The sequence below is a fragment of the Xylophilus sp. Leaf220 genome (genome assembly GCF_001421705.1).
GTDB lineage: Bacteria > Pseudomonadota > Gammaproteobacteria > Burkholderiales > Burkholderiaceae_C > Xylophilus.
The window spans coordinates 510,572-567,547 of the sequence record NZ_LMKO01000012.1; the positions used below are offsets into that span (position 1 = coordinate 510,572).

At 68.6% G+C, this 56,976-nt stretch carries 51 protein-coding genes, 1 tRNA gene and 1 riboswitch (1 of these 53 running past the window's edge); of the genes, 29 read left to right on the top strand and 23 right to left on the bottom strand.

The window, feature by feature from the left end; translation table 11 throughout:
* Positions 1–177 precede the first annotated feature (177 nt).
* Both ASE76_RS11070 and ASE76_RS11075 read left to right on the top strand, forming a co-directional pair.
* Positions 178–810, top strand: coding sequence for a histidine phosphatase family protein (locus ASE76_RS11070; protein WP_055839034.1), 633 nt, complete (start codon positions 178–180; stop codon positions 808–810).
* A gap of 84 nt (positions 811–894) precedes the next feature.
* The gene (locus tag ASE76_RS11075) at positions 895–1,284 is read left to right on the top strand and encodes a Fur family transcriptional regulator (protein ID WP_055839329.1); all 390 of its coding nucleotides are present in this window, start codon (positions 895–897) and stop codon (positions 1,282–1,284) included.
* Between the two features lie 251 nt (positions 1,285–1,535).
* On the opposite strand, the gene hemP is transcribed toward ASE76_RS11075, so the two are convergent.
* Positions 1,536–1,763: a hemin uptake protein HemP gene (gene hemP, locus ASE76_RS20560; RefSeq protein WP_156362656.1), complete on the bottom strand. Its 228-nt coding sequence runs from the start codon at positions 1,761–1,763 to the stop codon at positions 1,536–1,538.
* Between the two features lie 332 nt (positions 1,764–2,095).
* On the opposite strand from hemP, the gene ASE76_RS11085 reads away from it, so the two are divergent.
* Positions 2,096–3,331 carry an acyl-CoA dehydrogenase family protein gene (locus ASE76_RS11085; protein ID WP_055839040.1) on the top strand — a complete coding sequence of 412 codons (1,236 nt, stop codon included), beginning with the start codon at positions 2,096–2,098 and terminating at the stop codon, positions 3,329–3,331.
* Positions 3,332–3,433: 102 nt separating this feature from the next.
* On the opposite strand, the gene clpA is transcribed toward ASE76_RS11085, so the two are convergent.
* The 3 genes from clpA to dnaE form a co-directional block, all read right to left on the bottom strand.
* Entirely contained in the window at positions 3,434–5,773 is a 2,340-nt protein-coding gene (gene clpA / locus ASE76_RS11090; RefSeq protein WP_055839043.1) for an ATP-dependent Clp protease ATP-binding subunit ClpA, read from the bottom strand.
* 67 nt (positions 5,774–5,840) lie between these two features.
* The gene (clpS, locus tag ASE76_RS11095; protein ID WP_082448375.1) at positions 5,841–6,206 is read right to left on the bottom strand and encodes an ATP-dependent Clp protease adapter ClpS; all 366 of its coding nucleotides are present in this window, start codon (positions 6,204–6,206) and stop codon (positions 5,841–5,843) included.
* 89 nt (positions 6,207–6,295) lie between these two features.
* On the bottom strand, positions 6,296–9,811 hold the full coding sequence (dnaE, locus tag ASE76_RS11100) for a DNA polymerase III subunit alpha (RefSeq protein ID WP_055839047.1): 3,516 nt from the start codon (positions 9,809–9,811) through the stop codon (positions 6,296–6,298).
* Between the two features lie 120 nt (positions 9,812–9,931).
* On the opposite strand from dnaE, the gene ASE76_RS11105 reads away from it, so the two are divergent.
* Positions 9,932–10,675 carry a sulfurtransferase gene (locus ASE76_RS11105; protein WP_156362658.1) on the top strand — a complete coding sequence of 248 codons (744 nt, stop codon included), beginning with the start codon at positions 9,932–9,934 and terminating at the stop codon, positions 10,673–10,675.
* A gap of 63 nt (positions 10,676–10,738) precedes the next feature.
* Here ASE76_RS11105 and ASE76_RS11110 read toward each other — a convergent pair whose 3' ends face one another.
* From ASE76_RS11110 to ASE76_RS11120, 3 genes are all read right to left on the bottom strand, one after another.
* Positions 10,739–11,623, bottom strand: coding sequence for a pirin family protein (locus ASE76_RS11110; protein WP_055839053.1), 885 nt, complete (start codon positions 11,621–11,623; stop codon positions 10,739–10,741).
* Between the two features lie 87 nt (positions 11,624–11,710).
* Positions 11,711–12,265 (bottom strand): flavodoxin family protein, encoded by a 555-nt coding sequence (locus ASE76_RS11115; protein ID WP_055839056.1) that lies wholly within the window; start codon positions 12,263–12,265, stop codon positions 11,711–11,713.
* A 78-nt stretch (positions 12,266–12,343) separates the two neighbouring features.
* On the bottom strand, positions 12,344–12,775 hold the full coding sequence (locus ASE76_RS11120; protein ID WP_055839059.1) for a DoxX family protein: 432 nt from the start codon (positions 12,773–12,775) through the stop codon (positions 12,344–12,346).
* A gap of 167 nt (positions 12,776–12,942) precedes the next feature.
* On the opposite strand from ASE76_RS11120, the gene ASE76_RS11125 reads away from it, so the two are divergent.
* The 5 genes from ASE76_RS11125 to ASE76_RS11145 all read left to right on the top strand — a co-directional run bounded on the left by ASE76_RS11125 (position 12,943) and on the right by ASE76_RS11145 (position 18,246).
* The gene (locus ASE76_RS11125) at positions 12,943–13,962 is read left to right on the top strand and encodes a LysR family transcriptional regulator (RefSeq protein WP_082448323.1); all 1,020 of its coding nucleotides are present in this window, start codon (positions 12,943–12,945) and stop codon (positions 13,960–13,962) included.
* An 84-nt stretch (positions 13,963–14,046) separates the two neighbouring features.
* Entirely contained in the window at positions 14,047–15,201 is a 1,155-nt protein-coding gene (locus ASE76_RS11130) for an NAD(P)/FAD-dependent oxidoreductase (protein WP_082448324.1), read from the top strand.
* Positions 15,198–16,256, top strand: a complete 1,059-nt coding sequence (gene gluQRS, locus ASE76_RS11135; protein ID WP_236698404.1) for a tRNA glutamyl-Q(34) synthetase GluQRS — start codon at positions 15,198–15,200, stop codon at positions 16,254–16,256. The genes ASE76_RS11130 and gluQRS overlap by 4 nt, the downstream gene beginning before the upstream one ends.
* On the top strand, positions 16,253–17,083 hold the full coding sequence (gene trmB / locus ASE76_RS11140; RefSeq protein WP_055839062.1) for a tRNA (guanosine(46)-N7)-methyltransferase TrmB: 831 nt from the start codon (positions 16,253–16,255) through the stop codon (positions 17,081–17,083). The genes gluQRS and trmB overlap by 4 nt, the downstream gene beginning before the upstream one ends.
* Before the next feature lie 137 nt (positions 17,084–17,220).
* Entirely contained in the window at positions 17,221–18,246 is a 1,026-nt protein-coding gene (locus tag ASE76_RS11145) for a GGDEF domain-containing protein (RefSeq protein ID WP_055839065.1), read from the top strand.
* Positions 18,247–18,397: 151 nt separating this feature from the next.
* On the opposite strand, the gene hrpA is transcribed toward ASE76_RS11145, so the two are convergent.
* Positions 18,398–22,549 (bottom strand): ATP-dependent RNA helicase HrpA, encoded by a 4,152-nt coding sequence (gene hrpA, locus ASE76_RS11150; RefSeq protein WP_055839068.1) that lies wholly within the window; start codon positions 22,547–22,549, stop codon positions 18,398–18,400.
* A 258-nt stretch (positions 22,550–22,807) separates the two neighbouring features.
* Here hrpA and ASE76_RS11155 point away from each other — a divergent pair, with 258 nt between their 5' ends.
* The 5 genes from ASE76_RS11155 (at position 22,808) to ASE76_RS11175 (ending at position 27,384) form a co-directional block, all read left to right on the top strand.
* On the top strand, positions 22,808–23,743 hold the full coding sequence (locus ASE76_RS11155; protein WP_156362660.1) for a hypothetical protein: 936 nt from the start codon (positions 22,808–22,810) through the stop codon (positions 23,741–23,743).
* 20 nt (positions 23,744–23,763) lie between these two features.
* Positions 23,764–24,132 (top strand): hypothetical protein, encoded by a 369-nt coding sequence (locus tag ASE76_RS11160; protein ID WP_055839073.1) that lies wholly within the window; start codon positions 23,764–23,766, stop codon positions 24,130–24,132.
* Positions 24,133–24,142: 10 nt separating this feature from the next.
* Positions 24,143–24,961 carry a J domain-containing protein gene (locus ASE76_RS11165; RefSeq protein ID WP_156362662.1) on the top strand — a complete coding sequence of 273 codons (819 nt, stop codon included), beginning with the start codon at positions 24,143–24,145 and terminating at the stop codon, positions 24,959–24,961.
* Positions 24,962–25,046: 85 nt separating this feature from the next.
* Positions 25,047–26,396 (top strand): amino-acid N-acetyltransferase, encoded by a 1,350-nt coding sequence (gene argA / locus ASE76_RS11170; protein ID WP_055839077.1) that lies wholly within the window; start codon positions 25,047–25,049, stop codon positions 26,394–26,396.
* A gap of 4 nt (positions 26,397–26,400) precedes the next feature.
* Positions 26,401–27,384, top strand: coding sequence for a rhodanese-related sulfurtransferase (locus ASE76_RS11175; RefSeq protein WP_055839080.1), 984 nt, complete (start codon positions 26,401–26,403; stop codon positions 27,382–27,384).
* On the opposite strand, the gene ASE76_RS11180 is transcribed toward ASE76_RS11175, so the two are convergent.
* The 15 genes from ASE76_RS11180 to ASE76_RS11245 form a co-directional block, all read right to left on the bottom strand.
* Positions 27,381–27,887, bottom strand: coding sequence for a disulfide bond formation protein B (locus ASE76_RS11180; protein WP_055839082.1), 507 nt, complete (start codon positions 27,885–27,887; stop codon positions 27,381–27,383). The two genes, ASE76_RS11175 and ASE76_RS11180, sit on opposite strands and share 4 nt — an antisense overlap.
* A gap of 99 nt (positions 27,888–27,986) precedes the next feature.
* On the bottom strand, positions 27,987–29,099 hold the full coding sequence (locus ASE76_RS11185) for a sulfate/molybdate ABC transporter ATP-binding protein (protein ID WP_055839085.1): 1,113 nt from the start codon (positions 29,097–29,099) through the stop codon (positions 27,987–27,989).
* A gap of 26 nt (positions 29,100–29,125) precedes the next feature.
* The gene (cysW, locus tag ASE76_RS11190; RefSeq protein WP_055839088.1) at positions 29,126–30,064 is read right to left on the bottom strand and encodes a sulfate ABC transporter permease subunit CysW; all 939 of its coding nucleotides are present in this window, start codon (positions 30,062–30,064) and stop codon (positions 29,126–29,128) included.
* Entirely contained in the window at positions 30,061–30,939 is an 879-nt protein-coding gene (gene cysT / locus ASE76_RS11195) for a sulfate ABC transporter permease subunit CysT (RefSeq protein WP_055839091.1), read from the bottom strand. Before cysT ends, cysW begins: the two co-directional genes overlap by 4 nt.
* Positions 30,940–31,938, bottom strand: coding sequence for a sulfate ABC transporter substrate-binding protein (locus tag ASE76_RS11200; RefSeq protein ID WP_055839094.1), 999 nt, complete (start codon positions 31,936–31,938; stop codon positions 30,940–30,942).
* Entirely contained in the window at positions 31,935–32,597 is a 663-nt protein-coding gene (locus ASE76_RS11205; protein ID WP_082448327.1) for an alpha/beta hydrolase, read from the bottom strand. The genes ASE76_RS11200 and ASE76_RS11205 overlap by 4 nt, the downstream gene beginning before the upstream one ends.
* Before the next feature lie 2 nt (positions 32,598–32,599).
* Positions 32,600–33,241: a peroxiredoxin gene (locus ASE76_RS11210; protein WP_055839097.1), complete on the bottom strand. Its 642-nt coding sequence runs from the start codon at positions 33,239–33,241 to the stop codon at positions 32,600–32,602.
* 103 nt (positions 33,242–33,344) lie between these two features.
* Positions 33,345–33,560, bottom strand: a complete 216-nt coding sequence (locus ASE76_RS11215) for a molybdopterin-binding protein (protein WP_055839101.1) — start codon at positions 33,558–33,560, stop codon at positions 33,345–33,347.
* A 112-nt stretch (positions 33,561–33,672) separates the two neighbouring features.
* Complete coding sequence (locus ASE76_RS11220) at positions 33,673–34,518, bottom strand: ATP-binding cassette domain-containing protein (protein ID WP_055839104.1); 846 nt, start codon at positions 34,516–34,518, stop codon at positions 33,673–33,675.
* Between the two features lie 174 nt (positions 34,519–34,692).
* Positions 34,693–35,571 carry an aliphatic sulfonate ABC transporter permease SsuC gene (ssuC, locus tag ASE76_RS11225; protein WP_082448329.1) on the bottom strand — a complete coding sequence of 293 codons (879 nt, stop codon included), beginning with the start codon at positions 35,569–35,571 and terminating at the stop codon, positions 34,693–34,695.
* 4 nt (positions 35,572–35,575) lie between these two features.
* Positions 35,576–36,745, bottom strand: a complete 1,170-nt coding sequence (ssuD, locus tag ASE76_RS11230) for an FMNH2-dependent alkanesulfonate monooxygenase (RefSeq protein WP_055839109.1) — start codon at positions 36,743–36,745, stop codon at positions 35,576–35,578.
* A 40-nt stretch (positions 36,746–36,785) separates the two neighbouring features.
* Entirely contained in the window at positions 36,786–36,998 is a 213-nt protein-coding gene (locus ASE76_RS20565; RefSeq protein ID WP_156362664.1) for a hypothetical protein, read from the bottom strand.
* Positions 36,999–37,033: 35 nt separating this feature from the next.
* Positions 37,034–38,017, bottom strand: coding sequence for a sulfonate ABC transporter substrate-binding protein (locus ASE76_RS11235; protein ID WP_055839113.1), 984 nt, complete (start codon positions 38,015–38,017; stop codon positions 37,034–37,036).
* Positions 38,018–38,129: 112 nt separating this feature from the next.
* Positions 38,130–38,714, bottom strand: a complete 585-nt coding sequence (gene ssuE / locus ASE76_RS11240; protein ID WP_055839116.1) for an NADPH-dependent FMN reductase — start codon at positions 38,712–38,714, stop codon at positions 38,130–38,132.
* A 101-nt stretch (positions 38,715–38,815) separates the two neighbouring features.
* Positions 38,816–39,835 carry a sulfate ABC transporter substrate-binding protein gene (locus tag ASE76_RS11245; RefSeq protein WP_055839119.1) on the bottom strand — a complete coding sequence of 340 codons (1,020 nt, stop codon included), beginning with the start codon at positions 39,833–39,835 and terminating at the stop codon, positions 38,816–38,818.
* 130 nt (positions 39,836–39,965) lie between these two features.
* On the opposite strand from ASE76_RS11245, the gene ASE76_RS11250 reads away from it, so the two are divergent.
* The 15 genes from ASE76_RS11250 to ASE76_RS11315 form a co-directional block, all read left to right on the top strand.
* On the top strand, positions 39,966–40,241 hold the full coding sequence (locus ASE76_RS11250; RefSeq protein ID WP_055839121.1) for an oxidative damage protection protein: 276 nt from the start codon (positions 39,966–39,968) through the stop codon (positions 40,239–40,241).
* A 78-nt stretch (positions 40,242–40,319) separates the two neighbouring features.
* Positions 40,320–42,242, top strand: coding sequence for an FAD-dependent 5-carboxymethylaminomethyl-2-thiouridine(34) oxidoreductase MnmC (gene mnmC / locus ASE76_RS11255; protein WP_082448331.1), 1,923 nt, complete (start codon positions 40,320–40,322; stop codon positions 42,240–42,242).
* A gap of 71 nt (positions 42,243–42,313) precedes the next feature.
* Positions 42,314–43,102 carry a sulfite exporter TauE/SafE family protein gene (locus tag ASE76_RS11260; RefSeq protein WP_055839124.1) on the top strand — a complete coding sequence of 263 codons (789 nt, stop codon included), beginning with the start codon at positions 42,314–42,316 and terminating at the stop codon, positions 43,100–43,102.
* A 20-nt stretch (positions 43,103–43,122) separates the two neighbouring features.
* On the top strand, positions 43,123–44,913 hold the full coding sequence (locus ASE76_RS11265) for a nitrite/sulfite reductase (protein ID WP_055839128.1): 1,791 nt from the start codon (positions 43,123–43,125) through the stop codon (positions 44,911–44,913).
* A 20-nt stretch (positions 44,914–44,933) separates the two neighbouring features.
* Complete coding sequence (locus tag ASE76_RS11270) at positions 44,934–45,320, top strand: DUF934 domain-containing protein (protein WP_055839131.1); 387 nt, start codon at positions 44,934–44,936, stop codon at positions 45,318–45,320.
* A 338-nt stretch (positions 45,321–45,658) separates the two neighbouring features.
* Positions 45,659–46,279: a phosphoadenosine phosphosulfate reductase family protein gene (locus tag ASE76_RS11275; protein WP_055839134.1), complete on the top strand. Its 621-nt coding sequence runs from the start codon at positions 45,659–45,661 to the stop codon at positions 46,277–46,279.
* 34 nt (positions 46,280–46,313) lie between these two features.
* A complete protein-coding gene (gene cysD / locus ASE76_RS11280; RefSeq protein ID WP_055839139.1) occupies positions 46,314–47,273 on the top strand; it encodes a sulfate adenylyltransferase subunit CysD in 960 nt (319 codons plus the stop codon).
* A 137-nt stretch (positions 47,274–47,410) separates the two neighbouring features.
* Positions 47,411–48,742 (top strand): sulfate adenylyltransferase subunit 1, encoded by a 1,332-nt coding sequence (locus ASE76_RS11285; RefSeq protein WP_082448333.1) that lies wholly within the window; start codon positions 47,411–47,413, stop codon positions 48,740–48,742.
* A gap of 61 nt (positions 48,743–48,803) precedes the next feature.
* Entirely contained in the window at positions 48,804–49,133 is a 330-nt protein-coding gene (gene fdxA, locus ASE76_RS11290; RefSeq protein ID WP_055839142.1) for a ferredoxin FdxA, read from the top strand.
* A 79-nt stretch (positions 49,134–49,212) separates the two neighbouring features.
* The gene (locus ASE76_RS11295; protein ID WP_236698406.1) at positions 49,213–50,277 is read left to right on the top strand and encodes an NAD(P)/FAD-dependent oxidoreductase; all 1,065 of its coding nucleotides are present in this window, start codon (positions 49,213–49,215) and stop codon (positions 50,275–50,277) included.
* A 113-nt stretch (positions 50,278–50,390) separates the two neighbouring features.
* Positions 50,391–50,492: riboswitch (TPP riboswitch) on the top strand.
* An 86-nt stretch (positions 50,493–50,578) separates the two neighbouring features.
* Positions 50,579–52,756 (top strand): TonB-dependent siderophore receptor, encoded by a 2,178-nt coding sequence (locus ASE76_RS11300; RefSeq protein WP_369793404.1) that lies wholly within the window; start codon positions 50,579–50,581, stop codon positions 52,754–52,756.
* A 35-nt stretch (positions 52,757–52,791) separates the two neighbouring features.
* Positions 52,792–52,867 (top strand) — tRNA-Asn (locus ASE76_RS11305).
* Between the two features lie 598 nt (positions 52,868–53,465).
* Entirely contained in the window at positions 53,466–53,720 is a 255-nt protein-coding gene (locus ASE76_RS20570; protein ID WP_156362666.1) for a hypothetical protein, read from the top strand.
* 565 nt (positions 53,721–54,285) lie between these two features.
* Entirely contained in the window at positions 54,286–55,635 is a 1,350-nt protein-coding gene (locus ASE76_RS11310) for an alpha/beta fold hydrolase (RefSeq protein WP_055839148.1), read from the top strand.
* Positions 55,632–56,976, top strand: the 5' portion of a protein-coding gene (locus ASE76_RS11315) for a GMC family oxidoreductase (protein ID WP_055839152.1). The gene runs 200 nt beyond the window's last position; 1,345 of the gene's 1,545 nt are visible here — the first part of the coding sequence; the start codon lies at positions 55,632–55,634; its stop codon lies beyond the right edge, outside the window. The genes ASE76_RS11310 and ASE76_RS11315 overlap by 4 nt, the downstream gene beginning before the upstream one ends.

Consider the following 56,976-nt stretch of genomic DNA (forward strand, 5'->3'; position numbering starts at 1 on the left):
ACAACGGACGGCCGAAAATTGCATGGGATGGCACCTCAAAGAATGGAAGGTGCCCGCACTGTATGACAGCGCCCCGCGAAACACGCGACCCGCTGTCGCCCAGGAAGCAATGGCCGGGCCGGCGACCGCACAGAATCGGGCCACCTCCAGCGCCCACGCCCACGCCCACGCCCGACCATGTCCCCTCCCCATGCCCCTTCCGCGATGCACGCCGCATTCCGCGCGGCCGCAGCGCCGCATCGGCTCGCGCCGGACTGCACGACCTTCTACTTCCTGCGCCACGGCCAGACGGCGCGCAACGCGTCCCGCATCTTCCAGGACGCCGACGAACCGCTCGACGCCACCGGCCACGCCCAGGCCGTCGCCGCCGCGGCGCTGCTGGCAGAAACCGGCATCGCCGGCATCGTCGCCAGCGACATGCGGCGCACGCGGGAGACCGCTGCGGCGGTGGACGGGCGTTGCGCGGTCGGCGTCGAGACGCTGGCCGGCCTGCGCGAGCGGCATTTCGGTGTGCTTATCGGTACCTCGTCGGTCGCGCTGGACTGGAATTGTGCGCCCGACGGTGGCGAGACGCTGGCGCAGTTCGTGGCGCGTACGGCCGATGGCCTGGGAAGTGCCCTGGGACGGCCCGCACCGGTACTGGTCGTGGCCCACGGCGGTACGCTGCACGCGCTGGCGGCGCTGCTCGGGCTGGAGCCGACGGTCGCCTGGTTCGCCAATGCGCTGCCGCTGCGCTTCGACCGCCGCGCCAGTGGCTGGACGGCCGTGCCCCTGGCGACGGCGGTCGAGGGGCTTCGACACCTGTCCTGAAAGCCCCGGCCCGTCGGCGAACGACCCAGTCCGGGGACAATGGCAAATCCTCTTGCCCTCCCGGACGAATCACCGATGACCACCATGGAACGCTCCACCCGCCAGCGCAGCTCGATCCGGCAGGTGCTCCAGACCGCGGGTCGCCCGCTGCTGCCCGCGGAAATCCTGGAGGCGGCGCAAAAGGAAGTGGCCGCGATGGGTGTGGCCACCGTCTACCGCAACCTGAAGCTGTTGGTGGAGAGCGGCGAGATCCGTGCGGTGGAACTCCCGGGCGAGGCGCCGCGCTACGAGTCGGCCCACCACGGGCACCACCACCATTTCCAGTGCCGGCTGTGCGATCGGGTGTTCGACGTGCACCACTGCCCGGGAGACTTCAAGCAGCTGGCGCCGGCGGGTTTCCAGGTCGACGGGCACGAACTGACGCTGTACGGCCGCTGTGCCGATTGCGGCGCAGCCGAAGGTCGGCAGAGCTAGAAATTTGAAGGAAAAGTGCCTGTAGCCGGCGTTGCAAGCCGACCATTAGCTATCAATTGAATAGCGCCTGGGAATGGGGACTGGACGGCGCAGCCCTGGAGGCCGAGGCGCTCGACCGCCTGGCGGCCACGCCTCTCGGGGGCGTGGCGCGAATCGACGTGTGGGAAAAAAAGCATGGCTGGCCGGCGAACCGATGGCTAGCAAAAACGACCCTTGGGGACCGAGGTCCCGGAGTCGCCCCACGATGAAACCTATTTGGTGAGGATCAGCTTGCCCAGCTTGGTCGCCTGCAGGCGGTAGACCGATCCGTTGTGCGCGATCTCGACGACCTTGCTGCCGCGCAGCAGCGACATGCTGTCGAAGCTGGGGGCGTCCGACGACGCGGGCGGCGTCGCCTGCTCGCCCACGGCACCGCGGGGCTTGCCGGCGGGAACGCGCTGCAAACGGAGAACGGGACGGTCGATGGACAAAGTCTGCATGGTGAATCCTTGGGTCGTGCGCGCTGCGAAGCGCGCGGTGTCTTGCGGTGGCCGCATCCCGGGTCGCATGCGGCAGGTGGCCGGTGGTGCGATCTGGAGCGCGGAGAGAACCAGAAGCGTGGACGCATCATAGCACTCGAATACGAATCGTTTTCATTTTCTATTACGCATTGAATCAATTCGGCTTTCGGCGCCCTACAGGCTTGCCGCGGGTCACCGGTGCGACTGGTGGGCCGCCGCCAGTCGCTTCTGGGACCTTTTCGACAGGCGGGCCGGTGTGCAATCGCTTCCTGCTACAAGACTGCCATTCCATCCACGAAAGGGACGACGCCATGCTGGGAGAACACTCCGCCAAGACACGCGATCTGCTGCAACGCATGCAAGCGTTCTTCGACGCGCACATCTATCCGAACGAGGCGCGCTACCACCACGAGATGGACACGCTGCGCCGCGAAGGCGACCCATGGCGCCACGTGCCGTTGGTGGAAGAACTCAAGCCGATCGCGCGCGCGGCCGGCCTCTGGAACATGTTCCTGCCGCACGAGTACGACGGCGTGCCCGGCATCTCCAACCTCGACTACGCGCCGCTGTGCGAAATCATGGGTCGGGTCGGCTGGTCGGGCGAGGTGTTCAACTGCTCGGCGCCCGACACCGGCAACATGGAAACCATCGAGCGCTACGGCACCGACGCCCACAAGAAGCAGTGGCTCGACCCGCTGCTGGCCGGCGAGATCCGCTCTGCCTTCCTGATGACCGAGCCGGCGGTCGCGTCGTCCGACGCCACCAACATCCAGTGCACCATCCGCCGCGAAGGCGACGAGTACGTGATCAACGGCCGCAAATGGTTCTCCTCGGGCGCCGGCGTGCCGCACTGCAAGATCTTCATCGTGATGGGCAAGACCGACACCGAAGCGCCGCGCCACCAGCAGCAGTCGATGGTGCTGGTGCCGCGCGACACGCCGGGCGTCACCATCGTGCGGCCGATCAGCGTGTTCGGCTACGACGACGCCCCGCACGGCCACATGGAAATCCTGATGGAGAACGTCCGCGTGCCGGTCTCCAACATCCTGCTGGGCGAAGGCCGCGGCTTCGAGATCGCCCAGGGCCGCCTCGGCCCGGGACGCATCCACCACTGCATGCGGTCCATTGGCGCGGCGGAGCGTGCGCTGGAGATGATGGTCGACCGGCTGCGCAGCCGTGTCGCCTTCGGCCGGCCGCTGTCGGAGCAATCGATCTGGCACGAGCGGATCGCCGAGTCGCGCTGCATGATCGACCAGGCCCGGCTGCTGACCCTGAACGCCGCCCACAAGATGGACACCGTCGGCAACAAGGAAGCCCGCGCCGAGATCGCGATGATCAAGGTGGTTGCGCCCAACATGTCGTGCAAGGTGGTCGACTGGGCGATCCAGGCCCACGGCGGCGCCGGCGTCAGCCAGGACTTCTGGTTGGCGGAGGCCTATGCCCACCAGCGCACGGTGCGCATCGTGGACGGCCCGGACGAGGTGCACCGCAACGCGATCGCCAAGCTGGAGATCGCCAAGCGCGCCGCGACCGCCATGCCCCACTGAACCCGCCGCCCCGCACGGAGCATAAAAAAAACCGCAGCCACCGAAATGGCTGCGGTTTTTTCTTGGCCACCCGGCAAGCTCTGCCGGGTGGAGGGAGCCGGCTCAGTCGGCGGTGGCTTCTTCCGGCTCCGTCGGCTCCGACTTGGCGGACCGGTCGCGCTTCGGCAGCGGCGTGATGTCGAGCACCACTTCCGGCTCAGCAGCGCCTTCCTTCTCCACCAGGTCCACCGTCAGCCGGCCGCCCTCGGTCAAGCGGCCGAACAGCAGCTCGTCCGCCAGGGCGCGGCGCACCATATCCTGGATCAGGCGCTGCATCGGCCGTGCGCCCATCAGCGGGTCGAAGCCCTTCTTCGCGAGATGCTTGCGCAGCGCGTCGGTGAAGGTGACCTCCACCTTCTTCTCGGCCAGCTGCGTCTCGAGCTGCAGCAGGAACTTGTCGACCACCCGCAGGATGACGTTCTCGTCGAGCGGCTTGAAGTTGACGATCGCATCCAGCCGGTTGCGGAACTCGGGCGTGAACAGGCGCTTGATGTCGGCCATCTCGTCGCCCGCCTGCCGCGGGTTAGTGAAGCCGATGGTCGCCTTGTTCATCGTCTCGGCACCGGCATTCGTCGTCATCACCAGGATGACGTTGCGGAAGTCGGCCTTGCGTCCGTTGTTGTCGGTCAGCGTGCCATGGTCCATCACCTGCAGCAGCACGTTGAAGATGTCCGGATGCGCCTTCTCGATCTCGTCGAGCAGCAGCACGCAGTGCGGCTTCTTGGTGATCGCCTCGGTCAGCAGACCACCCTGGTCGAAGCCGACGTAGCCCGGAGGCGCACCGATCAGCCGCGAGACCGCATGCCGCTCCATGTACTCCGACATGTCGAAACGCAGCAACTCGATGCCCATAATGTATGCCAACTGCTTGGCCGCCTCGGTCTTGCCAACGCCCGTCGGGCCGCTGAACAGGAACGAGCCGATCGGCTTGTCGCCCTTGCCCAGGCCCGAGCGCGCCATCTTGACGGCGGAGGCCAGCACTTCCAGTGCCTTGTCCTGGCCGAAGACCACGCTCTTCAGGTCGCGCTCGATGGTCTGCAGCTTGCTGCGGTCGTCGTTGCTGACGTTGGCCGGCGGAATGCGGGCGATCTTCGCCACGATTTCCTCGACCTCGGTCTTGCTGATCGTCTTCTTGCGCTTGCTCGGAGGCAGGATGCGCTGGGCGGCGCCGGCCTCGTCGATCACGTCGATCGCCTTGTCGGGCAGGTGGCGGTCGTTGATGTACTTGGCCGACAGCTCGGCCGCGGCCTGCAGTGCGGCTACCGCGTACTTCACGCCGTGGTGCTCCTCGAAGCGCGACTTCAGCCCCTTCAGGATGTCGACCGTCTCGGCCACCGTCGGCTCGACCACGTCGACCTTCTGGAAGCGCCGCGACAGGGCCGCGTCCTTCTCGAAGATGCCGCGGTATTCCTGGAACGTGGTCGCGCCGATGCACTTGAGCTGGCCGCTGGAGAGCGCAGGCTTGAGCAGGTTGGACGCGTCCAGCGTGCCGCCCGATGCGGCGCCCGCACCGATCAGGGTGTGGATCTCGTCGATGAACAGCACCGCGTTCGGCTTGTCCTTGAGCGACTTGAGCACGCCCTTGAGCCGCTGCTCGAAATCGCCGCGGTATTTGGTGCCGGCCAGCAGCGCACCCATGTCGAGCGAGTAGACCTGCGAATCGGCCAGGATCTCGGGCACGTCCTTCTGGGTGATGCGCCAGGCCAGGCCCTCGGCGATGGCGGTCTTGCCCACGCCGGCTTCGCCCACCAGCAGCGGGTTGTTCTTGCGGCGGCGGCACAGGATCTGGATGACCCGCTCGACCTCGTACTCGCGGCCGATCAGCGGATCGATCTTGCCGTCCTTGGCCTGCTGGTTGAGGTTGACGGTGAACTGCTCCAGCGGAGACGCCTTCTCGTTCTTCTCGCCGCCGCCCTCCTCGCCCTCGGCCTGGGGCTCGCCGGGCTTGGCAGGCTCCGGCGGCTCGCCCTTCTTGATGCCGTGGGCGATGAAGTTGACCACGTCCAGCCGGGTCACGCCCTGCTGGTGGAGGTAGTACACCGCGTGCGAATCCTTCTCGCCGAAGATCGCGACCAGCACGTTGGCGCCGGTGACTTCCTTCTTGCCGTTGCCGGTGGACTGCACGTGCATGATGGCGCGCTGGATGACGCGCTGGAACCCGAGGGTCGGCTGGGTGTCGACTTCGTCGCTGCCGGCCACCTGGGGCGTGTTGTCCTTGATGAAGTTCCCGAGCGACTTGCGCAGGTCGTCGATGTTGGCGGAACACGCGCGCAGCACCTCGGCGGCGCTCGGGTTGTCCAGCAGGGCGAGCAGCAGGTGTTCCACGGTGATGAACTCGTGGCGTTGCTGCCGGGCCTCCACGAAGGCCATGTGCAGACTGACTTCCAATTCCTGGGCAATCATGAGATTTCCTTTTGCCTTGCTGTGAATACTTGCCTGAATACGAGCCGTACCTGGGTACGACCCCGTTTTATTCAACTGGTTCGCTGACGCACTGCAACGGATGGCCCGATTTCTGGGCCGCCTCCATGACCTGGTCGACCTTGGTGGCCGCGACGTCGCGGGAATACACACCACATACGCCTTTGCCGTCCAGATGGATTTTCAGCATGATCTGCGTGGCCGTGCCATGGTCTTTACCGAAAAACTCCTGGATCACGACGATCACGAACTCCATCGGCGTGAAATCGTCGTTCAGCATCACCACCTGGTACATCTGGGGCGGACCGACGCGCTGGGTGCGCCGCTCCAGGACGACGGAGTCGCTGTCGTTGCCGCCGGGGGTGGGCCGGGTGGCCGGGGGCGCCGGCGGCTGCTTGGGGGTTTGGGTCGCCATGAATTTCATTCTATCGATGGGAATGGTGCGCTGCAGGAGACGGAGGTGGGGTCGCTGTCGGGCCACTTCAAGGTTCGGGGCCCGCGCGCCTACTCGTAGACGATGACCGCCCTGCCCTGGTCCGACTGGGCCATCCAGCTGGCCAGCGCCGCGTCGGACGGGTAGAACACCGCCTGGTCGCCCAGCCGCAGGTCCACGCCCACCTGCATGTCCTGCGATTCGCAGCACACCGACAGCCGCACCTCCAGCCCGCGCACCAGCTCGCCGTGCTCGGTTTCCTCCCGTATCGCCGGGAAATCGCGCAACAGCCGCGACACGTCGGGCGCCCGGCCGTTCACCGCCACCCGCAGGAACTTGCCGAACCGGCAGCGCGCGCTGGCCAGGTCCGACACCTGCTGCACCACGAAGCGCGCGTCGAAGCCGCCGCGCCCGGGCTGCAGCCGTCCGGTGACGATGACCAGCTCGTCTTCCTTGAGCACATTGCGGGCCGCGGCGATCACCGCCTCGTCGGCCGTGGCCTCGATGGTGCCGCTGGTGTCGTCGAGCGTGAAGATCGCCAGCTTGCCGCGCTGTCCGTTGATGACCCGCATGCCGCTGACGATGCCGGCCAGCGTCTGCGGCTCGCGGCTGTCGATCAGCTCGTCGATCCGGCGCCGCACGAACTGCCGCACCTCGCGCGACACCTCGTCGAACAGGTGGCCGGAGATGTAGAACCCGATCGCCGTCTTCTCCAGCGTCAGGCGTTCCTTCACGCCCCAGGGCGTGGTCTCGACCAGGTCGGGCTCCTGGGTGCTCGATCCGTGGGTGTCGTCGCCCATCATGTCGAACAGGCCGCCCTGGTTAGCGTTGGCCTCGCAGGTGCCGGCGAATTCGAATGCCCGGTCGATCGAGGCGACCATCGCCGCGCGGTTGAGCTGGATCGCGTCGAAGGCACCGGCCTTGATCAGCGCCTCGACCGCCCGCTTGTTGACCGCCTTGCGGTCGATCCGGCAGCAGAAATCGAACAGGCTGGTGAACGGCCCGCCCTTCTCGCGCGCCGCGACGATCGCCTCGATCGCCTGCTGGCCCGATCCCTTGACCGCGCCCAGGCCGTAGCGGATCACCTTGTCGGTGACCGGCTCGAAGCGGTAGCGGCCGCGGTTGACGTCCGGCGGCTCGAAATCCAGGCCGAAATTCTTCTTCGCGTCCTCGTACAGCACCTTCAGCTTGTCGGTGTCGTCCATTTCCACCGTCATGTTGGCGCAGAAGAACTCGGCGGTGTAGTGCACCTTCAGCCAGCCGGTGTGGTAGGCCAGGAGCGAGTAGGCGGCGGCGTGCGACTTGTTGAAGCCGTAGCCCGCGAACTTCTCCATCAGATCGAAGACCTCGTCGGCCTTGTCGGTGCTCAGGCCGTTCTTGGCGGCGCCGTCGCGGAAGATCTGCCGGTGCTCGGCCATCTCCTCGAGCTTCTTCTTGCCCATCGCCCGGCGCAGCAGGTCGGCGCCGCCGAGCGAGTAGCCGCCCAGGATCTGCGCGGTCTGCATCACCTGCTCCTGGTAGACCATGATGCCGTAGGTCTCCGACAGCATCTCTGCCACCAGCGGATGCGGGTATTCCACCTCTTCCTTGCCGTGCTTGCGGGCAACGAAGCTGGGGATCAGGTCCATCGGACCCGGCCGGTAGAGTGCGTTGAGCGCGATCAGGTCTTCCAGCCGCGTGGGCCGCGCGTCCTTGAGCATGCCCTGCATGCCGCGCGATTCGAACTGGAACACCGATTCGGTCTTGCCGTCGGCGAACAGCTTGTAGGTGCGGGCATCGTCGAGCGCGATGTTCTGGTAGGCGAAATGCTCCTGGCCCTTGTGCCGCTGGACGATAAATTCCTTGGCGATCTCGAGGATCGTCAGCGTCGCCAGGCCCAGGAAGTCGAACTTCACCAAGCCGATCGCCTCGACGTCGTCCTTGTCGTACTGGCTCACCGCCGATTCGCTGCCCGGCTGCTGGTACAGCGGGCAGAAATCGGTCAGCTTGCCGGGCGCGATCAGCACGCCGCCGGCGTGCATGCCGATGTTGCGGGTCAGGCCCTCGAGCTTCTGGGCCATCTCGATCAGGGTGCGGACCTCTTCTTCCTTGCGCACCCGCTCGTAGAGCGCCGGCTCCAGTTCCAGCGCGTAGTTGTTCTTGTCGCCCGGCTTCTTGTTCTCCGGCGGATAGGCCAGCGTGTAGGACATGCCCGGCTTGCCCGGCACCAGCTTCGAGATGCCGTCGCAGAAGGTGTAGCTCATGTCCATCACCCGGCCCACGTCGCGGATCGCGGCCTTGGCCGCGAGCGTTCCGAAGGTGGCGATCTGGCTCACCGCGTTCTTGCCGTACTTGGCCTTGACGTAGTCGATCACCCGGTCGCGGTTGGACTGGCAGAAGTCGATGTCGAAGTCGGGCATCGACACCCGCTCGGGGTTCAGGAACCGCTCGAACAGCAGGTTGAACTCGAGCGGGTCCAGGTCGGTGATTTTGAGCGCATAGGCGACCAGCGATCCGGCGCCCGACCCCCGGCCCGGCCCCACCGGGCAGCCGTTCTCCTTGGCCCAGCCGATGAAGTCGCCCACGATCAGGAAGTAGCCCGGGAACCCCATCTTCAGGATCACGTTGATCTCGAACTCCAGCCGGTCCTCGTAGCGCTTTCGCACCGCCTCGCGCTTCTCCATCTGCGGATACAGGTGCTGCAGCCGCTGCTCCAGCCCCTCGAACGAGGCGATGCGGAAATACTCGCCGATCGGCATGCCGCCCGGCGTGGGGAAGTCGGGCAGCTGCGGCTTGCCCAGGTCGAACACCAGATTGCAGCGCTTGGCGACCTCGACCGTGTTGGTGATGGCCGACGGCACGTCGGCGAACAGCGCCTCCATCTGGGCGGTGGTCTTGAAGTACTGCTCGCGGGTGAACCTGCGCACCCGGCGCTGGTTGCCCAGGATCTCGCCCTCGGAGATGCAGACCCGCGCCTCGTGCGCCTCGAAATCGTCAGCCTCGGTGAACTGCACCGGGTGGGTGGCCACCACCGGCAGCTTGAGACGGGCCGCCAGCTGCACCGTGGCGACCACGTGCGCCTCGTCGTCCGGCCGGCCCGCGCGCTGGATCTCCAGGTAGAAGCGGTGCGGGAAGATGCCGGCCAGCAGCAGGGCCTGGTCGGCGGCGCGGGTGAAGTCGTGCTTGCCCAGCGCCTGCCCCACCGGCCCGGCCTGGGCGCCGGCCAGCAGGATCAGGCCCTCGTTCAGCTCGCGCAGCCACTCCAGCTTGCAGACGGCCTGGTTCTTCACATGGTTGCGGGTCCAGGCGCGGGCCAGCAGCTCCGACAGGCTCAGGTAGCCCTGCCAGTTCTGCACCAGCAGGATGACGCGCGACAGGGCCAGCGGATCGTCGCCCAGGCCCTCGACGAACACCTCGGCGCCGATGATCGGCTTGACGCCCTTGCCGCGGGCTTCCTTGTAGAACTTGATGGCGCCGAAGAGGTTGCTCAGGTCGGTGATCGCCAGGGCAGGCTGGCTGTCGCCGGCGGCGGCCTTGGCGACTTCGTCGATGCGGTTGGTGCCGTCGACGACGGAGAATTCGGTATGGAGGCGCAAATGGACGAACATGCCCCCATTGTAGGAAGCCGACCCGCCGCGCCATGGGCGCACGGCCGATCGCCCGGCACCGCCCAAGGAGACGGGCCCACCCACCCTGGCGCCATCGGGGCCTTTCCTAGAATGGCGGCCGTGAACGCCATCCTGAACATTTCCGCCTACCGTTTCGTCCCCCTGCCCGACGCCGACGCCCTGCAGCAGACCCTGCAGGCGCGGGCCCTCGCCCTGGACCTGAAGGGCACGGTCCTGCTGGCCGAAGAAGGCATCAACCTGTTCCTGGCCGGCCCGGCCGAGGCGGTGCGCGGCTTCGTGGCGCAGCTCCGCGAAGATCCGCGCTTCGCGGGCCTAGCACCCAAGGAGAGCTGGTCCGACACGGTGCCGTTCCGCAAGATGCTGGTGAAGGTCAAGCGCGAGATCATCCGGATGGACCACCCCACGATCCGCCCCGCCGAAGGGCGCGCGCCGTCGGTCGATGCCGCCACCCTGCGGCGCTGGCTCGATGCCGGCCACGACGACGACGGCCGCCCGGTGGTCACGCTGGACACCCGCAACACCTTCGAGGTGGATGCCGGGACCTTCGAAGGCGCCATCGACTGGCGGATCGACAAATTCACCGAATTCCCGCCGGCACTGGCCGCGAACAGCCCGGCCCTGGAAGGCAAGACGGTCGTGAGCTTCTGCACCGGCGGCATCCGCTGCGAGAAGGCCGCCATCCTGATGCGCGAGCAGGGCGTCGAGCACGTCTACCAGCTCGAAGGCGGCATCCTGAAGTACTTCGAGGAGACCGACGGCGCGCACTACCGCGGCGGCTGCTTCGTCTTCGACGCCCGGCGGGCGGTCGACCCGGCGCTGAGCCCGGTGCCGCTTGCTATCTAATCGATAGCTGGAGGTCGGCGCGGATCGCCGACTGCAGGCACTTTTTCTTCTGGATTTTCCTGGTCAGCGCGGCAGGGGCCGGTCGGGCAGCGGGATGAACTCGTCGTCGCCCGGCACCGTGCCCATCGCCTGCGCCGCCCAGTCGGCCGCGGCTTCGGCCAGCCGCTCCTTGCGGCTGGAGACGAAGTTCCACCACAGGTGCCGCGGCACGTCGAGCGCGTCGCCGCCGACCACCACCAGCCGTACCGGCGCGGCGGCCGACAGCATCGCGCCCTGCCCGGCCTCCAGCACCACCATGCTGCGCGCCGGCAGCGGGCGACCGTCGACCTGCAACTCTGCATCGACGGTGTAGATGCCGACCTGCTCGGCCAGCGCCGGCAGCGCCAGGCAGGCGCCGGCGCCCAGCGCGACATCCAGGTACAGCACCTGCCCCTTCGCCGGTACCGGCGAAGCGGCGCCGAAGGCCTCGCCCACCAGCACCCGCACCGTGGCGCCGGGCGCGGGCTCCACCGCCGGGATGTCGGCCGCGGCGGTGTGGTGGAATAAGGGCTCGCTCTCCTCGTCGGCCAGCGGCAGGGCCACCCACAGCTGCAGCCCGTGGTTGGCGTAGGTGATGTCGCGGTGGCTCTCGGGCCGGCGCTCGCTGTGGACGATGCCGCGGCCGGCGCTCATCCAGTTGACCGCGCCGGGCGCGATGACCTGGTCCGATCCGATGCTGTCGCGGTGGTGGATCGCCCCTTCGAACAGGTAGGTGACCGTGGCCAGGCCGATGTGCGGATGGGGCCGCACGTCGTGCAGCACCTCGGGCGTCTCTTCCGACGGGCCGAAATGGTCGAAGAAGATGAAGGGGCCCACCGCCCGCTGCTCGGCCGCCGGCAGCAGCCGCCGCACGACGAAGCCGCCGCCCAGGTCGCGATCGTGGGGATGCAGGATGGTGCTGGGTGGCATGGCGCGGCCTCGCAGGAAAAGAAACAGCCCGCAGCATAGCGGGCCGTTCGGCGACGAATCGGACGGCGCTGCGCCGCCCGGGGGCCGTCAGCCCTTGAAGCGGGCGGCGATGGCGGCCACGCGGGCGCCGTACTGGCGGCCGGTTTCCAGGTCGCCCGGCAGCATCTCGGCCACGCTCGCATCCGAGGGGCTCTGCGCCAGCGCGCCGACCGAGCCGCCCAGGTTGTTCGGATCGTTGCGGTCGGCCGCCTTGGCGTTGCTCGGCAGCAGGCCCAGGCTGACCCAAACGCCGCCGTGCTGCGAGGCCAGCGTCACCAGGTACTGCAGCGTGCCCTGCTTGTCGCCGTTGAGGCTGGCGCTGTTGGTGAAGCCGCCGAAGACCTTGTCCTGCCAGGCGCGGCCGAACCAGGGCTTGGAGGACGCGTCGGCGAACTTCTTGAACTGCCAGCTCGGGCCGCCCATGTAGGTCGGCGTGCCGAAGATGATCGCGTCGGCCGCGGCCAGGGTCTCCCAGGCGCCTTCCGGCAGGTTGCCCTCGGCATCGATCGCGATCAGCTCGGCCTGCGCGCCGTCGGCGACCGATTGCGCCAGGCGCTGGGTGTGGCCGTAGCCGGAATGGAAGACGACGACGATGTGGGTCATGGAAATCTCTCTCGAAGGATGAAGCGAAAAACCGGTGCGCCCCACGGGGACGCACCGGGCACGGCAGGAGCCGGGGAATCAGCCGCGGCGCTTGGCGTCGACGCTGTAGGCGCCGGCACCGAAGGCGGCCAGCACCAGGAGGCCGCCGGCGATGGCGATATTCTTGTTGAAATTGATCTGCTGCATCATCTGCTGGGCTTCCGGCACCGCCCAGAAATTGTGAAAGAACACCGCGGCCACCACGGTGAACACCGCCAGCACGATGGCCGCGACCCGGGTCCCGAAGCCGGCGATCAGCGCCAGGCCGCCCACGATCTCCACCAGCAGCGCCACCACGGCGGCCGCGCTCGGGGCCGGCAGGCCCTTCGACGCGATGTAGCCCACCGTGCCCGAGAAACCCATCAGCTTCGAAATGCCCGCAGGCAGGAACAGGTAGGCCAGCATCAGGCGGCCGACCAGGGTGAGGCCGTTCTGCGCGCCGGAAATGGTGGTCGAGACAGGTTGGGTCATGGCGAGGGCTTTCGGGAAACGCGAGGTGAATGGAAGGATCGGGGCCGTGCCTGCGGGCGCAGGGCCCAGAGCGCCGGCCCGTCCGGCCAGACTGTAGGCCGGCGCGCTGCCGCCGATTACCATCGCGATTGACTTCACCATTCAAAATTACTGAATCGCCGACCGCCATGCCGACACCGCGCGACGTGCTCACCCCTGACATGCTGGCGATGCTCCAGCAGATCGCCGCCGCCGGCAGTTTCGCCGCGGCGGCGCGGGCGCTGGGCATGGTGCCCAGCGCCCTCACCTACCGGGTGCGGCAGGTGGAGGACGCGCTCGACGTGCTGCTCTTCGACCGCCGCTCGCGCCAGGCCCGCCTGACCGAGGCCGGCGCCGAGCTGGTGCGGGAAGGTACCCGGCTGCTCGGCGAGATCGATGCGATGGCGCACCGGGTGCAGCGGGTGGCGACCGGCTGGGAGCCGCAGCTCACCATCGCCTCCGACGGCCTGATCGACCGCGCCACGCTGATGGAGCTGGTCGAGGCCTTCTACGCGCTGGAGCCGCCCACCCGCCTGAAGCTGCGCGACGAGATCCTCTCGGGCACGCTGCAGTCGCTCACCTCGGGCCAGGCCGACCTGGCGCTCGGCGTGGGCGGCGACCCGGCGTCGGCCGCGGGGGTGCAGGTGCAGCCGCTCGGCACGATGCATTTCATCCACGTGGTGGCGCCGCACCATCCGCTGGCCCACCTGCCGGGTCCGCTGCTACCCGAGGTGCTGATGCGCCACCGGGTGATCGCGGTGGCCGATTCGGCCCGTGCAGGCCGCACCCTCACGGTGGGCGTTCTCGACGGGCAGGACGTGCTCACCGTGCCCTCGATGCAGGCGAAGCTGGAGGCGCTGCTGCGCGGCCTGGGCGTCGGCTCGCTGCCCGAGCCGATGGTGCGGCCCGAGGTCGCCCGCGGCCGGCTGGTGGTGCTGAAGATCCAGCAGCCGCCGCGGATGTACCGGGTGGGCTACGCCTGGTGCGGCCCGGCGGAACGCCACGGCCGGGCGCTGCAGTGGTGGCTGGAGCAGCTGGCCCGGCCCGGGACCCGGCAGGCGCTGCTGGAAGGCCGCGGGCCCGCATCGCCCGCCGCCCCGTTGCCCGCCGCAATCGCCACCGTGCCCGCCGCGCGCTCGCCCGCCGCGGCGGCACCGGGATTGGCCTGAGGAAGCCGGCCCCGGCGTACTGGCATCATGGGTGGCGACCGCGCCGATGGCCTCGCCCGACCCGCACCCTTTCCAGGAGACTCCATGCCGCCCCTTCCCGCGCCACCCGCCCGCACCCTGGCCTCTTCCCGCACCGCTGCGCGTTCCGCACGATCGACCAGCGCGTCGGCCGACACTTCGGCGGACCACGCCCCCGCCGTGCCTCGGCGCACGGTCGCCGTCGTCGGTGCCGGGCTGGCGGGCATCGCCTGTGCCCGGACCCTGGCACAGGCCGGCCACGCGGTGACGGTGTTCGACCGCGGCGCGCAGCCCGGCGGCCGGATGGCGACCGAGGCCTCTCCCTTCGGCGGCTTCGATACCGGTGCGCAGTATTTCACCGTGCGCGATCCGCGCTTCGCCCTGGCGCTGGAGCGCACCGCGTCCGAGTTGTGCCGCCGCTGGAACGCCAACACCGTCCGGGTGCTGGATACCCAGGGCCGCGTGGCCGCCGCCGGCCTGCCGCCGCGCGATGCCCACTGGGTGCCCGCGCCGGGCATGGACGCCCTGCCGCGCCACTGGGCGGCGCCGCTGGCGGCCGCCGGCCGGCTGCATTCGGGCACCTCCGTCGACGGCCTGGTGCGCGACACCCTCGACCCGGCCCGGTGGCAGCTGAGGACCTCGACCGCCGACGGCGCCGCCCGCGTCTTCGCCGGCTTCGACACCGTCGTGCTGGCGGTGCCGGCCGTACAGGCCGCGGTGCTGCTGCGCGGCGCCCGCGACAACGGCCTGGCGCCCGCCATCGAAGCCTGCGAGGTCGCCCCCTGCTGGACCCTGATGCTGGCGTTTCCGCAGGCCTCTCAGCCGGGTTTCGTCACCCTCGGGCCGCAGTGGAACGCGGCCCGCAGCACCCACCACCGCATCGTCTGGCTGGCGCGCGAATCCTCCAAGCCCGGCCGGGGCGGCGTCGAGCGCTGGACGGTGCAGGCCAGCGAGGCCTGGTCGCGCGAGCACCTGGACGACGATCCCGACCGGGTCCGCGCCAAGCTGCTGCGCGCCTTCTCGGAAGTGACCGGCATTCGCGCCGAGCCATCGCACGCCGAAGTGCTGCGCTGGACCGACGCCAAGACGGTCAAGCCGCTCGGACGCTCCCACCTGTGGGACGCGCAGGCCGGCCTGGGCGCCTGCGGCGACTGGTGCCTGGGCCACCGGGTGGAGGACGCCTTCGTCTCCGGCCTGGAGATGGGGCTCGCCCTGGCGTGATTCCGCAGGGGGACACGGCGGCCGGCGCGGCGGGCTACGTCGGCCGGTTCGCGCCCTCGCCCACCGGTCCGCTGCATGCGGGCTCGCTGGTCGCGGCGCTGGCCAGCTGGCTCGACGCACGGGCCCACGGCGGCCGGTGGCTGGTGCGGATCGAGGATGTCGATGCGCCCCGCTGCATCCCCGGCGCCGACCGCACCATCCTCGGCCAGCTGGCCGCCTGCGCGCTGCTGCCCGATGCGCCGCCAGTGTGGCAATCGGCCCGCACCGCAGGGTATGCGCAGGCCCTCGACCAGCTGGTGGCCAGCGGTGCGGCCTACCCCTGCGGCTGCTCCCGCCGCGACATCGAAGACGCCCAGGCCGCGCGCGGCGTCCGGCGCCAACGCAATGCCGCCCTGCCCTACCCGGGCACCTGCCGCAGCGGACTGCACGGCAAGCCGGCACGGGCCTGGCGGCTCAGGACCGATATTTCCATGCCAGAAGTGCCTGTAGCCGGCGTGGATGGCCGACCACCAGCTATCGAATCCGTAGCAGCCCCGCCCGCAGGCACGCCGGAACCCACGGTGCGCTGGACCGACCGTGCGCAAGGCCCGCAGTCCCAAACGGTCGAAGACGCGGTCGGCGACTTCGTCCTGCTGCGCGCCGACGGCCTCTACGCCTACCAGCTCGCGGTGGTGGTCGACGATGCGGCGCAGGGCATCACCGACGTCGTGCGCGGCGCCGACCTGCTCGACAACACGCCCCGCCAGCTGCTGCTGCAGCGCGCACTCGGCCTGCCCGCGCCGCGCTACCTGCACACCCCGCTGGTGCTGGCCGCCAGCGGCGAGAAGCTGTCGAAGCAGAACGGCGCCGAGGCGTTCGACGCGGCACTGCCGGCCGAGGCGCTCTCGGCCGCCGCCGCCGTGCTGGGCCTGCCGCCCGCCGCGCCGGGCGACACGGTGGCCGAACGGCTGGCGCGCTGGGTGCCCGCCTGGAGGGCGCGCTGGGCGGTGTCGCCCGACATGCACCGCGCCAACCCGGGCGACGCTCGCCGGTGCGCACCTAAAATCGACGGGTGAACACACCTCTTTCCGCAACCGAATCGCCCGCCGACGCACCGTCCGCCACCCCTCCGACCGCCGCGCAGGACCCGTCGGCACTCGCGGCCGAGTCGTCCGCGCCGGCCGGCACCGGGCCGGCGGACGCGGCCCCTGGCGACACGCCCGCCCCGGCCCCGCTGCGCAAGCCGATCAAGAGCTTCGTGCGCCGCGCGGGCCGCACCACCACCGGCCAGGCCAAGGCCTTCGAGGCCCTGGGCAGCACCTACATCCTTCCCTACCGCCCCGAGCCCCTGGACCTGGCGGCCGCCTTCGGCCGGGAGGCGCCCACGGTGCTGGAGATCGGCTTCGGCATGGGCGAGGCCACCGCCCACATCGCGGCGCTGATGCCGGAGAAGAACTTCCTCTGCTGCGAGGTGCACGAACCCGGCGTGGGTGCCCTGCTGAAACGCATCGGCGAACAGGGCCTGACCAACATCCGGATCGTGCAGCACGATGCGGTCGAGGTGGTCGACCGGATGCTGGCGCCCGACGTGCTGGCAGGCCTGCACCTCTTCTTTCCCGACCCGTGGCACAAGACCCGCCACAACAAGCGCCGCCTGGTGCAGCCCGCCTGGGTGGCGCGGGTCGCGGCCCGCATCGCGCCCGGCGGCTACCTGCACTGCGCCACCGACTGGGAACCGTATGCCCAGCAGATGCTGGAGGTCTTGGGCGCCGAGCCGCTGCTGCGCAACAGCACCGCGACCGGCTTCGCGCCCCGGCCGGCCTACCGGCCGCTGACCAAGTTCGAGAACCGGGGCATCCGGCTCGGCCACGGCGTCTGGGACGTCGTGTTTTCCCGAATCTGAAATCCGGCGGGCCGCGTAGTATTTCAACGTCGGATTGCGCGGTCTTTTTTCCATCCGGCACTTTGTGCCGTCCGCCCGCCGTTGCGGGCACAATGCCACCATTCGTCTACCTTGCCAGCCCGGTCCAACCCGAGAAGATGACCCCGATTCTTCAGCACCTCGTAGAAATCACCGGCCACCGCGATCAGGACCGCCTGGAGGTTTCCGTCGTGTCTGCCATGCGGCATCTGGTCAACATCCGCCGGGTGCGCAAGCTGGAGCTGGTCAACACCGCCGAGGGCCGGCTGATCCGGCCGGTGCTGCTGCTGGACGCCGGCCAGCCGGTCATCACCGACCGCCGCTCGCCCGCCCTCAACGACCTGGAGCCGTTCTCGAATTTCCCCGAGCTGGACCAGGCGATCGAGCAGCGCCTCAACAGCGCCGAGCGCCGGGAAGACGGCAGCTACACCCTCTGGCTGCCGGTGCGCCTGCAGGACAAGGTGGTGTCGGTGCTGGAGCTGTGCAACGACGTGCCCTACAACCCGCAGGCGCTCGACGTGGTCTACGGCATCGCTGAGGTGTACCGCAACTACCAGAGCCTGCTGGACTACAGCGAGCGCGACGCCCTCACCGGCCTGCTCAATCGCAAGACCTTCGACGAGCAGTTTTCCCGCTACTCGCAGCTCGAGGTGCAATCGCGCGGCACCGAGATGCCCGCCAACGCCACCGAGCCCGAGCAGCACTGGCTGGGCGTGGTCGACATCGACCACTTCAAGCAGGTCAACGACCGCTTCGGCCACCTGTACGGCGACGAGGTGCTGATCCTGGTCACCAACCTGCTGCGCACCTCTTTCCGCACCCACGACCGCATCTTCCGCTTCGGCGGCGAGGAGTTCGTGGTGCTGCTGCGCTCGGTCACGCTCGAGGACGCCCACCGCATCTTCAACCGTTTCCGGACCAACATCGAGCAGCACGTGTTCCCGCAGGTGGGCCGCGTCACGGTGACGGTGGGCTTCACCAGCACCGCCGGCGGCTCCTCGGTCGAGGTGCTGGGGCATTCCGACCAGGCGCTCTACTACGGCAAGGAAAACGGCCGCAACCAGGTCCAGCACTACGAGACCCTGGTCGCCAGCGGCAAGCTCGAATCGTCAAACCTCGCGAACAACGACGTCGAGTTGTTCTAGCCGCCCGCCCGACACTCCCACCACCGCCGCCCCCGCATTCCCAGGGATACCGCGGAACCGGCTTCGCCGGGCGACCGGTATCGCCCCCGGCAGGGGGTAGGCGAAGCGCACGCAGTGCGCGCAGCCCTGGGGGCGAGCCTGAATATTCGAGCTAAATGTTCAGCAGCGCCCACGCCTTGTCGAGCCGCTTGACGCTCACCGGCTGCGGCGTGCGCAATTCCTGGGCGAAGAAGCTCACCCGCAGCTCCTCCAGCAGCCAGCGCAACTCCTGCATCGGCGCATCCACCTGCCCCTTGCGCTCGGCGACCAGCCGCCAGTAGCGCTGCTCCTGCGGCCGCAGCTCGGCCAGGCGCTGCGCATCGCGGACCGGATCGGCGCGCAGCTTGTCGAGGCGCAGCACGATCGCTTTCAGGTAGCGCACCAGATGCTGCAGCTGCGGCCAGGGGGTCGCGGCCAGGAAGTTCTTCGGCACAAGCCGCTGCAGCTGCTGCTGGGCGTCGGCCACCGCGTCGGGCTGGATTTTGCTGTCCTTGATCTTGCGGGCGGCGGCGGCGTATTCCACCAGCACGCCGGCCGCGAGTCGGGCCACCTCGTTGGCGATCAGGGTGAGCCGGCCGCGGCCCTCGTCCAGCCGCTTCCTGAACTCGGCCTCGGACGTGGGCAGCGGGTCGAGCAGGAAGGCGCGGTCCATCGCCACGTCGAGGATCTGGCCGCGCAACTCTTCCTGCGTGCCGAGCGGCATGAAGGCCACCGCCATCTTCTGCAGATCGGGCACGTTCTTCTCCAGGTACTTCAGCGCGTCCTTGATCTGCAGCGCGAAGAGCCGGCGCAGGCCGGCGCGGTGGCGGGCGGCGGCGACGGCGGGCTCGTCGAAGACCTCGATCCGCACGCTGTCCTGTGCGTCGATCAGCGCGGGGAATCCGACCAGCGTCTGGCCGCCCTTGCGGATCTCCATCAGCTCGGGCAGCGCGCCGAAGGTCCAGGCGGTATAGCGCTGGTCGGCCGGCGCCGCGGCCGGCCCGGCCGCGGGCCGTGCGGCACCCGGCGCAGGTAACGCTTCTTTTTTGATAGCAGGTAGCCGGCTCTCCGCGCCGGCCTCGGGCACTTTTTCCTTGGATTTTCCTTCCGCCAGCCGCAGGCCGGCCAGCGCCTGGAAGGCGCCGCGCGCCTGCGCACCCAGCTCGGCCTTCAGCGCCGCCAGGCTGCGGCCGGCGCCCAGCTGGCGGCCGTGTTCGTCGACCACCCGCAGGTGCATGAACAGGTGGGGGCTGAGCATGTCGGGCTTGAAGTCGGCGCGCTTGACGTCGAGCTGGGTCGTCTCGCGCACCTCTTTCAGCACCGCGTCGGTCAGCGAACCGTGGCCGAACAGCTCGGGCGCGTTCAGCCGTTCTGCGATGCGGGTGGCCGATTCGGGCAGCGGCACCAACCTGGCGCGGGGCTTCTGCGGCAGGCTCTTGAGCAGCGCCTGAATCTTGTCCTTCAGCATGCCGGGCACCAGCCATTCGGCCCGGTCTTCGCTCACCTGGTTGAGCACGAAGATCGGCACCGCGACGCTCACCCCGTCCTTCGCGTCGCCCGGCGCATGCAGGTAGGTGGCGCTGCAGTCCACGCCGCCCAGCTTGACCGTGCGCGGGAAGGCGCTGCCGGTGATGCCGGCCGCCTCGTGGCGCATGAGCGCGTCGCGGGTCAGCAGCAGCAGCTCGGGGTTGCCGCGGGCGGCCTCGCGGTACCACTGCTCGAATTCGCGGCCGGTGGCGATCTGCTCGGGCACCTGCTTGTCGTAGAAGGCGTAGATGAACTCGTCGTCGACCAGCACGTCCTGCCGGCGCGCCTTGTGCTCCAGCTCCTCCACCTGGCGGATCGTCTTGCGGTTGGCGGCCAGGAAGGGCAGCCTGGTCTCCCACTCCTCGCCGACCAGGGCGGAGCGCAGGAAGATGTCGCGCGCGCCCTGCGGATCGATCCGTCCGAAGGGCATGCGGCGGTTGTTGTAGACCACCAGGCCATAGAGCGTGGCCCGCTCCAGCGCCACCACCTCGGCCGAGCGCTTTTCCCAGTGCGGATCGAGCAGCTGCTTCTTCAGCAGGTGGCCGCCCACTTCTTCCAGCCACTGCGGCTCGATGTTGGCGATGCCGCGTCCGAAGAGGCGCGTCGTCTCGACCAGCTCGGCTGCGACGATCCAGCGGCCCGGCTTCTTGCTCAGGTGCGCGCCGGGATGGCGGTGGAAGCGGATGCCGCGCGCGCCCAGGTAGATGTCTTCTTCCTCGGGCTTGAAGCCGATGTTGCCCAGGAGGCCCGAGAGCAGCGCCTTGTGCAGTTCCTCGTAGCCCGCGGGGTTGCGGTTGAAGACCCACTTCTGGTCGTTGATCACCGTCAGCAACTGGCTGTGGATGTCGCGCCATTCGCGCACGCGCCGGATGCTGATGAAGTTCTGGCGCAGCAGCTGTTCGTACTGGCGGTTGCTCAGTTTGGGACCGCCCCCAGGCTGCCCCACTGCGTGTGGTCCGCCAACCCCCTCGTCGGGGGCGGCACCGGCAGTCCGGCGAAGCCGGTCCTGCGGTGCCCCTGGATCTGCAGCCGCTGGCACGATGTCGGCGCCCATCTGGACAACCTTGACCGAACGCTGCGCAATCGGCAGCGCCGCGTGGTTGCGCGGGTGCCGCTGCGCGGGAGCGTTCTGCGCGCCCATCTCCCGCCGCGTCATCGCCACCGGCACGCCGCCCCGGGCGTCGCCCAGCCATTTCCACAGACGCAGGTAGCCGCTGAACTCGCTCTTGTCGTCGTCGAACTTGGCATGCGCCTGGTCGGCCTGGGCCTGCAGCTCCATCGGCCGGTCGCGCACGTCCTGCACGCTGAGCGCGCTGGCGATCACCAGCACCTCTTCCAGCGCGCCGCGGTCGCGGCCCTCCAAAATCATCCGGCCGATCCTGGGGTCGAGCGGCAGGCGCGAGAGCTGGCGGCCCACCTCGGTCAGGTCGTTGGCCTCGTCCACCGCGCCCAGCTCGGCCAGCAGCTGGTAGCCGTCGGCGATGGCGCGGCCCGACGGCGCCTCCAGGAACGGGAAACGCGCCACGTCGCCCAGGTGCAGCGACTTCATCCGCAGGATCACGCCCGCCAGGGAGCTGCGCAAGATTTCCGGATCGGTGAAGCGCGGCCGGCCCTCGAAATCCTTCTGGTCGTAGAGGCGGATGCAGATGCCGTTGGCGACCCGGCCGCAGCGGCCGGCGCGCTGGTTGGCGGCCGCCTGGCTCACCGGCTCGACCAGCAGCTGCTCCACCTTGCTGCGGAAGCTGTAGCGCTTGACCCGGGCGGTGCCGGCGTCGATCACGTAGCGCACGCCGGGTACGGTGAGCGATGTCTCGGCCACGTTGGTGGCCAGCACGATGCGCCGTCCGGTGTGGCCGTCGAAGATGCGGTCCTGCTCGGCCTGCGACAGCCGGGCGAAGAGCGGCAGCACCTCGGCGCCGCGCATCACCGGCTGGTGGGCCAGGTGCTTGCGCAGGTGGTCGGCCGCCTCGCGGATCTCGCGCTCGCCGGGCAGGAAGACCAGGATGTCGCCACCCGCGTTGCCCATCCACAACTCGTCCACCCCGTCGGCGATGGCCTCGTTCAGACCGTAGTCACGCGATTCCTCGAAGGGCCGGTAGCGCTGCTCGACCGGGAAGGTGCGGCCCGAGACGTAGATGACCGGCGCCGGCCCCTTGCTGGATGCGAAGTGCTGCGCGAACCGGTCGGCGTCGATCGTGGCCGAGGTGACGACGATCTTCAGGTCGGGCCGGCGCGGCAGGATCTCGCGCAGGTAGCCCAGCAGGAAGTCGATGTTGAGGCTGCGCTCGTGCGCCTCGTCGATGATGATCGTGTCGTAGGCCTTCAGCAGCGGGTCGGTCTGCGTCTCGGCCAGCAGGATGCCGTCGGTCATCAGCTTGACCGAGGCGTCCTTCGACAGCCGGTCCTGGAAGCGCACCCGGAAACCGACCACCTCGCCCAGCGGCGTCTTCAGCTCCTCGGCGATCCGCTTGGCGACCGACGACGCGGCGATCCGGCGCGGCTGGGTATGGCCGATCAGCCGGCCCTGCCCCGGCGGCTTGCCCAGCTTGCCGCGGCCCATCTCGAGCGCGATCTTGGGCAGCTGGGTGGTCTTGCCCGACCCGGTCTCGCCGCAGACGATCACCACCTGGTTCACCTCCAGGGCATCGCGGATTTCAGCACGGCGGGCCGAGACGGGCAGGGATTCGGGAAAGTGGATGGCCAGGCGCGCATGCGCGGCGGTGGCGGGCACGGCAGGAGAAGGCGGGGAAACATGCATAGAGGCGGCCGATTATCCGAAACATGGGGTGCCCGTGCACGCACCCGGTCCGTCCGACCCCGCGCCGCTGGCCGGTGGCCCCTGCCCTTTCGGCGGACCGACGCTGCGCTGCGCGGTCGAAACCGGAATCCGGGCCCGCTCGCGGATTCGCATCTGGAGCGCAGTACGCCGGCTGTTCGCACGCTTACTCGCATCTAGAATGCCGTCGGCGTCGATTTGTAACTCGCCGCCATCCACATCGATCGGAGAAGCGGAACCATGGGTAACCGGCGCAATAGCTTGTATGAGGTTCTCGGCGTGGCACCGGATGCGTCGGACGCCGACATTCGCACGGCCTACGAGCGCCGCTGCGAAGCTCTGAATACGGCCGCACCGGGCGAGGTGCCAGCGGACCGGGACCTGCAGCGCAAGGTGCTCACCCTGGCCTTCAGGACGCTGGCCTCGCCGACGGAGCGGGCCGCCTACAACGCCAGGATGTCGACGCCGCCCTCGGTGCCGGTGCCGGCCTTGTCCCTGGTGCCGATGGAGACCGATCCGGATGCCCTGGCGCTGAAAGCGGAGGCCTTGACGCTGCGGGCCGAGGCGATGAGCCTGCGCGCGGAGGCCATGTCGATGCGGGGCGGCCGGACATTGGCTGCGGGCGGTTTCGCCGCCGACCACGGCCACTCTCCCTTGAACGACACGGCGTCGCTGCTGCGCAAGGTGCTGACCGTGTTGGGCACGCTGCTGGCGATCGCACTCGTCGCGCGGGTGCTGGTCATGCTGCTTGCCGGCCCCAGCAAGCCGGTCGCACCCGGGATGGACAACGATGCGCGCGAGAAGGTCGTCCTGCAGGACTATTACCAGACCTATGGCGTGCGCCCGGCCAACCTGGCCGAAATGGAGTTGATGGAAGCGGAGCGCAGGCGCAAGGAGCGCAGCACGCAGGAAGCCAGGAACGCAGAGCGCGATAAAGCACGCGCAGCGGACGCCGAGCGCCGGGCAGCCGAAGACACCCGACGGCGTGCGGACGAGGTCTCTGCCCGCCTGCATGCGGAGGAACAGGCCTTCAAGGAGCGCATGCGCCGGGAAGACGAACTCGCCGAGCGGGACAAGCGGGCCAAGCAAGAGCGGCAGGAGCGCGCGGAACGCGACGAAAGCCGCCGGGCACGGCAGCAGGAAGCCGAATGGCGCCAGGTGCTCAGGAGCAATTGAGGATGCCGGGAGCGCGTGCCATGCTGCGCCGTTTTCGCCTGCCGTCGGCGACTGCGACCGTCCTGGTCGCGACCATGGCCCTGGCCTCCTGCTCCCGCCAGGAAGCCCCGCGCTCCGACCTCTTCGTGGGCAAGTGGCGCTCGTCGCGACTGGCGACCCCTTTGTATCTGCACGCCAACGGGGACTGGGAGATCAAGACCGACGAGGGCGCCGTCCTGCAGTACGGCGTGTGGGAGTCCAAAGGCCGCAGGTTCGTCTGGAGCATCAAGCAGGGCAGCGAGATCAACCAGGACGTCAACGAGGTTCTCGCTGCAGGAGCGCAGCGGTTTCAGCTGCGGGAAGCCAACGGCACCACCACCACCTTCGACAAGCTCGACGTGATCCGCTAGCGTGGCCGCCATGAACCACTACGAGCGTCTGGAAGTCAGCCCTACGGCCAGCGCCTCGGTCATCCGCGCGGCGTACAAGAGCCTGATGCAGCGGCACCATCCCGACAAGGTCGACGCGTCGGCGGCGGCGAACGAATACGCGATGGCGCTGGCGCAGGCCTACCGCGTGCTCTCCAACGAAGAGGACCGTGCGGCCTACGACGTATCGCTGCGCCGGCAACAGCCATCGCGCGTCGCGGAGCCGTCGGGCCTGCCTGCCCAGCCGGCCGCACCGCGCCATCGCGCCCGGCCTGCCGCCGCATGGCGCGGTCCCGGCTACGCCTGGGCTCTGGTGACGGTGATCGCCGTGTCCGGCCTCACGCTCCATTGGCTCGGCGACAGGCGCGGGACCGCATCGACCGGCGCCGCCCCGCGGCCCGCGGCGACACGGACACCGGCGCCCATGGTGCGCACCCAGCGCATCCACCTGCTCACCCCCGGCCTGAAGGTTCAGCTCCCTGCATCCGGCGCCGCCGACGAGCGTGCGCTCCGGCTGACCATTCCCGCGCTGATCGTCGAGATCCGGGCCGCCGACCGCGATCCTTTTCCCAGGTCGATCGAGTCCCGGATGTCCGAGATCGTCGAACGGCTTTCGCGCCAGCTAAGATCGGTCTCCGCTGTCGAACTGCGCATCGCAGGGTCCGACTATCTGTCCGATTTCTTGAAGCAAGCGCTGATCGACGTTCTCGGTTCGCCGGAGTTCCTGGCGAACGAGCCGCAGGGTGCGGATGCCGCAGCGTCTCACGAGATCGTTCGCGTCACACTCCCGGAATCGTTCATCCTCGACTGACCGCCGGATCGTCCGCCCCGCCGGTTCGCAGCGCCCGCCGTTCGCCGCGATGCGGACGACTCCGAAGGCACAATCCGCCCCCACCATGTCCGCCGTCTTCAATTTCACCTTCGTGCCCTGGTTCCGCTCGGTGGCGCCCTACATCCACCTGCACCGCGGCAAGACCTTCGTGGTGGCCATCGCGGGCGAGGCGATCGCCGCAGGCAAGCTGCAGACGATCGCGCAGGACATCGCGCTGATCCAGAGCATGGGCGTGAAGATCGTGCTGGTGCACGGCTTCCGGCCGCAGGTCAACGAGCAGCTCCTGGCCAAGGGCCACACGCCGCAGTATTCGCACGGCATGCGGATCACCGACAGCGTGGCGCTCGATTGCGCGCAGGAGGCCGCCGGCCAGCTGCGCTACGAGATCGAGGCCGCCTTCAGCCAGGGCCTGCCCAACACGCCGATGGCCGGCTCCACGGTGCGGATCATCTCGGGCAATTTCCTCACCGCCCGGCCGGTCGGCATCGTCGACGGGGTCAACTTCAAGCATTCGGGCCTGGTACGCAAGGTGGACACCGCCGGCATCCTGCGCTCGCTGGATTTCGGCGCGATGGTGCTGCTCTCGCCCTTCGGCTTCTCGCCCACCGGCGAGGCCTTCAACCTGACGATGGAAGAGGTGGCCACCAGTGTCGCGATCGAGCTGCAGGCCGACAAGCTGCTGTTCCTGACCGAGGTGCCGGGCATCCGCGCGCAGCCCGACGCGCCCGAGGGCGACGACAACCCGATCGATACCGAGATGCCGCTGGCCGTGGCCGAGAAGCTGCTCTCCGAGCTGCCGCCGCCCCTGCTGCCGACCGATGCCGGCTTCTACCTGCAGCACTGCGTGAAGGCCTGCAAGGCCGGCGTGGAGCGCAGCCACATCCTGCCGTTCGCGGTCGACGGCGCGCTGCTGCTGGAGGTGTACGTGCACGACGGCATCGGCACCATGGTGATCGACGAGAAGCTCGAGAGCCTGCGCGAAGCCACCGCCGACGACGTGGGCGGCATCCTGCAGCTGATCGAACCTTTCGAGAAGGACGGCACCCTGGTCAAGCGCGACCGCACCGAGATCGAACGCGACGCCGACCACTACACCATCGTCGAGCACGACGGCGTGATCTTCGCCTGCGCCGCGCTGTACCCCTATGCCGAGGCCCGCACCGGCGAGATGGCCGCGCTGACCGTGTCGCCGCAGAGCCAGGGCCAGGGCGACGGCGAGAAGATCCTGCGCCGCATCGAGCAGCGGGCGCGTGCCATGGGCCTCGGCAGCATCTTCGTGCTGACGACCCGCACGATGCACTGGTTCCTGAAGCGCGGCTTCCAGCCGGTCGACCCCGACTGGCTGCCCGAGGCCCGCAAGCGCAAATACAACTGGGACCGCAAGAGCCAGGTCCTGGTCAAGAAGCTGGTCTAGTCCGATGGCCGATCTGATCGCCGCCGCGCTCTACAAGTTCGTCCGCCTGCCCGACTACGCTGGTCTGCAGGCGCCGCTGCTGGCCTGCTGCGAGGCCCACGGCGTCAAGGGCACGCTGCTGCTGGCCGAGGAAGGCATCAACGGCACCATCGCCGGCCCGCCCGACGGCGTGCGCGCGGTGCTGGCCTGGCTGCGCAACGACCCGCGGCTGGTCGCCCTGCAGCACAAGGAATCGCCCGCCGAGGTGCAGCCCTTCTACCGGATGAAGGTGCGGCTGAAGCGCGAGATCGTCGCGCTGGGCGTCCCGGGGCTCGATGCCGCGGCCGACGCAGGTACCTACGTGGCGCCGGCCGACTGGAACGCGCTGATCGACCAGCCCGACGTGGTGGTGGTGGACGTCCGCAACGACTACGAGGTCAAGATCGGCAGCTTCGACGGTGCGATCGATCCGCTGACCAAAAGCTTTTCGGAACTGCCCGACTGGGTCGCACGCGAGTCGCAGCCCGGCGGCGTGCTGGCGGGCGACGGCGATGCCAGGCCGCGCGTCGCGATGTTCTGCACCGGCGGCATCCGCTGCGAAAAATCGACCGCCTACTTGCGCAGCCAGGGCTTCGACGAGGTCTTCCACCTGGAAGGCGGCATCCTCAAATATTTGGAGACGGTGCCGCCCGAAGAAAGCCGCTGGCACGGCGACTGCTTCGTGTTCGACGAACGGGTGTCGGTCGGCCACGGCCTGGTGCAGGGCCGCCACACGCTGTGCCGCTCCTGCCGCTGGCCGCTGGGCGATGCGGAGCGTGCATCGCCGCTGTACGTCGAAGGCGTGAGCTGTCCTTATTGCCACGGCACCCGCAGCGCGGAAGAACTGCAGGGCCTGGCCGAGCGGCAGCGCCAAGTGGAACTGGCGCAGCAGCGGCGGCAGGCCCACATCGGCGCACGGATGGCACCGCCGCCGGAACCGCCGCCGCCGACCTCCGACGAAACGGCCTAGACGCGCACGCTGCGGCGCGTGAGCAGCACCAGCAGCACGACGGCGAAGACCACGAAACAGACGAAGGACCAGTTGGCGATCGAGCCGCCGAGGAAGGTCCAGTCGATCGCGGTGCAGTCGCCGCTGCCCTTGAAGATCATCGGGATCGCGCGCTTCAATGGGAAGGTCTCGATCATCCCGTACAGGTCGCGGCTGCACGAGGCGAACTCGGGCGGGTACCATTGCAGGAAACTCTGGCGGGCCGCGACGAAGGCACCGGCGCCGGCCATCAGCAGCGCCAGAAAAGCCAGCGCCTTGCAGCCGCCCGGGCTGCGCAACGCGGCACCGACGGCGCAGAACACGCCCACCAGAATCAGCGCGTACCGCTGCACGATGCACATCGGACAGGGCTCGAGCCCCACCACATGCTGCAGGTACATGCCGAAGGCCAGCATCGCCACACACAGCACCGCGATGCCGCCCAACACCCGGCGCGGGTGCGTTTCAAATAAGGTCCACAAGATCTAAGCCCTCCAAGAGCGTGTAATTGTCAGGCTCTTTGGGAGGGCTTTCGCGCTTTGGTTCCCGGCTTCTGCAGAAGCGCGACGGCAGACGCTTGGGGACTAGCTCGCGCCTTCGACGAAGACCCGTGCGCGCCGCGGCGTCAGCACCAGGGTGTCGCCGTCCTTCAGCGCCATGGCGCGGAACTGGTCTGCCGGAATCTGCGCCTCGATCAGCGCGTCCTTGCCGTCGTTGGCCGCCTGCGGCTCGGTGGCGACCAGCTCCAGCCGCGCGATCGGGCCGACGACGATCGAGCGCTCCAGCACCGCGACGATGCCGCGCCGCTGGCCGGCCGCATCGCGGTCTGCGCCCGGCGTGTAGCGCTGCACGTCGAGGTCGTGCGGCCGCACGTAGGCGAAGGCCGCCGCATCCAGCACGCCGGCATGCTCGGGCGCCTCCAGCCGGATGCCCTCGACATGCACCGCGCCCTGGTCGGCCCGGCCATGGAACAGGTTCACGTCGCCCAGGAAGCCGTAGACGAAGGGGCTGGCCGGATGGTCCCAGACCTCCTGCGGCGAGCCGCTCTGCTCGACCTTGCCCTTGTTCATCAGCACCACCCGGTCGGCCACCTCGAGCGCCTCTTCCTGGTCGTGGGTCACGAAGATGCTGGTGACGTGCAGCTCGTCGTGCAGCCGGCGCAGCCAGCGGCGCAGTTCCTTGCGCACCTTGGCATCGAGTGCGCCGAAGGGCTCGTCGAGCAGCAGCACCTTGGGCTCCACCGCCAGCGCGCGCGCCAGCGCGATCCGCTGGCGCTGGCCGCCGGAGAGCTGCGACGGATAGCGGTCGGCCAGCCAGTCGAGCTGCACCAGGTTCAGGAGCGAATGCACCTTTTCCTTGATCTGCGCCTCGCTCGGCCGCAGCTTGCGCGGCTTGACCCGCAGGCCGAAGGCGACGTTCTCGAACACCGTCATGTGGCGGAACAGCGCGTAGTGCTGGAACACGAAGCCCACCTGGCGCTCCCGCACATGCACGTCGGTGGTGTCTTCGCCGGCGAACAGGATGCTGCCGGCGTCGGCCGTCTCCAGGCCGGCGATGATGCGCAGCAGCGTGGTCTTGCCGCAGCCCGAGGGGCCGAGCAATGCGATCAGCTCGCCCGAATCGATGTCGAGGCTGACGTCCTGCAGCGCCTGGAAGTTGCCGAACTGCTTGCTGACGTTGCGAATTTCGATGCTCATGGTTCTTCTTCTGGGAGGTGGGCGGTTCAGCGCGGCACAGCAGGCGTGCCGACGACCGAGGCGGCGAGGCCCGCGGCCAGCGGCGGCTCGGGCGACAGCTCGCCCGCGGAGCGGCGCTCGCGCTCGTGGCGCCACTCGATCCACGACTTGATCGCCAGCGTGACCAGGGCCAGCAACGCGAGCAGCGATGCGACGGCGAAGGCCGCCACCGACTGGTACTCGTTGTAGAGGATCTCGACGTGCAGCGGCACCGTGTTGGTCTGGCCGCGGATATGGCCCGAGACCACCGACACCGCGCCGAACTCGCCCATCGCCCGTGCGTTGCACAGGATCACGCCGTACAGCAGCCCCCACTTGATGTTGGGCAGCGTGACCTTGTAGAAGGTCTGCCAGCCGGTGGCCCCCAGCACGATGGCCGCCTGCTCCTCGTCGTTGCCCTGCGCCTGCATCAGCGGAATCAGCTCCCGCGCGATGAACGGAAAGGTCACGAAGACCGTCGCCAGCACGATGCCCGGCACCGCGAAGATGATCTTCACGTCGTGCGCCGACAGCCAGTTGCCGAACCAGCCCTGCGAACCGAAGACCAGCACGTACATCAGGCCCGCCACCACCGGCGACACCGAGAACGGCAGGTCGACCAGCGTGGTGAGGAAGGCCTTGCCGGGAAAGTCGTACTTGGCGATCGCCCAGGCCGCGGACACGCCGAAGACCAGGTTCAGCGGCACCGCGATCGCCGCGGTGATCAGGGTGAGCTTGATCGCCGACCAGGCGTCGGGCTCGCGCAGCCCTTCCAGGTAGGCGCCGAAGCCCTTGCGCAGCGCCTCTGTGAACACCGCTGCCAGCGGCAGCACCAGGAACAGCAGCAGGAACGCCATCGCGATCCCGATCAGGGTGCGGCGCACCCAGGGCGACTCGGTGGTGCCCGCGCGCACTCGCGACACGTTGGCTCGTCCGGCAACGCTCATGTCGGCATCCCCGCGCGCTTGCGCTGCCAGGACTGCAGGCCGTTGATGACCAGCAGCAGCGCGAAGGAGATGACCAGCATCACCACCGCGACGGCGGTGGCGCCGGCGTAGTCGTACTGCTCCAGCTTGCCGATGATGATCAGCGGCGTGATTTCGGAAATCATGGGCATGTTGCCTGCGATGAAGATGACGGAGCCGTATTCGCCGATCGCCCGGGCGAAGGCCATCGCGAAGCCGGTCAGCAACGCGGGCGCGATCGCCGGAAAGATCACCTTGGTGAAGGTCTGCAGCCGGGTGGCGCCCAGGCTGGTGGCGGCCTCCTCCAGTTCCTTCTCGGTGTCTTCCAGCACCGGCTGCACCGTGCGCACCACGAACGGCAGGCCGATGAAGATCAGCGCAATCACCACGCCGGCCGGCGTGAACGCCAGCTTGATGCCCATCGGCTCCAGGTACTGGCCGATCCAGCCATTGCCCGCCAGGATGGCGGTGAGCGAGATGCCGGCGACGGCGGTGGGCAGCGCGAACGGCAGGTCCACCAGCGCGTCGACGATCTTCTTGCCGGGGAACTTGTAGCGCACCAGCACCCAGGCCAGCAGCAGGCCGAAGACCAGGTTGACCAGCGCCGCGAGCAGCGAGGCGCCGAAGGTCAGCCGGTACGAGGCCAGCACCCGCGGCGAGGTGACCGCGGCCCAGAACTGCTCGCCGGTGAGGCTGAAGCTGCGCAGCACCAGCGCCGACAGCGGCACCAGCACGATGATGCTGAGGTAGAAGACGGTATAGCCCAGCGTCAGGCCGAAGCCGGGCAACACCCGTTTGGCGCCCCTGCGGCGCCCCGGCACCGCAGGCTGCGGCGCCGCCGTGGCAGCAGCCGACATTTAGCGGCCGACGGTGTAGAGCTTGTCGAACTGGCCGCCGTCGTTGAAGTGCACCTTCTGCGCTTCGCCCAGGCTGCCGAAGACTTCCTGCACGGTGAAGAGCTGCACCGGCTTGAACACGTCGGCGTGCTTCTTCAGCACCGCGGCCGAGCGGGGGCGCAGCGCGTGCTTGGCCGCGATCTCCTGGCCTTCCTCGGAGTACAGCCAGTCGAGGTAGGACTTGGCCAGCTCGGCGGTGCCCTTCTTGGCGACGGTGCGCTCCACCACCGCCACCGGGTTCTCGGCCACGATGCTGGTCGACGGGTACACCGCGTCGACCTTGCCGTCGCCGAACTCGCGGTTGATCGAGACCACCTCGGATTCGAAGGTGATCAACACGTCGCCGATGTTGCGCTGCAGGAAGGTGGTGGTCGCGTCGCGGCCGCCCTTGCCGAGCACCGGCACGTTCTTGTAGATCTTCGAGACGAAGTCGGCCGCCTGCGCGTCGGTGCCGCCCTTCTTCTTGACCGAGCCCCAGGCGGCCAGGTAGGCGTAGCGGCCGTTGCCGCCGGTCTTGGGGTTGACCACGACCACCTGCACGCCGGGCTTGGTCAGGTCGTCCCAGTCGCGGATGTTCTTGGGGTTGCCGTTGCGCACCAGGAACAGCATGGTCGAGGTGGTGGGCGACGCGTTGTCGGGGAAGCGCTTGGCCCAGTCCTTGGCGACGACGCCGCGCTCGGCGAGGAAGTCGATGTCGGTGGTGGTGTTCATCGTCACCACGTCGGCATCCAGGCCGTCGGCCACCGCGCGGGCCTGCGCGCTGGAGCCGCCGTGGGCCTGGTCGATCTTCACGTCCTTGCCGGTCGTCTTCTTGGTATGCGCGATGAATGCCGCGTTGTAGTCCTTGTAGAACTCGCGTGCCACGTCGTAGGACGCATTGAGCAGCGTCGTCTGGGCAGAGGCGATGCCGCTGGCGGCGAGCGCGGCGGCGGCAAGGGCGATCTTGAGGCGGGAGGTCATGCGGATTCCGTGGCGTAGGGTGAAGGAGGAACGGGAGCGTGGGAAGACGGGGGTTGAACAGGGGGATTGTCGCGTGCCGCGGCGGGCGGCTCGAAGCCGAGCGACAGCGCGCCGGTCAGCGACTGCAGCAGCGCCAGGCCCAGCGGCCAGTCGCCGTGGCCGGATTCGACATTCAGGTGGCCGGCGTTCTGCAGCCGCACGAACTCGCTCTCCCACGCCCGGGCATAGGCACCGGCCAGGCGGATCGGACAGTACGGGTCGTTGCTGCTGGCGACCACCACGCTGCGGTACGGCAGCCGCGTGTGCGGCACCGGCGCGAAGTCGCTCAGCACCGCGCGGCGCTCCGGATCGGCCGGGGCCACCAGCAGGGCGCCGACGATGCGCGACTGCGCCTCGTCGCCCAGGTGGCTGGTGGCGATGCAGCCCAGGCTGTGCGCGGCGATCACCACCGGCAGCGGAGAGGCGAGCACGGTGCGCTCCAGCGACGCGACCCAGGCGTCGCGCCGCGGCGTCATCCAGTCGTCCTGCTGGACACGGACCGCGCCGGGCAGCCGCTCGGCCCAGAGGCTCTGCCAATGGCCGGGCGCCGAATCGCGCCAGCCCGGCACGATGACGATGCGCGTCGCGTCGCCCGCGCAGGCCGGCCGGGATGCCGCCATGCTCACTTGTTGGGCTGGGGCGTCAGGCGCAGGTAGGGGCGCACGGCGTCGAAGCCCTTGGGAAAGCGCTGGGCCAGTTCGGCCGGGTCCTGCAGGCTGGGCAGGATCACGACGTCGTCGCCGTCTTTCCAGTCGGCGGGCGTGGCGACCTTGTGGCTGTCGGTGAGCTGCAGCGAGTCGATGACGCGCAGGATCTCGTCGAAGTTGCGGCCGGTGCTGGCCGGGTAGGTCAGCGTGGTGCGCACCACGTGCTTCGGATCGATGATGAACACGCTGCGCACGGTGGCGTTGACCAGCGCGTTCGGATGGATCATGTCGTAGAGATTGGCGACCTTCTTGTCGGCATCGGCCAGGATAGGGAAATCGACCGTGGTCTTCTGCGTGTCGTTGATGTCGGGCACCCACTTGCCGTGCGATTCGAGCGTGTCGACGCTCACCGCGATTGGCTTCACGCCGCGCTTGGCGAACTCGCCCGACAACGCCGCGGTGCGGCCCAATTCGGTGGTGCAGACCGGGGTGAAGTCGGCCGGGTGCGAAAACAGCACCACCCAGGAGCCGGCGGCCCAGTCATGGAAGTGGATCGGGCCGGCGGTGGAATCTTGGGTGAAGTCGGGTGCGGTGTCGCCGAGTCTGAGGGTTGCCATGTGCGCTCCGGGTGGGTGGTGAAACGTATTCTGCGGACGACGTCATCGAACCCAAACAAATATCTGCTTGTATCCATATGACGTTTTCCGCATAAGACATGCGTTACAGCTTGGCGATCGACACTTCGGTGGACTTGACCAGCGCGACCACGTCGGACCCGACCTTGAGCTGCAGCTCGTCCACCGAGCGGGTGGTGATGACCGACGTGACGGTGCCGAACGGCGTCTCGACATCGACCTCGGAGACGACGTCGCCGCGCAGGATCTCGCGGACCTTGCCCTTGAACTGGTTGCGGACGTTGATGGCTTGGATGGACATGGAAATACTCCCTTGGGTTGAAAAACGGTTGACGCTATGAAATCGATAGCTGAAGGCCGGCGTTCCGAGCCGGCCACAGGCTCTTTTGATTTGAAAATGGGTACCGTGCCGGCTAGATGGCCCAGCGCAGCGCATGGGCGGGCCGAGCCGACCAGTCCGGGGGCGGCGGCGTGTCGCCGGCCGGCTTCTGCAGCACCCGGTCGAGGATGCGTTTCTCCAGCGCGGCGAAGGCAGGGTCGCCCTGCGAGCGCGGCCGGGCCAGGTCGATCCGCTCGTCGAGGGCGATGCGGCCGTCCTCGATCAGGATCACCCGGTCGGCCAGGGCCACCGCCTCCTGCACGTCGTGGGTCACCAGCAGCGCGGTGAAGCGGTGCTGCTGCCACAGGCCTTCGATCAGGCGGTGCATCTCGATGCGGGTGAGCGCATCCAGCGCGCCCAGCGGCTCGTCGAGCAGCAGCAGCCGCGGCTGGTGCACCAGGGCGCGCGCCAGGGCCACCCGCTGGCGCTGCCCGCCTGACAACCGCGCCGGCCACTCGCCCTCGCGCTCGGCCAGGCCCACCTGGGCCAGCACCTCGGACGCGCGGGCATGGTGCTCCGGCGGCAGGCCGAGGGTGACGTTGCCCAGCACCCGCTTCCACGGCAGCAGCCGCGCCTCCTGGAACATGATCCGGGTGTCGCCGTGCAGCCCGTCGACCGGACGGCCATCGGTCGACAGCGTGCCTTCCGAGGCCCGCTCCAGCCCCGCCACCAGCCGCAGCAGCGTGCTCTTGCCGCAGCCGCTGCGGCCGACGATGGCGACGAATTCGCCCGGCGCCACGTCGAGCTGCGCACTGCGCAGCACCTCCCGGGCGCCATAGCGTTTGGTGAGCTGGCGGGCCTGCAGGCGCACGCCGCCCGGACGCGCAGAGTCCGGCGCCGCAACGGCGGCAACGGGACGCTCTTCAAATGTGACGCTCATGGTGAAACCTTCAAATGCGGAGCACCCGGTGCTCAGCGGAGAAAACGAAACCCGGCATGTGCACCTGCGCGCACCCTCCATTCCAAAAACACCGTGGATCCGGCTCCGCCGGTCCACCGGTGTTGCCCCCGGTAGGGGGTAGGCGTTACACGAAGTGAAAAGCCTGGGGGCGAGCTACCGATACCCGGGGTGCCAGCGCAGCCACCACCGCTCAAGGCCGCGGGCGAACAGGTCGGCCAGCTTGCCGAGCAACGCGTACAGCAGGATGCCCACCAGCACGATGTCGGTCTGCAGGAACTCGCGCGCGTTCATCGTCAGGTAGCCGATGCCCGACTGCGCCGAGATCGTCTCGGCCACGATCAGGATCACCCACATCAGCCCCAGCGAGAACCGCAGCCCCACCAGGATCGACGACATCGCGCCGGGCAGGATCACCTCCCGGTAGAGCTGCCAGCGGGTCAGCCCGTAGGTGCGGCCCATCTCGATCAACTGCGGATCGACATTCCGGATGCCGTGGAAGGTGTTGAGGTAGATCGGAAAGAAGACCGATACCGCGATCAAGAACAGCTTGGCCGTCTCGTCGATGCCGAACCACAGGATCACCAGCGGGATCAGCGCCAGCGCCGGGATGTTGCGCACCATCTGGATGGTGGAGTCGAGCAGCGTCTCGAAGAACTTCACCGAGCCGGTCAGGAGACCCAGCGCCAGCCCCAGCCCGCCGCCCACCGCCAGCCCGGCGAGCGCCCGGCCGGCGCTCACCTTCACATGGGTCCACAGCTCGCCCGAGGCGGTCAGTGTCCAGGCGGCCTTGACCACGTCGAGCGGCGCCGGCAGCACCCGGGTCGAGAGCCAGCCGAGCGAAGACGATATCTGCCACAGGGCGACCAGCGCCACCGGCACCAGCCACGGGATCAGCCGCTGCCCGACGGACGCCAGCACGGCACCGAGCCACGGGACACCGCGGGGCCGGCTCTGCCGGACCGCCGGTGTCGCCCCCTGCAACGGGGTTGGCGAAGCGACACGCAGTGCGCGAAGACTGGGGGTGTGCGCCATTTTTTTAGCTTTGCGAAACGAGGCGCGACGGCGCGTCGAGGTTGGCGACCACTTCGCCGAACGGCCCGGTCAGCGCCTGGCCCGGCAGCTTCTGCCGGGCTTCGCGCGAGAGCCGCGGGAACACCAGCTCGGCGAAGCGGTAGGCCTCTTCCAGGTGCGGATAGCCGGAGAAGATGAAGCTGTCGATGCCCAGCGCGGCGTATTCCTCGATGCGGGCTGCCACGGTGGCGCCGTCGCCTACCAGTGCGGTGCCGGCCCCGCCGCGCACCAGGCCCACGCCGGCCCACAGGTTGGGGCTGATCTCCAGGTCGGCGCGGCCGCGCTTGGCGCCTCCGGCGTGCAGCGCGGCCATGCGGCGCTGTCCGACGGAGTCCATGCGGGCGAAAGCGGCCTGGGCGCGCTCGACCGTCGCGTCGTCGACCCGGCTGATCAGCGACTCGGCGGCCTGCCAGGCCTCGTCGTCGGTCTCCCGCACGATGACGTGCAGGCGGATGCCGAACTTCACAGTGCGGCCCAACGCAGCGGCACGGGCGCGCACGTCGGCGATCTTCTTGGCCACCTCGGCGGGCGGCTCTCCCCAGGTGAGGTAGGCATCGACCTGCTCGGCCGCCAGTTCGTGGCCCGCCTCGGACGAGCCGCCGAACCAGATCGGCGGGTACGGCTGCTGGATCGGCGGATAGACCAGCTTGGCACCCTTGACGCTCAGGTGCTTGCCGTCGAAGTCGTAGCTGCCGCCGTCGTGGCTGCGGGTCAGGATCTCGCGCCAGATGCGGATGAATTCGGCCGATTGCTCGTAGCGCAGCGCATGGTCCAGGAACACGCCGTCGCCTTCGAGCTCGCCCTTGTCGCCGCCGGTCACCAGGTTGACCAGCAGCCGGCCGCCGGAGAGGCGGTCGAAGGTGGCGGCCATGCGGGCGGCCAGCGCCGGCTGGTGCAGGCCGGGCCGCACCGCGACCAGGAACTTCAGGTTCTGGGTGGTGGCGATCAGGCTGGAGGCGATCACCCACGGGTCTTCGCAGGAGCGTCCGGTGGGGATCAGCACCCCGTCGTAGCCCAGGCGGTCGGCCGCGCCCGAGACCTGCTGCAGGTAGGGCAGATCGACGGTGCGGGCGCCTTCGGCGGTGCCGAGGTAGCGGCTGTCGCCGTGCGTGGGAAGGAACCAGAAGATTTGCATGGTGGGGGCCTCGTCTTGGGGGTGTCGTGGGTGTCGCGGGCTACCAGGAATGGGCCAGCACCGCGCGGTGGGCGGGGAACGCCGCGGCGGCGGTTCTCTGCAGCCGGCGCAGCACCCGCACCGGCACGTAGCCGTGCGGCGCACGGCGGGCCCGCGCCCGGGGCGACGCGGGCGCCACCCGCCAGGCGGCGGCGGTCAGGGCCACGACCTGTGCGGCATAGGCGCGAACGGAAGGGGTCGAACGAGAGGACATGGCTTCTCCCGAAAACATGGCGACGCGCTGCGGGCTCAGACGGCGCCGGCCGCCGCGGCTTCCAGTACGTTGATCTTCTTGGGGATCAGCTTCAGCTCGAAGAACTTGTCGGCGATCTGCTGCTGCTCGGCCAGGATGGCCTTGTTGATCGGCACCGTGCCGTAGGCATTGCGCTGCGCGAAAAGGTCGAGCACCGGCTTGGGCAGGCCCAGCACGGCCGCCAAGTCGGTGGCATAGGCGTCGCGGTGGGCGGCGGCCCACTGGTCGAGGCGGTCGATTTCCTCGATCAGGATGGCGATCACGTCCCGGTTCTTGGAGGCGTAGTCGAGTGAAGAGAAGTAGTAGGCGCGGTTGCCCACCACGCCTTCGGCATCGGCCAGCAGCCGTGCATCGAGCGTCTTCTGCGCCGCGGCCAGGAACGGGTCCCAGATCACCCAGGCATCGACCGCGCCGCGCTCGAAGGCGGCCCGCGCGTCGGCGGGTGGCAGGTAGATCAGATTCAGGTCGCCGTAGGCCAGACCGTGCTTCTCGAACAGCTTGACGATGAAGTAGTGGACGTTGCTGCCCTTGTTGAGGGCGATCTTCTTGCCCTTCAGGTCGGCCACCGTCCTGATGGCCGAGCCCTCGGGCACGATCACCGCTTCGACCGCCGGCCGGTGCGGCGTAGCCGCCACGTAGGCCAGCGGCGCGCCGGCGGCCTGGGCGAAGATCGGCGGGGCCTCGCCCACGTCGCCGAAATCGATCGAACCGACGTTGAGCGCTTCCAGCTGCACCGGGCCGGCGTTGAACTCGGTCCACTTGATGCTCACGCCCAGCGGCGCCAGCCGCTTCTCCAGCGTGCCCCGGCCCTTCAACAGGCTCAGCAGGCCCTTCTGGTTGCCGATGCGCAGTGTGCGCGCCGGGGCCTGGGCCCAGCCGGCCAGCGAAGAAGCTGAGAGACCGGCGGCCAGGGCGCCCTGGACCAGGGTGCGGCGGGAGACGGCGTTGTGCGCCAGGGGATAACGGATGCTGGATGACATGGCAAACCTTTGGAAATGCGGGCGATCGGGCTCCCGCACGGCGACGCGCACAGCGGGACACTTCGAAAAATCGGGAGATCGGCAGGCGTGCGGCACGCGCACACCTGGGCGGTCAGACGCTACATCGCACCTGCGAGAACGGCACCGGATCGAAGCCCGGCACCGCGCCGCGCGGCAGCAGTTCCGTCGCGAGCAGGTCGACCGCCTCGTCCAGGCGCAGAGCCAGGTCGGCATGGACCTGGTACGGACCTTCTGGCAGCCGCACCACCTGCGATTCGGTGGCGTATACGCCCGGCAGGATCTGCCGCGCGCCGAGGGACTGCAGCACCGGCCGCAGCGCGTAGTCCAGGGCCAGCATGTGGTGCGGGCTGCCGCCGGTGGCCAGCGGCAGCACCGTCTTGCCCTTCAGCCCGGTCTGCGGCAGCAGATCGAGGAAGGCCTTCAGCACGCCGCTGTAGGCCGCCTTGTAGACCGGCGTGGCGATCACCACCGCATCGGCGGCCGCTACCTGGGCCGCCGCACGGACGACGGCAGGATGGCCGAAATCGGCCTGCACCAGCGCCTGCGCATCCAGTTCCCGCACCTGCAGCTGCTCCGAGCGCAGGCCGCGCAGCAGCAGCCGCTGGCCCACGGTATCGAGCAGTGCCTGCGAACGCGAAGGCGCGGTCGGGCTGCCGGCAATCAGAAGAACGGTCATGGAAGCGGTGCTCTCGGTGCGGTGCAGGGGAAATTTCGGGCGAAACAGGGCCTTAGCCGGCGCGGAACGCCGGCCACCAGCTATCGATTCGATAGCAAAGGTTACTTTTGCGCGTTGGTGTATATCTGGTCGAACGAGGCACCGTCGGCGAAGTGGTCCTTGTCGGCCTTGCCCCAGCCGCCGAAGGCCTGGTCGATCGTCACCAGCGTCAGCTTGGGAAACTGCGACTCGTACTTGGCCTTGGCCTTGTCGCCGGTCGGGCGGTAGTAGTTGCGGCCGGCGATCTCCTGGCCTTCGTCGGAGTAGAGGTACTTGAGGTACTCCTCCGCCGCGGCGCGGGTGCCCTTCTTGTCGACGTTCTTGTCGACGACGGCGACCGACGGCTCGGCCAGGATCGAGATCGACGGCACGACGATCTCGAACTTGTCGGCGCCGAATTCCTTCAGCGCCAGGAAGGCCTCGTTCTCCCAGGCCAGCAGCACGTCGCCCACGCCGCGCTGGACGAAGGTGATCGTCGAGCCGCGGGCACCCGTGTCGAGCACCGGCACGTTCTTGAACAGCTTGCCGACGAACTCCTTGGCCTGCGCGTCGCCGCCGTACTTGCGCTTGGCGAACTCCCAGGCGGCCAGGTAGTTCCAGCGGGCGCCGCCGGAGGTCTTCGGATTGGGCGTGATCACCTGCACGCCGGGCTTGACCAGGTCGTCCCAGTCCTTGATGCCCTTCGGGTTGCCCTTCTTGACCAGCAGTACGATGGTCGAGGTGTAGGGCGCCGAGTTGTGCGGCAGGCGCTTCTGCCAGTCGGCCTTGACCGCGCCGCCGTTCTTGACGATGGCGTCGATGTCGCCGCCTAGCGCCAGGGTCACCACGTCGGCGTCGATGCCGTCGATCACCGAGCGGGCCTGCTTGCCGGAGCCGCCGTGCGACTGCTTGACCGACACGTCCTGGCCGCTCTTTTCCTTCCAGTGCTTGGCGAAGGCCTTGTTGTAGTCCACGTAGAGCTCCCGCGTCGGGTCGTACGACACGTTGAGCAGGTTCACGCTTTGGGCCAGCGCCGGCAGGGACAACACGCCGGCCACCAGAGCGGCCAGGGGAATCTTGATAAAGTCGCGGCGAATCGGCATAGGGTTCTTTCGGCTTCGTTCTTGCAGGGATGCGGGAGTCGACAGGACGGATTCTGAAAGCCGGCCGAACAAACTTGAACGATCAAGTTCAAGGTTTCTTATTCATAAAACGTACTTAGAGAGCCGCGACATGGCACGCATGGTCAACTGCATCAAACTCGGCACCGAAGCCGAAGGTCTGGATTTCCCGCCCTACCCCGGCGAAATGGGCAAGCGGCTCTGGGAGAGTGTCAGCAAGCAGGCCTGGGCCGACTGGATGAAGCAGCAGACGATGCTGGTCAACGAGAACCGCCTGAACCTGGCCGACCAGCGCGCCCGCGAGTACCTGAAGCGCCAGATGGAAAAGCACTTCTTCGGCGACGGCGCCGACGCGGTGCAGGGCTACGTGCCGCCACCGGCCGCCTGATCGCCCGGGCCGCCGCCAGCCGAGCCGCCTACGGGCGGCTTTCTTTTGGCGGCCGCGTCCTCATCGCACCCTCCCCGCATGACCGATACCGTGGTCTGGAGCGATTCCGGCCTGCCCCGCAGCCCGCGCTTCGACGATATCTACCACTCCGAGGCCGGCCCGACCGCGCAGGCGCGGCACGTGTTCCTGGGCGGCTGCGGCCTGCCGGCCGCCTGGGCGGGGCAGCCGCAGTGGCGCATCCTGGAGACGGGTTTCGGCCTGGGGCTCAACTTCCTCACCGCCTGGGCCGCCTGGCGCGACGACCCGGCCCGGCCCGGGCTGCTGCACTTCGTCTCGGTCGAAGCCTGGCCGGTGGCCGCGGCCGACCTGCGGCGCGCCGTGGCGCAGGAGCCGGCAATCGCACCGCTGGCGGACCTGCTGGCCGCACGGTGGCACGGGCTGCTGCCCGGCGTACACCGACTGGGCTTCGACGACGGCCGGGTGATGCTGACCCTGTGCGTGGGCGACGTGCAGCCGATGCTGCGCGGGCTGCAGCGCTTCGATGCCGACAGCATCTTCCTCGACGGCTTCGGGCCGCAGCGCAACCCCGAGATGTGGTCGCCCCCCACCCTGCAGGCCGTGGCCCGCTTCGCCCGGCGCGGCACCCGGCTGGCCACCTGGACCATCGCCCGGGCGGTACGCGACGCGCTGGCCGAACGCGGCTTCGCCATCACCCTGGCGCCGGGCCTGCCGCCCAAGCGCGACTGCCTGCAGGCGCTGTTCGACCCGCGCTGGGAGCCGCGCCGCCCGCCGCTGCCCGCGGGGGAACAGGTCGCGGAACCCGGCCACTGCGCGGTGGTAGGAGCCGGCCTGGCCGGCGCGGCGGTGGCGGCGGCGCTGGCGCTGCGCGGCTGGCGGGTGACGGTGCTGGACGCGGCCGAGGCGCCCGCGGCGGGCGCGTCCGGCACGCCGGCCGGGGTGCTGGCGCCGCACGCCTCGCCCGACGACGCGCTGCTCTCGCGCCTGTCCCGCGCCGGTGTGCGGGCGACCTGGCAGCAGCTGGAAGACCGGCTTGTCGTGGGCCAGGACTGGCAGGACGGCGGCGTGCTGGAGCGCCACCCGCCGGGCGCCGGCCGCCTGCCCGCGGCATGGACGGCCAAGGGGCCCAACGAAACCTGGCACGCCTCGGCGGCCGATGGCACCGCCGCCGGCCTGCCGCCCGGCACCCCGGCCCTGCTGCACCGCCGCGCCGGCTGGGTGCGGCCGGCGCGGTTGATCGCCGCGTGGCTGCAGACGCCGGGCGTGCGCTTCGTGGGCCGCAGCCGCGTGGCCCGATTGGTCGCAGAAGGCGACGCCTGGCACTTGCTGGCGGCCGACGGCTCCCGGCTGGCGACCGCCGACCGGGTGGTGCTGGCCGGCGGTGCTGGCTGCGCGCCCCTGGCGACCGGCCTGCCCCTGCAGCCGGTCCGCGGCCAGCTGGCCTGGGGACGTCTACCCGCTGGCGCCCAGGGCCTTCCGCGCCAGGCGATCAACGGCGACGGCCATCTGATCGCGGGCGTGCCCGATGGCGCCGGCGGCACGCTGTGGGTCAACGGCGCCACCTTCGAGCGGACCGATGCGGCCGAGACACGCGCAGAAGACCGCGAAGCCAACCGGCTGCGGCTGCAGGCGCTGCATCCTGCCGCCGCGGCCGCAGTGGCGCCGGCCCACACCGAAGGTGCGGTGCAGGACTGGGTCGGCATCCGCTGCGCCTCGGCCGACCGCCGGCCCCTGGTCGGTCCGCTGGATGCGTTGCATCTGCCGGGCGTATGGGTCAGCACCGCACTGGGCTCCCGGGGGCTGACATTCGCCGCCCTGTGCGCCGAACTGCTGGCCGCGCGATGGCACGGCGAGCCCCTGCCGCTGTCGGCGCAGGAAGCGCGGGCGCTGGACACGGCCCGCACCACGCGGCAGAACCCGGCGGCGCCTTATCCGGAAACCGCCCCGAAATCGCCGCCGAGCCGCCCCCAGCCTGCGGAATAAGCTAATCCGCATAAAGCGGTCACCAGAAAATCGTTTGAATTCATAAGCGCCGCTTCTACAGTTTCGCCCCTATGCACGATCTCGCGTTCGTTTTCGCCGGCTTCGCCGTGGGCCTCATCGTCGGCCTCACCGGCGTGGGCGGCGGCTCGCTGATGACGCCGCTGCTGATCTTCTTCTTCGGCGTGAAGCCGCACCTGGCGATCGGCACCGACCTGCTCTTCGCGGCCTTCACCAAGATGGGCGGCTCGGTCGCGCTGGCCCGGGCGCGCCAGATCGACTGGCCGGTGGTGCTGCGGATGGCGGCCGGCAGCGTGCCGGCGGCGCTCGCCACGCTGTACGTGCTGGGCCGGGTGGGGCCGGCGCAGCCGGCGGTGCAGCACGTCATGACGCTCACGCTGGGCGCAGCCCTGCTGCTGACCGCTGCCGCCACGTTCTACAAGGCGGTGCGCGGGGGAAAAACGCCGCAGCCTGCCCCGGGCGACGTGGCAGAGGCCGCGCGCAGCCGGCATCCGGTGCTCACCGTGCTGTTCGGCGCCGCCATCGGCACGCTGGTCACCCTCAGCTCGGTGGGCGCCGGGGCCATCGGCGTGCTGGTGCTGATGCTGCTGTACCCGATGCTGCCGCTGCGCCGGATCGTCGCGGCCGACATTGCCCATGCCGTACCCCTGACCTTGGTGGCCGGCCTGGGACATGCCTCCATCGGGTCGGTAGACTGGGCCCTTCTGCTCAAGCTGCTCGCCGGCTCGCTGCCCGGCATCTGGCTGGGCACGCTCCTGGTGCGCCGGGCGCCCGAGCGGCTGATCCGCTCGCTGCTGTCGGTGCTGCTGGCCTATGCCGGAGCCAAGTTGATCACCCTATAAATATCCCCGAGATTTCCACGATGTACCAGTACACAGAATTCGACCGCCAGTTCGTGCACCAGCGCGCCGCCCAGTTCCGCGACCAGCTCGAGCGCTGGCAGGCCGGCAAGCTGAGCGAGGACGAATTCAAGCCGCTGCGCCTGCAGAACGGCTGGTACGTGCAGCGCTATGCGCCGATGCTGCGGGTGGCGGTGCCCTATGGCGAGCTCTCCAGCCGCCAGCTGCGGGTGCTGGCGAAGATCGCCCGCGAGTACGACGAGCCCGAGGCGGCCGTCTACAAGACGGCGATGGACACCCAGGGCGCCCTCGGCACCCAGCACCTGCCGACGCACTACGCGCACTTCACCACCCGCCAGAACGTGCAGTACAACTGGATCCCGCTGGCCAGGAGCGCCGACGTGATGGACCTGCTGGCCTCGGTCGACATGCACGGCATCCAGACCAGCGGCAACTGCATCCGCAACATCACCAGCGACGAGCGGGCCGGCGTGGCCGCCGACGAGATCGCCGATCCGCGGCCCTTCGCAGAGATCATGCGGCAGTGGAGCACGCTGCACCCCGAGTTCGCCTTTTTGCCGCGCAAGTTCAAGATCGCGATCACCGGCGCAACCGAGGACCGTGCCGCCACCGGCTGGCACGACGTCGGCCTGCACCTCCTCAAGAACGAGGCCGGCGAACTGGGCTTCCGGGTGCAGGTGGGCGGCGGCATGGGCCGCACCCCGATCGTCGGCACCGTGCTGCGCGAGTTCCTGCCCTGGAACCAGATCATGAACTACCTGGAAGCGGTGGTGCGGGTCTACAACCGCTACGGCCGCCGCGACAACATCTACAAGGCCCGGATCAAGATACTGGTGAAGGCCGAAGGCCAGGCCTACATCGACGACGTGGAAGCCGAGTACACCCAGATCCTGGAGCACGACGGCGCGCCGCACACCATCACCCAGGCCGAGTACGACCGGGTGGCCGCCTCCTTCGTGCCGCCCGCCCTGGCCGCCGGCACCGGCGCCAACGCCGAGGATGTCGACACTGCCCTGCGCACCGCCGCGGCGGCCGAGCCGATGTTCGCCCGCTGGCTTCAGCGCAACGTGGCGCCCCACCAGAACCCGGCCCTGCGCGCGGTGACCCTGTCGTTCAAGCGCCGCCTGCAGGCGCCGGGCGACGCCTCGGCCGACCAGCTCGACATCGCGGCCGGCCTGGCCGACCGCTTCAGCGCCGGCGAGACCCGCGTCACCCACGACCAGAACCTGCTGCTGCCCTGGGTGCGCGCCGAGGACCTGCATGCGCTCTGGAAGGAGGCCACCGCCGCCGGCTTCGCCAGCGCCAACGTGCACCTGCTGACCGACATGATCGCCTGCCCCGGCGGCGACTTCTGCGCGCTGGCCAACGCCCGCTCGATCCCGATCGCCGAGGCGATCACCGAGCGCTACCAGGACCTGGACGAGCTCGACGACCTGGGCGAGATCGACTTGCACATCAGCGGCTGCATCAACAGCTGCGGCCACCACCACAGCGGCCACATCGGCATCCTGGGCGTCGACAAGGACGGCAAGGAGTGGTACCAGGTCACCCTCGGCGGCTCCGACGGATCGGCCCTCTCGGGCACGTCCCAGGCCGGCAAGGCCGTGGGCCCGTCGTTCACCGCGGCCGAAGTGCCGGAGGTGATCGAAGCGGTGCTGACCACCTACCGCGACCACCGCCAGTCGGTCGACGGCCGCCACGAGACCTTCATCGACACGCTGCGCCGCGTCGGTGCCGAGCCCTTCAAGGCCGCGGCCAACGGCGCCCGCTTCAAGGTGGAGGAAGCCGCCTGAGGCGGCCTGGAAAGCACGACATGAAGATCATCGATTCCCGCGCCCATTCCGTCCCCGAAAACGACGCGACCCTGCTGCAACTGCCCAACGACGCCGATCCGCTGGAGGCGGTGCTCGACGGCGTCAGCCGCATCGACCTGGTGTTTCCCAAGTTCACCGACGGCCGCGCCTACAGCCAGGCCTTCCTGCTGCGCCGCCGCCGCGGCTTCGCCGGCGAGATCCGCGCCACCGGCGATGTGCTGATCGACCAGCTGGTGCAGATGTCGCGCACCGGCTTCAGCGTCGCGGTGCTGAAGGACGGCGTCGATGCGGCCGATGCGCAGCGCCAGTTCGACCGCTTCGGCGGCTTCTACCAGGGCGACGCGGTGCATGTGCAGCCGCATTTCAAGGAAGCCGCAGCCGCCTGATCCTGCGTGCGGCTCGGGCGACTTCGCCCCTGACCGCGCAACCAGGCTTCTTGGTCGACCGGTACGGCGACCTCGGCCATGCTGGCGAGAGCCGCGGCCCGGGCGGTGCGCCTGCACCCAGCCCGCGCAATCCAATCCGCATCCGGCGATGGCGGCGGCACAGCGGGTGGGGCAGAGGCCGCGGCCCTTATCCAGCACAGCCGCGAAAACCGCCGGAGCCCGCATAGATGCTGGCGCATTTGCTTATCCGCATAACGCGCGGATTAAAAGATAGTTTGGTTTCATAAGGACCGTCCCTACAGTAACGGGACGGTTCAGCACCCCCCACGTTTTGACTCATGAGCATCGACCTCGCTTCCATAAACGCACACCTCGGCCACGACGCGCAGGGGCTGGTGGACTGGGCCATCGGCCTGGACCAGCCTGCCATCGTCACCACCAACTTCCGCCCCTTCGAAGCGGTCATCCTGCACATGGTCGCGCGTGCGAACCCCGCGGTGCCGGTGGTTTGGATGGACAACGGCTACAACACCGAGGCCACCTATCGGTTCGCCGACGAGGTGACGAAGCTGCTGCAACTCGACCTCCACATCTATCTGCCGAAGCGCTCCCGCGCGCACCGGGAAGCGGTCGAGGGGGCCACGCCGGCACTCGACGACCCGCGCCACGCCGCCTTTACCGAAGAGGTGAAGCTCGAGCCCTTCGCCCGTGCCCTGCGCGAGACCGCGCCGAAGGTCTGGTTCACCGCGCTGCGCGCCACCGACACCGCGGTGCGCGCCACGATGGACCCGGTCAGCGTCAATCCCGACGGCCTTCTCAAGGTGGCACCGCTGCTGCACTGGTCGTCGAAAGACCTCTACGAGTATTGCGAGAAGCACGGCCTGCCCAACAACTTCGACTACGTGGACCCGACCAAGGGCGAGGACAACCGCGAATGCGGCCTTCACCTCGCACACTGACCGCCCCTCCTCTCCCCATCACGCCCACCTCACGATGAACGCCCGCAACGACACCGACCTGCTGCACGCGGCCACCGCGACACCCGCGCCGGCCCGCCTGTCCAATACCCACCTCGACGCGCTCGAAGAAGAGACCATCTTCATCCTGCGCGAAGTCGCCGCCACCTTCGAGCGCCCGACGCTGCTCTTCTCGGGCGGCAAGGATTCGCTGGTGCTGCTGAAATGCGCCGAGAAGGCTTTCGGCGCCGGCCGCATCCCCTACCCGCTGCTGATGATCGACACCGGCCACAATTTTCACGAAGTGACCGACTTCCGCGACTTCCGCGCGAAAGAGCTGGGCGCCGAGCTGATCGTGCGCAGCGTCGAGGATTCGATGGCCCGCGGCACGGTGCGGCTGGCCCACCCGGGCGAGAGCCGCAACGTGCACCAGTCGGTCACGCTGCTGGAGGCGATCGAGGAGTTCCGGTTCGACGCACTCATCGGCGGCGCCCGCCGCGACGAGGAAAAGGCCCGTGCCAAGGAGCGCATCTTTTCGCACCGCGACAGCTTCGGCCAGTGGCAGCCCAAGGCCCAGCGGCCCGAGCTGTGGACGCTGTTCAACACCCGCCTTGCGCCGGGCGAGCACTTCCGCGTGTTCCCGATCAGCAACTGGACCGAGCTCGACGTGTGGCAGTACATCGACCGCGAGCGGATCGCCCTGCCCTCGCTCTACTACACCCACCGCCGCGAAGTGGTGGAGCGCAAGGGCCTGCTGGTGCCGGTCACGCCGCTGACGCCGCTGCGCGACGGCGAGGTGGCCGAGGTGCGCGACGTGCGCTTCCGCACCGTCGGCGACATCACCTGCACCTGCCCGGTGGAGAGCGACGCGGCGAGCGCGGCGGACATCGTGGTCGAGACGCTGGCGGCCGACGTGAGCGAACGCGGCGCGACGCGAATGGACGACAAGACCTCCGAGGCTTCGATGGAGAAGCGCAAGAAGGATGGGTACTTTTAGTTCTCCCCCAAGCTTGCCCAGCCCGCTGCCGCGGGCAGTGGCCGCCTACCCCCTGCCGGGGGCGACGCTGGTGGACCGGCGGAGCCGGATCCACGGCGTCTTTGAGGTGGTGCTTGCAATTGAATAGGTGATTTTTTATGAACAACGCTACTAATACCATAGCTGCTCGTCCGCACGGGGCGCCGGCTACAGGCCAAAATGACGCTGAACACGCGGCTGCGCTGCGCTTCATTACCTGCGGCAGTGTCGACGACGGCAAGAGCACTTTGATAGGGCGGCTGCTGGTCGACAGCAAGACGGTGTTGCAGGACCAGCTGGCCGGCGTGCAGCGTGGCGGCGAGACGGATCTGGCGCTGCTGACCGACGGGCTGTCGGCCGAGCGCGAGCAGGGGATCACGATCGACGTGGCCTATCGCTACTTCGCCACGGCGCGGCGCAAGTTCATCATCGGCGACGCGCCGGGGCACGAGCAGTACACCCGCAACATGGTCACCGCGGCGTCGAGCGCCGATGCGGCCGTCGTGCTGGTCGATGCGACCAAGCTGCGCTGGGCCGCTTCCGAGGAGACGGGCGAACTGCTGCCGCAGACGCGCCGCCACACGCTGCTGGCGCACCTGCTGCGGGTGCCGTCGATCGTGTTCGCGGTCAACAAGCTCGACGCGGTCGACGACCCGGCCGTGGTGCTGCGCCGCATCCGAACCGCGCTGGAGACCTTCACACGGGCGGCGGGCATCGCGTCGGTGGCCACGGTGCCGGTGTCGGCGCTCAAGGGCTGGAACGTGGTCGATGCCAAGAGCGACGGCTGGGCCGGCTACGACGGCCCTTCCCTGCTGGCGCTGCTCGAAGACCTGCCCAACATGTCGGCCGATACCGCCGAGCCCTTCGCCTCCCCGGTCCAGTGGGTCGAGAAGTTCTCGTCGTCCTCGGATACCTCCCAGGGCCGCCGCACGTTCTGGGGCCGCGTGGCCGCCGGCAGCGTCGCGCCCGGACAGGAGATCACCGTCATGCCGAGCGGCCAGACGGCCACCGTCGCCCAGGTGCTCGACCACGCCCGCCGGCCGGGCGACGTGGCCGCGGGCCACAGCGCCGGCATCGTGCTCGACCGCGAGGTGGACGTCTCCCGCGGCGACTGGCTGCTGGCGCCGGGCGCGTTCGCGCCCACCCGCGAGATCGCCGCCACCGTCGCCTGGCTCGACGACGAGCCTCTGGTACCGGGCCGCGTCTATTGGGCGCTGCACGGCCACCGCTGGGTCAAGGCCAAGGTCAAACGCATCGTCGACCGGCTCGACATCCAGACGCTGGCCCGCGAAGCCGCCACAGAACTGCCGGCCAACGCCCTCGGCCATGTCGAGCTGGCCCTGCAGGAACCGGTCGCGGTGCGCCCTTTCGCACAGGCACGGATGCTGGGCGCGATGATCCTGGTGGACACCGCGAGCCACAAAACATCGGCAGCGGTGTTGATTCAGTGAACACTACATTTCCCGACACGGTTAAAATGCAGGGTTTCTACCGTCTTACCACCACACGCCCATGACCCACGTCGTCACCGAAAACTGCATCAAGTGCAAATACACCGATTGCGTGGACGTGTGCCCGGTCGACTGTTTCCGGGAAGGCCCCAACTTCCTGGTGATCGATCCGGACGAGTGCATCGACTGCGCCGTCTGCATCCCCGAATGTCCCGCCAACGCGATCTACGCCGAGGAAGACGTGCCGGCCGACCAGCTGGCTTTCATCAAGCTGAACGCCGAGCTGGCGCTGGCCGCCGGCTGGAAGAGCATCACCAAGCGCAAGCCTTCGATGCCCGACGCAGACGAATGGCGCGACAAGCCGGGCAAGCTGGCCGAGCTGATCCGCTGAGCGCACTGGCGGCAGCCCGCTGCCGTATCCCACCCCGCAACGGGAGGCCGCGCGCCTCCCGTTTCTCATGGAGCAGCCGATGATCACCACGCCCGTTTCCGACACGCCCATCGCGACCGACGCGCTGATCGTCGGCGCCGGCCCTGCCGGCCTGTTCCAGGCGTTCGAGCTGGGTTTGCTGGGCATCCGCTCTCACATCGTGGATGCGCTCCCCCACGTGGGCGGCCAGTGCATCGAGCTATATCCCGACAAGCCGATTTACGACATTCCGGCGCTGGCCGTGTGCACCGGCCGGGAGCTGGTCACCCGGCTGGAGCAACAGGCGGCGCCGTTCGAGCCGGTGTTCCATCTGGGCCAGGAGGTATCGACCGTGGTGCCTGCGGCCGACGGCAGCGGCTTCGCCGTAGGGACTTCGGCCGGCACCCGTTTCGACGCCAGGACGATCCTGCTGGCGGCCGGCGTCGGCGCCTTCACCCCGCGTCGGCTGAAGATCGACGGGCTGGAAGCCTTCGAAGGTACGCAGGTCTTCCACCGTCTGCAGACACCGATGGCCCACGCGGAACATGCGGTGCTGGTGGTCGGGGGCGACGACGCGGCGCTGGAGGCCGCCGTGGCGCTGGCCGACGCTGGTGCCCGCGTCACGCTGGCCTACCGGCGCGAGCCGCTGCCGGCGGGCGACGCCGCGATCGCCGCGTTCCAGGCCGCCCGCGACGCAGGCGCCCTGCACTTCCAGGCCGGCCAGGTCACCGGCATTGAAGCCCGGGAGGGTCGACTGACCGCGGCCGTACTGCTGGACAGCCAAGGCGAAACGCAGACGATCCCGCTCGACGCGATGTATGTGCTGCAGGGCCTGAGCCCCCGCCTCGGCCCGATCGCCGACTGGGGCCTGGCGCTGGCCCGCAAGCAGGTGCCGGTCGATACCGAGAGCTTCGCGACGGCGGTGCCGGGCATCTACGCGGTCGGCGACATCAACACCTATCCCGGCAAGAAGAAGCTGATCCTCTCCGCGTTCCACGAATGCACCTTGGCGGCGTTCGGCGCTGCGGCCCGCGTGTTTCCGGGCCAGGCGATCCCGCTGCAGTACACGACGACCAGCACACGGCTGCACCAGTTGTTGGGGGTGGCTGCAACGCCCTCCGATTGACGGCATGTCCTTTGCTGTCGATGTTGTGTTGTGTTGTCGCACAGCATTAAAACCAAGCTGCCCGCTGGCGATCGCGCCCGGTAAAATTGCGCTACCCCGCGCGGCATGGCCTGCGGGGCCGCTGGGGGTGTTGCGGTGCATGCGCCGCGACTGAGAGAGTCCCTTCGAACCTGATTGAGGTAATCCTCGCGCAGGGAAAGCACGTTCGGACCGGGTCGCGCCTGCCTGTCGAGCAGGCCTCTCAGACGACCCCCATGGTCACACGCACGCCGCCCCTGCTCCGCATCCAAGGACGGCGCCCGTGCCCCGTATAGATTTCGAACCGCAAGGCAGCCTGCGCGCTGCCGTGCGTCCCACGACCGCAGCGGTCCTGCTGCTGATCGGCGGCAGCGCCTGGGCGCAGACCGCCGCAGCGCCTGCCGCAGCGAGCTTGCGCCCGGTCACGGTCGACGAGCGCCGCGCCGCGCCGCAGGCCGATATCGCCGGCTTCGGCGACCTGCCGCTGGAGGAAGTGCCGGTGACGGCCACGGTGATCGGCCGCGAGCAGTTGCAGGCCAGCGGCGCGCGGCGGCTGGCCGACCTGACGCGCTTCGACCCGTCGGTGACCGACGCGTACAACGCGCCGGGCTACTGGGACTACCTGACGGTGCGTGGCTTCGCGCTCGACAACCGCTTCAACTACCGTCGCGAAGGTCTTCCGATCAGCGCGGAAACCACGATCCCGCTCGACAACAAGGAGCGCATCGAGATCCTGAAGGGCACCAGCGGGATCCAGGCCGGCACCAGCGCGCCCGGCGGCCTGGTCAACTACGTGGTGAAGCGCCCGACCGAGCAGGACCTGCGCGAAGTGCGGGTCGAGGCCACTTCGCGGGCCAGCCTGCTGGGCGCGGTGGACCTGGGTGGGCGTTTCGGCACCGACCGGGTCTTCGGTTACCGGCTCAACGTCGCACAGGAGCGGCTGCGTCCGCTGACCCGCAACCTCGACGGCGAACGCAGCCTGCTCGCCTTCGCCGGCGACTGGCGCATCAGCCGCGATTCGGTGCTGGAGGCCGAAGTCGAATGGAGCCGCAAGTCGCAGCCCAGCCAGGGCGGCTACAGCCTGCTGGGTAATCGGCTGCCGGCGCCGGTCGATCCGCGCCTCAACCTCAACAACCAGCCGTGGTCGCAACCTTCGGTGTTCGGGGCGCTGACCGGTACGCTCCGGTTCCAGCAGGCCTTGGCCGGCAGTTGGCACTGGACGGCGCAGCTCGGCCAGCAACGACTGAAGAGCGACGACCGGCTCGCCTATGCCTTCGGCTGCGGCGCCGAGGGCAACTTCGACCGCTTCTGCTCCGATGGCACCTACGACGTCTACGACTTCCGCAGCGAGAACGAGCGGCGGCTGCAGCAGTCGGCCAGGCTGGGCCTGCAGGGCCGGGCGCAGACGGGCGGCGTGACCCACGACCTGTCGTTCGGCATCCTGACGAGCCGGGTGCGCAACCGCTTCCAGGACCAGGCCTACAACTACGTCGGTACCGGCAACGTGGCGGGCACGCTGGTGACGCCGCCCGATCCGGCGCTGACCGACGTCAACACCAACCGCGACGAGCGCAGCGTGGAGCTGTCGGTGCAGGACGCGGTCCGCTGGAACGACCGCTTCACTACATGGGCGGGGCTGCGCCACACCCGGCTGTCGCGCGACAGCGTCCGCACCGACGGCTCCCGCCCGACCGCCTACGACGACGGCCTGACCACGCCGTGGCTGGCCGCCAGCTTCGCGCTGGCACCGGGCCAGATCGCCTATGCGAGCTACGGCGAAGGCGTCGAATCGCAGATCGTGCCCAACAAGACCTCGCAGTACGCCAATGCCGGCGTGGCGTTGCCTTCGCTCAAGTCCAGGCAGTGGGAGCTGGGCTTCAAGGGCGGCGACGAGAAGCTGCGCTGGCAGGCGGCGTGGTTCCACATCGTGCGCCCGGTCACGAACCTGGACGCTTGCAACCGCTTGGGCATCACGCCCTGCACCGGCGGCTACGACGGCGAAGCACGCCACCAGGGACTGGACGCCAGCGTGCAATGGACCGGCGGCCCGTGGCGCCTGGCGGGCGGCGTGATGCTGCTCGACGCGAAGCGCCAGGGCGGTACGCTAGAGCCGGCGACCAACGGCCAGCGTCCGACCAACGTGCCCGATCGCACGCTACGCGCGCAAGCCGGATGGCGTGTGCCCGGCATCGAGGGCCTGGAATTGCAGGCGGGCCTGTCGCACGAAGGCCGGCGCTCGGTATTGCCCGACGGGTCGATCGATCTGCCGAGCTGGACCCGCACCGATGCCGGCCTGCGCTACGACCAGCGCATCGGCAACACGATGACGCAGTGGACGCTGTCGGTCGACAACGTGTTCGACCGCCGCTACTGGAAGGAATCGCCCTATCAGTTCGGTCACGTGTACCTCTATCCGGGCGCTGTGCGAACTTTTCGCGTCGCGATGCGCGCCAGTTTTTGAAAGCCGGAATTTTCTGTATATAATCTGAGGCTTGTTCCTCGATAGCTCAGTTGGTAGAGCGCCGGACTGTTAATCCGTAGGTCCCTGGTTCGAGCCCAGGTCGAGGAGCCACTCACAAGCCGCAAGGCCTCTGGAAAGCCCGCTATGTTTTACATAGCGGGCTTTTTCTTTTATTGCGGCCTGGGAAGATCTTGTCACGATCTATGTCACGATCTAATCAGGGTTGGGTGCGCGGCAAATGCATCTAGTCTCGACGGGGGCGATGTGGTTGGTGAGGTCAGCTGCGTAGAAGTGTGCTCACTTGATTGGCTCCTGAACAACAGCAGCCGACAGAACACCCTCGACCAAGAAGCGTTCTGATCACTTCAATCTTGCGATGCGGACCCCATCTCCTACCGGCCCGAATTTCGTCCGACCGTAGATCCTCTACGCTGCTATCAGCAGGACAAGTCAGCCGTCCTCCACCGGCTTTCAGGTCAGTAAGGCACTTCAACAGTTTCCGGATCACTGCCCCGATCCAGACACAGTACGCCAGTCGGAACGGCAGGCTTGGTCTGAGTAGCCCCAAGCCCTTTCCATCAGGAGAAAGCTCTTGTCGCGCCATGCGGGTGCGGCCCCCGACGGTCCCGCGCCGCCGTGCGCTTTGCGGGCCTGATCGGTGCCATCGACGGCGATGCTGCGCTATCGAGTCTATTGACTGGAGCACATCATGAATACCATCGTTTCTTCCAGATCCATCGTACTCGTCTATCTCGCCGCCGACGTGCAAGGCAGCGCCGTAGTGCGCGCCGCCCTGGCGCGCGGGGTGGCTGTCCGGGCCCTGGTGAGTGACATGACTCGAGCACCTTCGTCTCCGGCGGACCGCCTCGAATTCGTCGACGGTGACCTCGACGACCGTCGTCCTGACATTCCAGCAGCACGGTTCCCCAGAAATCCGGATTGCGAGAAACTCGCGCAAGTTTGAATCGGTTCGCCCTCGCAATCCGGATTCCCAGCCCAGGTAAGCGCACCACAAAGCTCAGCCATTGATGGTGACAAGCACCGGTTTTAAATAGTCGGCCACACCGCCGTTGGCAGGCCAAGGCGCTGCAGCATCTGCCGCTCGGCATCCTGCGTCGCGTTCGGCAGGGTGTCGATCGCCTGCCCGATGTATGGCAAGAGCGATCGCCGCCATGAGGCTGGCCGGCGCCAAGAACGACACTGCGACAAAAACTGAATGAATTTCCATGGAAGAAGCGTTTGTGCAGTGCACCCAGCATGATGCTCCAACAACCATCTAGCGTTTGGGCAGTGTCGGGCGAAACGAGGGGCTAGTCCTCTAAACCGGCTGGCAAACATGGTCGCCGACGCCCAACGCGGGTGGCTTTCACGAACCCGGTGCTGCTTCACGACTGCTGGTGGCCCAAATATGCAGTTGGTTGCTTTCGACTTTGGCGGCTGACTCATCATCAGAAGCAATCACCCGAAGTCGAGGCCCCACGGGTTCTCGCATTCGTCTGGCGAACTTCAACCAAAACAACACGAAATCGATGAAAGACTGCCCCAATCTTTTTTTTCTTCATGCGCTCGGCAGCAGCCGAAAGGCATGGGACGAGCTGGCTCGACACCTCGCGGCCGACTTCCAGATCGTCACGCTGGATCTGCCAGGCTTCGGTGATGCGGTCGACGCTCCTGATTCAACGGTCGAAGGCATGGTCGAGGCAGTGGTCCAGGCGATCAGGACGAGCGGTGCCACGCGGTGGCTGATCGTCGGCCACAGCATGGGCGGCAAGATCGCATCCATCGTGGCCGCCCGTGCGCTGGCGGGCGAAACCGGCTTGTTCGGGCTGTCAGGTGTCGTGCTCCTGGCGGGGTCACCGTTGTCGCCCGAACCAATGGATGAAGACCGGCGCCAGAAAATGATCGGCTGGGCCAGCCAAGGCCCGTTGACGCCTGCGTCCGCGCGCGAGTTCGTGGATGAAAACATCGGTGCTCCCCTGCCGGACCACCACGACCAGCGCGCCGTGCAGGACCTGCTTCGCAGCTCTCCACACGCCTGGGTGGCCTGGTTGGAGCGTGGAAGCCGGGAAGACTGGTCCCGCAAAGTGCCGTGCCTGGATGTGCCGGCTCTCATCATCGTGGGTAAGCAGGACGGCGATCTTGGAGAACAGGGCCAGCTGCAAACCAATGCCCGGACCTATCCGCGCGCCGAGCTACGTGTGCTTGAAGGCGCCGGCCACCTGCTGCCGCTGGAGCGCCCCGAAGCGGTCGCAGAAGGCATCCGCGACTTGTGGAGCATCGTCTCCACCAAGGCACCCCACGTTCCGGCAGCTTTCGCACGTGTGGTGGCGTCTGCACGAGTCAGCCGCAGGATGCGCGCCATCCTCGCCAACCGTGCCATTGCAGACCCTGTCGCCGCTACCCCGAAGGCATTGAGCCCCAGCCAGTTGCAAACATTACGAGCCATCGCACGCTGCGTCATACCGCAGACCGGACCCGAAATCGACCTGGCCAACAGGCTCGATGCACAACTGTTCGCGGGCAAGAGTGACGGCTGGCGGCATGCCGAAATGCCTTCCGACCTCGATGCATACAGGCGTGCCCTCGATGCGCTCGCCGGTTTCGAAAACCTTTCGCACCAGGCCCAGGTGGAGCGCCTGCGACTCGTCGCCCAGGGCGGCGACGGCGCCGCCGTATGGTCTCCCGACAAGATGCGGCTTTGGTTCCAGGACGCATGCGCGGACCTGGTGCGGCTCTGGGTCGCACATCCGGCAACCATGGCCCGGATTGGATTCGATGGTTTCGCCAACGGAGGCGACGGGTTGCGGAAACAGGGGTTCGAGCGCCTGGCGGCTGGTGAACGTGAGTCGTGGGAACCATTGATCGAGGTGCTGTCATGAAATTCGACGCCATGAAGCACTTTGACGATGGCGAGCGTGTCGATGCCGTCGTCGTCGGCACCGGCGCGGGTGGTGCGCCGCTGCTTGCAGCACTGGCGGCACGTGGCCTGCGTGTACTTGCCCTGGAGGCAGGACAAAACTGGGAGCCGGGCGAACATGTGGTCGACGAGGCCGAGGGTTGCGACATCAACTGGATGGAAGAGCGGCTTAGCGGTGGCGGCACACCGACCGCGTTCGGGCCGAACAACAGCGGGATCGGCGTGGGGGGCTCCACCTTGCACTGGGGTGCCTTCACGCCTCGCCCGGATCCGCGCGACTTGCAGCTTCGAACATTGCAGGGCGTGGGCGAGGACTGGCCGGTGGAACATGCCGAACTGGTCTCGTACATCCAGCGCGTCGAACGATTCATCGGCGTTTCCGGACCCGCCGCGTATCCCTGGGACCCCGAACGAACCTATCCCTTGCCGGCCGCTAGGCGCAATGCGTCCGCCGATGTGATGGCGCGGGGTTGTGCATCGCTGGGTATACGCACGGCCGATGCCCCAGCCGCACTCGTTTCGCGCGATTGGCAACAGGAGGGCGGCGGGCTGCGCCAGGCCTGTGTGAACTGCGGCTCGTGCCATCAGGGATGCCGCAACGCGTCCAAGGCCAGCATGGACACCACCTATCTTCCATTGGCGGTAGCCAGGGGTGCGGAGATCCGACCGGAATGCCGGGTCACCGGTTTCGAGCGTGATGGCCAGGGAAGAATTTCCGCCGTGATCTACCGCCGCAACGGCGTGGAGAGTCGCCAGCGCTGCGGTGCGGTGTTTCTTTGCGGCGGTGGTGTGGAAACGCCTCGGCTTCTGCTTCATGCCGGGCTCGCCAACAGCAGCGGTCAGGTCGGCAAAAATTTCATGGCGCATGGTGCCGCACAGGTGTGGGGCAGGTTCGGCGAAGAGATGCGCAGTTATCGCGGTTACCCGTCCTCCCTGCTCACCGAAGATACCGTGCGGCTGCCCGGGGTCGACTTCGCAGGGGGCTACCTCATCCAAAGCCTGGGAGCCATGCCCGCCACGCTGGCCACGTCGCTGGTTCGAGGCGCAGGGCTCTGGGGGCAGCCACTGGTCGATGCCCTGGACGGCTATCGCTTCATGGCCGGTGTCGGCATCAATGCCGAATGCCTGCCCGCTGCAGGCAACCACCTGGAGCTATCGGCCGAGGTGGACGACTTCGGCGTTCCGAAAGCCGTGGTGCGTTTCACCGCGGGCGAGAATGAAAAAGCCATCGACCGCCACGCCATCGGACTCATGCAGCAAATTCTGCAGGCCGCTGGCGCAAGCGAGACCGTCGTGGTCTCCC

Coding starts and splice junctions, on each gene's coding strand:
- ASE76_RS11075 (WP_055839329.1), top strand. CDS start 895: ATGGAACGCTCCACCCGCCAGCGCAGCTCGATCCGGCAGGTGCTCCAG.
- ssuC (WP_082448329.1), bottom strand. CDS start 35,571: ATGGCGCACACCCCCAGTCTTCGCGCACTGCGTGTCGCTTCGCCAACC.
- ssuE (WP_055839116.1), bottom strand. CDS start 38,714: ATGACCGTTCTTCTGATTGCCGGCAGCCCGACCGCGCCTTCGCGTTCG.
- ASE76_RS11245 (WP_055839119.1), bottom strand. CDS start 39,835: ATGCCGATTCGCCGCGACTTTATCAAGATTCCCCTGGCCGCTCTGGTG.
- ASE76_RS11155 (WP_156362660.1), top strand. CDS start 22,808: ATGGGTAACCGGCGCAATAGCTTGTATGAGGTTCTCGGCGTGGCACCG.
- cysW (WP_055839088.1), bottom strand. CDS start 30,064: ATGAGCGTTGCCGGACGAGCCAACGTGTCGCGAGTGCGCGCGGGCACC.
- ASE76_RS11085 (WP_055839040.1), top strand. CDS start 2,096: ATGCTGGGAGAACACTCCGCCAAGACACGCGATCTGCTGCAACGCATG.
- ASE76_RS11265 (WP_055839128.1), top strand. CDS start 43,123: ATGTACCAGTACACAGAATTCGACCGCCAGTTCGTGCACCAGCGCGCC.
- fdxA (WP_055839142.1), top strand. CDS start 48,804: ATGACCCACGTCGTCACCGAAAACTGCATCAAGTGCAAATACACCGAT.
- ASE76_RS11110 (WP_055839053.1), bottom strand. CDS start 11,623: ATGCCACCCAGCACCATCCTGCATCCCCACGATCGCGACCTGGGCGGC.
- ASE76_RS11130 (WP_082448324.1), top strand. CDS start 14,047: ATGCCGCCCCTTCCCGCGCCACCCGCCCGCACCCTGGCCTCTTCCCGC.
- ASE76_RS11165 (WP_156362662.1), top strand. CDS start 24,143: ATGAACCACTACGAGCGTCTGGAAGTCAGCCCTACGGCCAGCGCCTCG.
- ASE76_RS11205 (WP_082448327.1), bottom strand. CDS start 32,597: ATGGCGGCATCCCGGCCGGCCTGCGCGGGCGACGCGACGCGCATCGTC.
- ASE76_RS11175 (WP_055839080.1), top strand. CDS start 26,401: ATGGCCGATCTGATCGCCGCCGCGCTCTACAAGTTCGTCCGCCTGCCC.
- ASE76_RS11115 (WP_055839056.1), bottom strand. CDS start 12,265: ATGACCCACATCGTCGTCGTCTTCCATTCCGGCTACGGCCACACCCAG.
- ssuD (WP_055839109.1), bottom strand. CDS start 36,745: ATGCAAATCTTCTGGTTCCTTCCCACGCACGGCGACAGCCGCTACCTC.
- dnaE (WP_055839047.1), bottom strand. CDS start 9,811: ATGTTCGTCCATTTGCGCCTCCATACCGAATTCTCCGTCGTCGACGGC.
- ASE76_RS11070 (WP_055839034.1), top strand. CDS start 178: ATGTCCCCTCCCCATGCCCCTTCCGCGATGCACGCCGCATTCCGCGCG.
- ASE76_RS20565 (WP_156362664.1), bottom strand. CDS start 36,998: ATGTCCTCTCGTTCGACCCCTTCCGTTCGCGCCTATGCCGCACAGGTC.
- clpA (WP_055839043.1), bottom strand. CDS start 5,773: ATGATTGCCCAGGAATTGGAAGTCAGTCTGCACATGGCCTTCGTGGAG.
- ASE76_RS11210 (WP_055839097.1), bottom strand. CDS start 33,241: ATGGCAACCCTCAGACTCGGCGACACCGCACCCGACTTCACCCAAGAT.
- ASE76_RS20570 (WP_156362666.1), top strand. CDS start 53,466: ATGAATACCATCGTTTCTTCCAGATCCATCGTACTCGTCTATCTCGCC.
- cysT (WP_055839091.1), bottom strand. CDS start 30,939: ATGTCGGCTGCTGCCACGGCGGCGCCGCAGCCTGCGGTGCCGGGGCGC.
- ASE76_RS11215 (WP_055839101.1), bottom strand. CDS start 33,560: ATGTCCATCCAAGCCATCAACGTCCGCAACCAGTTCAAGGGCAAGGTC.
- ASE76_RS11250 (WP_055839121.1), top strand. CDS start 39,966: ATGGCACGCATGGTCAACTGCATCAAACTCGGCACCGAAGCCGAAGGT.
- ASE76_RS11120 (WP_055839059.1), bottom strand. CDS start 12,775: ATGACCCAACCTGTCTCGACCACCATTTCCGGCGCGCAGAACGGCCTC.
- ASE76_RS11295 (WP_236698406.1), top strand. CDS start 49,213: ATGATCACCACGCCCGTTTCCGACACGCCCATCGCGACCGACGCGCTG.
- argA (WP_055839077.1), top strand. CDS start 25,047: ATGTCCGCCGTCTTCAATTTCACCTTCGTGCCCTGGTTCCGCTCGGTG.
- hemP (WP_156362656.1), bottom strand. CDS start 1,763: ATGCAGACTTTGTCCATCGACCGTCCCGTTCTCCGTTTGCAGCGCGTT.
- ASE76_RS11160 (WP_055839073.1), top strand. CDS start 23,764: ATGCTGCGCCGTTTTCGCCTGCCGTCGGCGACTGCGACCGTCCTGGTC.
- ASE76_RS11285 (WP_082448333.1), top strand. CDS start 47,411: ATGAACAACGCTACTAATACCATAGCTGCTCGTCCGCACGGGGCGCCG.
- hrpA (WP_055839068.1), bottom strand. CDS start 22,549: ATGCATGTTTCCCCGCCTTCTCCTGCCGTGCCCGCCACCGCCGCGCAT.
- ASE76_RS11310 (WP_055839148.1), top strand. CDS start 54,286: ATGAAAGACTGCCCCAATCTTTTTTTTCTTCATGCGCTCGGCAGCAGC.
- ASE76_RS11125 (WP_082448323.1), top strand. CDS start 12,943: ATGCCGACACCGCGCGACGTGCTCACCCCTGACATGCTGGCGATGCTC.
- ASE76_RS11145 (WP_055839065.1), top strand. CDS start 17,221: ATGACCCCGATTCTTCAGCACCTCGTAGAAATCACCGGCCACCGCGAT.
- ASE76_RS11260 (WP_055839124.1), top strand. CDS start 42,314: ATGCACGATCTCGCGTTCGTTTTCGCCGGCTTCGCCGTGGGCCTCATC.
- mnmC (WP_082448331.1), top strand. CDS start 40,320: ATGACCGATACCGTGGTCTGGAGCGATTCCGGCCTGCCCCGCAGCCCG.
- ASE76_RS11200 (WP_055839094.1), bottom strand. CDS start 31,938: ATGACCTCCCGCCTCAAGATCGCCCTTGCCGCCGCCGCGCTCGCCGCC.
- ASE76_RS11235 (WP_055839113.1), bottom strand. CDS start 38,017: ATGTCATCCAGCATCCGTTATCCCCTGGCGCACAACGCCGTCTCCCGC.
- cysD (WP_055839139.1), top strand. CDS start 46,314: ATGAACGCCCGCAACGACACCGACCTGCTGCACGCGGCCACCGCGACA.
- ASE76_RS11185 (WP_055839085.1), bottom strand. CDS start 29,099: ATGAGCATCGAAATTCGCAACGTCAGCAAGCAGTTCGGCAACTTCCAG.
- ASE76_RS11220 (WP_055839104.1), bottom strand. CDS start 34,518: ATGAGCGTCACATTTGAAGAGCGTCCCGTTGCCGCCGTTGCGGCGCCG.
- clpS (WP_082448375.1), bottom strand. CDS start 6,206: ATGGCGACCCAAACCCCCAAGCAGCCGCCGGCGCCCCCGGCCACCCGG.
- ASE76_RS11275 (WP_055839134.1), top strand. CDS start 45,659: ATGAGCATCGACCTCGCTTCCATAAACGCACACCTCGGCCACGACGCG.
- ASE76_RS11270 (WP_055839131.1), top strand. CDS start 44,934: ATGAAGATCATCGATTCCCGCGCCCATTCCGTCCCCGAAAACGACGCG.